Here is a 41,545-nt window from a genome sequence, read left to right as displayed (position 1 = left end):
AAAATTGTAATTGCGAATTGGAAAATGAATCATGATTTCTATGAGACCACTTCTTTTCTCAGAAATTTATTAAAAATTTTTTTTGAAAAAAAAATCAATAACAAAAAGAAAATAATTATCGCTCCATCTTTTCCTTTCTTGCATATTTCAAATCAAATATTGCAGGGAAGTTCTTTGAGTCTTGCAGCACAAAATATTTGTCTAATGGAAAATGGATCTTATACTGGAGAAGTATCTGCTTCCATGTTAAAATCCATAGGAATTCATAAAGTGATATTAGGACATAGTGAGCGAAGAAAATATTTTTATGAAACAAATGATATATTACTAAAAAAAATTAAAATAGCATTAAAATATAGTTTTCATATTATTTTTTGTATCGGAGAAACTGCTTTGGAAAGAGAAAAAAACGAACAATTTTTGATTGTCAAAAAACAATTAGAAGAAACTGTATTTCATTGTTCTTCTTTAGAAGAAATTAGCTATTTTATCATAGCATATGAACCTATATGGGCCATCGGAACCGGAAAAACAGCAACTTCTGAAGAAGCTCAAACCATGCATCGATATATTCGATCTTTATTCCTAGATAAATATGGAGAAAAAGTTTCCAAAAAAATGTCTATTTTATATGGAGGAAGTATAAACGATTTCAATGCAAGAAATCTTTTTTCTCAAGAAGATATAGATGGAGGTCTTGTAGGAAATTCTTCACTAGAAATAGAAAAATTTTTGAAAATTATTCAATCTTAATATATTTATATGGGTTAGGCCTCGTAGCTTAATAGGATAGAGCATCTGACTACGGATCAGAAGGTTATGGGTTCGAATCCCTTCGAGGTCTCATGGATTATTATCCTAAATAAGGTTTTAGGATTTTGCTTCTAGAAGAATGTTTCAATCTTTTTAAAGCTATACTCTCAATTTGTCTTACCCGTTCTCTGGTTAAATCGCAAGATTGTCCAACTTCTTCCAGAGTCATAGGTGGAGACCCATTTAATCCAAAATGTAATATGATCACACGACGTTCTCTTTCGCTTAAGGTTTCCAAAATTCTTTTGATATCTTTGCGAAGAGATTCTCTTTCTAAATGTTCATCTGGGCGAGGAGATTCATCTGACCTTACCAAATCATACAAATTAGAATCCTCCCCATCTATTAAAGGAGCATCCATAGAGACATGTCTTCCTGAATTTTTGATAGATTCCTCCACATCTTTTTCATTCATATCTAAATGTTCTGCTATTTCTCTTGCAGAAGGCGTTCTTTGAAGTTCTTGTTCTAATTGAGCTAGAGTTTTTAGTATTTTATTCAATAAAGCTAATTTATTTGTAGGTTGACGAATCGAACGGGACTGTTCTGCTATGGCTTGTAAAATAGCTTGCCTAATCCACCAAACCACATAAGAAATACATTTAAATCCTCTAGTCTCATCAAAACGTAAAATTCCTTTTATTAAACCTAAATTTCCTTCATTAATTAAATCACATAAACTTAATCCTTGATTTTGATACTGTTTAGCAACAGAAACTACAAAACGTAAATTTGCATTAACAAGTTTTTCTATAGCAGATGAGTCGCCTTCTCTTGCTCTACGAGCGTATTCAACTTCTTCTTCAGGGGTCAATAGGGGAATTTTTCCTATTTCATGAAGGTATTTATCTAATGATTCAGATTCACGATTTGTTACTTGTTTAGTAATTTTAAGTTGTCTCATGTATTTTTCTTATTTTTAATTCTTTGAACGAGGTAAAAGCACTTTTCTAGAAAGTTTTATTTTTTTATTTTTATCATCAATTCCCATAAATTTTACTTCAATAATATCTCCAATGTGCAATTCATCTTCTATATTATTTAATCTTTTCCATCCTATTTCAGAAATATGCAATAGACCTTCCACTCCTTTAGAGATCTCTACAAAAGCTCCAAAATCTTTTATGGACTTGACCTTTGCTTTATAAACCTTTCCAATTTCAGGAACGAAAGTAATTTCTTTAATTCTATTAATGGCTTTTTTCATTTTTTTATAATCTTTTCCTATAATTTCAATAGCCCCCATATCTCCTTTTTCTTCAATAAGGATACTAGTATCTGTACAAGATTGTATTTCTTGAATCACCTTTCCGCCAGGACCAATAACCGATCCTATGAAATCTTTAGGAATATTGAAAGTATATATTTTAGGAGCGTTCGGTTTTTGTTGATTTCTATATTTTGGTAAAGTTTCCAGCATTTTTTTTAGAATAAACTGACGACCTTCTAAAGCTTGCATTAAAATCTGATTTAAAAGATCATTAGTCAATCCTTGTATTTTTTTTACATCCATTTGACATGCTGTGATTCCATTTTTTGTTCCTGTTATTTTAAAATCAAGTTCTCCAAATCCGTCTTCTTCTCCCATGATATCAGATAAGATCACTTTTTTTTCTTTATCTGTAAATAACCCCATAGAAATACCGGAAACAGGATTTTCAATAGCTATACCTGCATCCATTAAGGCTAAACTAGCTGCACAAACTGTTGCCATAGAAGAAGACCCATTAGATTCTAAAATATCCGAGACTACACGAATTGTATATGGATTATTATCAGGAATTACATTTTTTAAAGCACGTTGTGCTAAATTTCCATGGCCTATTTCACGTCTAGAGACTCCTCTAATTGGACGAATTTCTCCTGTAGAAAAAGGAGGAAAATTATAATGGAGATAAAATCTTTCCTGGTTTTCCATAATAACATTGTCAATCTTATTTGCATCCAAAGAGGAACCTAATGTTACAGTAGTTAACGATTGAGTTTCTCCTCTTGAGAATAAAGCGGAACCATGGACTCCAGGAAGATAATCCACCATACTCCATATGGGACGTATTTGTTGGTTTTTTCTTCCATCTAGTCGAATTCCTTCTTCCAAAATCATATGTCTGACTACTCTTTTTTTAATCTCTTCATAATATTGATCAATAAAAATTTCATTTTTTTCCCTCTCTTCTATGGATAATTCTTTTTTAAAATTGTTTAAAATAATTTTTTCTTGAATAGACCTAGTCTTTTTATCCAAAAAATCTTTATATATTCTATAAATTTTTTCGTAAGAAAAAGAAAAAAGTTCTTTTTCTAAGAATTCCTTCTCTAAGGAAGGATTTATGATTATCCTATTGTTCTCTTGAAAGTTAAAAAAACGATTTTTTGGAATTTTTTTTACCAATTTTTTTTGAGCCTCTATTTGAGGTTTTATAGCGTTATGAGCCATATTTATGGCTTGTAGAAATTCTTTTTCTGAAATTTCTTTCATTTCTCCTTCTATCATGATAATGGAATGCTCAGAAGCTCCTACTATTAAATCTATATCTGCTTTTTCTAATTGATCTAAACTTGGATTTATAATGAATTTTCCATTTATGCGGATAATCCGGATTTCTGAGATAGGTCCATTAAATGGGACCCCAGCTATGGATAAAGCTGTGGAAGCGGCTAATCCAGCTAATTCATTTGGCAAAACTGTTTGATCATATGATAAGAGAGAAATCATGATTTGTATTTCATTTCGAAACGATTCTGAAAAAGTAGGTCTTAAGACACGATCAACTAGTCTCATAGTCAAAATTTCCTCATCAGAAGGTCTTCCTTCTCTTTTTATAAATCCACCAGGAATTTTACCACTTGCAGAATATTTTTCTCTGTAATCTATTGTTAATGGTAAAAAATTAATCTCATTTTTTATTTCTTTAGAAACTACTACAGTAGCTAACAGTATGGTGTTTTTCGACCGAACAATAGCTGCCCCATCTGCTTGTCTAGCTATTTTTCCTGTTTCTATAACAATAGGAAAACCATCTTCTAAAGATATGATTTCTTTTAGTGTATCTGGCATATTTTATTCTTAATTCTTATTTATTAATTAATAGAAGAAATCACATGCATGTAATGATCATTTTCTTAATCCTAGGAGTTGAATAATTTTTTTATAACTATTTATATCCTTTTTTTCTATATATTTTAGTAATTTTTTTCTTTTTCCTACTAATCTTACTAGTGCTCTTTCAGTATTAAAATCCTTTTGGTTATTCTTAAGATGTTTACTTAAATGATTAATACGATAAGTAAATAAAGCTACTTGAGATTTTGGAGAACCTGTGTCGAAAACGGAAGTCCCATAAGTTTGAAATATTTCTTTTTTTTTCTCTGCATTCAAATACATACATATAATCTTTATTATTCTGAGAATAAAGTTAAAAACATTTTTCTAATATGTTTTTTTTATATTCTATTATTTCATGTTTAGCAGAGAATCTATATATTTTCTGTCATTGGATAGACGGGGGATTTTATTTTGACCACCTAGTTTTCTGTTTTTTTTTAACCAATCGTAAAATAATCCATTTCTAGCCACGAATATTACCGGAGGACGTAATATCATGTTTTTATATCTTTTAGTTTCATAATCAGAATTCAAGAACTTTAATTCTTTATCCAAAATATCCCGAAAATAACATAAATCTCTTGGTGGTTTTTTGAATTCGATAATCCATTCATGAGCACCAGAATTTTTTTGATTCATATAAATAGGACCAGCTGTATATTCATGAATGATAGAATCTGTTTTTTGGCAAGTTATATTTAAAGCTTTTTCTGCATTTTCTATGATTAATTCTTCTCCAAAAGTATTAATATAGTGCTTGGTCCTTCCAGAAATAGAAATTCTGTACGGAGATAAACTGGTAAATTTAATAGTATCTCCAACTATATATCTCCAAAGTCCAGCATTTGTAGAAACCACTAGGGCATAATTCGTTTTTAATTCCACTTTTTCAATAGGAATTATTTTTGGATAAGGATTATGGATTTCTTCCATAGGAATAAATTCATAAAAAATTCCATGATCTAATAAAAGTAAAAGATCTTCTACGTTTTTTTGATCTTGTACTGCAAAAAACCCTTCTGAAGCACTATATACGTTATAGTAATTTACCGAATGACTACTAAATAAATCATTATATTGTTCTTTATATGGTTGAAAACTTACGCCTCCATGAAAGATGACTTCTATGTGGGGCCAGATATCATTGATTTTTTTTTTGTCAAATTTTTTTAATAAATGATTTAAAAAGATTAGGAGCCAAGAACAAACTCCTAATAGAAGACGAACATCTTTTTTAGCTGTTTCTTTAACAAGGGTTTCTAATTTCTCTTCCCATTCACTCATAAGAGCTATTTTTTTTCTAGGAATACTAATATATTCTGCCCAAAAAGGTAGATTTTTGATTAAAATAGAAGATAAATCTCCATAAAAAGTATTATAATTTCTATATAATTCGTGACTTCCTCCTAAACGTAAAGCTTTTCCAAAAAAGATCTTTGTTTTTGGATGATTATGAATATATATAGACAACATGTCCTTTCCAGCTTTGTAGTGACATTCATGCATGGATAATTTTGTGACAGGAATATATTTACTTTTCGTACTTGTAGTTCCAGAAGATCTAGCGAACCATTTTACTTTTCCTGGCCATAATAAGTTCTTTTCTCCTTTACGAATTCTTTCAATTATAGGTTGTAAATCTGTGTATTTGCATATAGGTATTCTTTCAGAGAATTGTTGATATTTTTTTATATCGTAGAATCCATATTTTTTTCCAAATTCCGTATTTTTAGCATAAGCCATCAATTGATGAATTAATTTGTATTGTATTTCTATTGGATTACGAATGATAGATTCGATTTTTTTTATTCTTTTTTTAAGAAAAGAAGAAGTGAAATATCCAGACAAATACTTCATTATATTAGATTATTTTTTTGGATAAATAAATAGATACAATTCCAAATGTTAGTTTTTGTGAATGTATGGGATGAAATCCGGAATCTTTTAAAAATTTTTTCATTTTATTTCCACAATAAGAAAAAGATTTAATAGATTCTTGTAAGTAATTGTAAGCAAAATTATTTTTTGATAAAAAATTTCCTATTCTGGGAAGAATAGAATGAGAATAAAAATGATAAAATTTTTTTATATAAGGATTCGATGGTTTAGAAAACTCTAATATTTCCAAAATTCCCATTGGTTTAAGAATTCTATATATTTCTTGAAAAGAAAGATGAAAATTCTGAAAATTTCTTACTCCAAAGGAGATGGTAACCACGTCAAAAATAGCGTTTTCGAAAGGCATATTTTGTGAATATCCTTGAACAAATTGAATTCTTTTTTTCAAAAAATTATTTTTTATTTTATTTCTGGCTATTTTTAGCATTTCTGTAGAAGGATCCAACCCAATAACATAAGTTTTGTGAAATTTTTTAGCTATCAATAGTGCCAAATCTCCGGTCCCTGTAGCTATATCCAATACTTTTTTGATGTTTTTTGTACTAAATTTAGTTAGTAGTTCTATTACTTTTTTTCTCCATATAAAATCTATTCCAAAAGACAAAAGGTGATTAAGAAAATCATATTTAGATGAAATATTATCAAACATTTTTGTTAATTCTTCTTCTTTCGAAGAAAAAGGATATTTGTTCATAATATTATTTATATGTATAATTTACTTAAGAAAAACGATTCTTTGCAAAGAATTTTTTTTACTTTTTAGTTATTATTTACAAAAAAAAAATGATTCGATCAATCATTACAGGGACGGGGCATTATTTGCCAAAAAAGGTTATAAAAAGTGATCATTTTTTAAAACATACGTTTTACAATAAGAAGGGGGTTAAAATTGATAAATCAAATGAAGATATTATTAAAAAGTTTCAAAAAATTACAGAGATAAAAGAAAGAAGATATGTAAATAACACTTTATTTAATTCTGATATGGCCACTATAGCTGCAAAAAGAGCTTTAGTTAATTCAAAAATTTATAAAGAAAAAATAGATTACATCATATCTGCCCATAATTATGGAGATCTGCATCCTATTTCTTTTCAATCTGATTTAGTGCCTTCTATAGCTGCTAGAGTAAAAAATAAACTTCAAATAAGAAATAAGAAATGTCGTCCCTATGATATGATTTTTGGTTGTCCAGGATGGATAGAAGGAATGATATTAGCAGATCAATTATTAAGATCTAAATACGCAAAAAATATACTGATTACTAGTTCTGAAACCTTATCTAGGGTAATAGATCCACATGATAGAAATGCTATGATTTTTTCAGATGGAGCGGGAGCTGCCGTTTTGTCCGCTATGGAAATAAGAAAAGGAAATCACGGAATTCTTTATTATGACTCTCAATGCGATAACAATGAAGAATTACATTATTTGACTAATGGACCTTCTTTAAATCCTGATTATAAAAAATCTTTAGTAAATATTAGAATGAATGGAAGACGTATCTATGAATATGCATTGACAGAAGTTCCAAATATGCTAAAAAGTATATTAGATCGTGCAAATTTACATCTTAAGGATATAAAAAAAATTCTTATTCATCAAGCTAATGCAAAAATGGATTATGCTATCTTAAAAAGATTATTGAAATTGTATAACTATTCATCTTCTAACAAAGATTTTTGTCAAAATTTGATGCCTATGACTATTCAAAAATTAGGAAATTCTTCTGTAGCGACGGTACCAACTTTGTTAGATTTGATTCTTCAAGGAAAAATGCCTCCTCATGAAATTAAACCTGGAGATACCATCATGATGGCTTCATTAGGAGCAGGAATGAATATAAATGGGATGATTTATCGTTTTCCTACAAAAAAATTATTATTATGAAAAAAAAAATACATCCTGAAAATTATAGACCTGTAGTCTTTAAAGATATTAATAACGAAAAAATGTTCATTTGTAGATCTACAGTAAAAACTAAAGAGACTATTCAAATAGATGGATCTATCTATCCACTATATAAAATGGAAATCTCTAGCTATTCCCATCCTTTTTTTACTGGAGAAAAGAGATTTTTAGGAAGAACAGGACCAGCAGAAAGATTTAAGAAAAAATATGAAAAATATAAAAAAATTGGATAAATGGATTCTTTTATATTATATGATGGAAGTCAAGAATGGAAAAATTTGCGGCCTATTACCTTGACTAGGCCTATCTCAGAAATCCGTTTAGGAATTTTAACAATAAGAGAAAGATGGGAAAAATATCTTGGAGGAAAAGCTCTTATTCTTACTAAGCCATATCTTTCAAAAAAATATGGAATGGGAAAAAATTTTCCTACTGTTAAAGACGTGTTAAAAAATATATTATTCATCAATTCTTCATTGATTCCTAATGAAGAATTGATTCCAATAATCTATAGTTTGAAAGAGGATGAAGCTATATTTTTCAAGGAAAAAATGGTAGCAGTACGAAGATCTCATTATAGATATAGAATAGATCCTATTCATCTGAAAAAGTATAAAAAAATATATCATATTCATCAAGTGGTATACATCCAACATCCATGGGATATATTTATAAAAAATGAAATTATCTTGAAACAAGATTTTTCTTTTTTAACAAAAGGAAAAAATTCCTTTTCTTTGTTTGGAAAAAACCGCCTCATTTTCAAGGAAAAGATTTTTTTAGAAGAAGACCTCATAGCAGAAAATATCGTATTAAACGCAAAATTAGGTCCAATATACCTTGAAAGAGGAGTTCAAATTATGGAAGGATCTATGATTAGAGGCCCGGTAGCTATTTGTAAAAAATCTACACTAAATATGGGAACTAAAGTGTATGGATCTACAACTATTGGTCCATTTTGTAAAGTAGGGGGAGAAATAATGAATTCTGTAATATTTTCTTATTCTAATAAAGCTCATGATGGTTTTTTGGGAAATACTATTTTGGGAGAATGGTGTAATTTAGGTGCTGGAACTAATATCTCTAATTTAAGAAATGATTATTCTAATGTGACAGTTTGGAATTATGAAAAAAAAGATTTTTTTCCTATTAATGTTCAATTTTTTGGTTTAATTATGGGAGATTATTCGAAATCTTCGATTAATACTCAATTTAATACAGCTACAATCGTAGGCATAAATGCGAATATTTTTGGATATGGATTTCCACCTAGATACATTCCTTCTTTCACCCTAGGTGGAATACAAGAAAGAAAAGTCGTTTCTTTTAAAGAAGTATGTGAAACAGCTGAAAGGATGATGAAGAGGAGAAATGTTCCTTTTTCTTTTTCAGATAAGGAGATTTTAGAATATTTATATAATTCTATGTATGAATGAAATATATTTTTATTTCTTTTTCTATCCAAAGAATGGATATATAAACTCTAATTTTTTTTAGTTATTTAGTTTAGATTGTATAATAAATAAAATGATTTTATGCTGAAACATAATTTAGGTTATCCTCGCATAGGAATACGAAGGGAATTAAAAAGAGCTTGTGAAGCTTACTGGAATCAGAAAATTACTCAGAAGGAATTATTCCACATTGGTAAAAAAATACGGGAAAAAAATTGGAAAACACAAGAAAAATCTGGTTTAGATTTGATTCCGTGTAATGATTTTAGTTTTTATGATCACATATTGGATATGTCTCTATTATTAGGGGTAATCCCAGAATCCTATTCTTCAATTCCCATTATACATGATGATCTTGATCTTTATTTTTCTATGGCTAGAGGATTTCAAAAAAATGGATGGGATATCAAGGCTATGGAAATGACTAAATGGTTTAATACGAATTATCATTATATAGTTCCAGAATTTCAAAAAGATCAAAAATTTCATGTTTTCTCTAAAAAAGTATTCGAAGAGTTTAAAGAAGCTAGACAATTTTTAGTCAATGGAATTCCAAAACCGGTTTTGATGGGTCCTGTTTCTTTTCTTTTTTTGGGAAAAGAGAAGAATAAATCTTTTCATAGAATGGATTTAATAGAGAACATTCTTCCTGCTTACATCAAAATCATACAAAAATTGATAGCTCAAGGAGCTATTTGGATTCAAATAGATGAACCTGTTTTAGCTTTAGATTTAACTAAAAAAGAAATAGAGGCATTTCAATATGCATACAAAAAAATATCCAATATGTTTTCCGGAATTAATATTTTATTAACATCTTATTTCGATGGAATTTCTGAAAATCTATTTCTTCTTAGGGAAATTTCTATAAAAGCTTTACATATTGATTTGATAGAAAATCCAGAACAATTGGAAGATATCTTAAATTTCTTAAGAGACAAAGAGATGATGTTATCTTTAGGATTAATCGATGGAAGAAATATTTGGAAGAATAATTATATGAATTCCATTAAACACATAGAAAAATCCATCAAAATTTTAGGAGAAAAAAGAGTAATGATTTCGCCTAATTGTTCTCTTTTACATGTTCCTTTAGATATAGAATATGAGAGATCTATTCATCCAGATATAAAAAACAGAATGTCTTTTGCCAAACAAAAAATTTATGAATTAAGTGATTTAGAAAATATCATAAAGGGAAATCAGAAGATTTTATTGAAAAATTTGGATTCTTTGGAAAAAGCAAAAGATTCTTCAGTTATTCACAATAAAGAGGTAAAAAAAAGAATTTTACAAGTAAAAAAAGAGGAGATAAAAAGGAAAAATTCTTTTAAAATACGTCAGAAAAAACAACATAAGAAATTTCGTTTTCCTTTGTTTCCTACTACTACGATTGGCTCTTTTCCTCAAACAAAAGAAATTCGTACTTTAAGGAATAAATTTCGGAAAGATGAATTAAGTCAAGAAGAATATGAGAGAAGAATTGAAGAATTTATTATAGATCTTATTCGAAAACAAGAAGAAATAAATCTAGATGTTTTGGTGCATGGAGAGTTTGAGAGAAATGATATGGTAGAATTTTTTTCAGAAAAATTAAAAGGATTTCTTTCTACTGAAAATGGATGGGTTCAGAGTTATGGAAGTCGTTGTGTGAAACCTCCTGTGATTTATGGAGATGTAAGCAGATCTCATGATATGACAGTTAAATGGATCTGTTTTGCACAGTCGAAAACGAATAAGTTAATGAAAGGAATGTTAACCGGACCTGTGACTATCTTACAATGGTCTTTTGTCAGAGATGATCAACCCCTTTATACTACTGCTTATCAGATTGCTTGGGCTATTAGAGATGAAGTAGAATCTTTAGAAAAATCTGGAATTCAAATCATTCAAATAGATGAACCAGCTCTGAGAGAAGGACTTCCCTTAAAAAAAAAGGATTGGAAAGGATATTTTGATTGGTCTATTAAAGCTTTTCGTATTTCTTCAAGCGGAGTAAAAGATGAAACACAAATTCACACACATATGTGTTATAGTGAATTTAATGATATATTAGAACATATAGCAGATTTGGATGCAGATGTCATTACTATGGAAACTTCCAGGTCTAAAATGGAATTGCTACAGGCCTTTTCAGAATTTTCTTATCCTAATGAAATTGGACCAGGAGTATATGACATTCATTCTCCAAGAATTCCGACTGTGGAAGAAATATTTAATTTAATTCAAAAAGCTTCTAATAAATTACCAATCAGAAATATTTGGATTAATCCAGATTGTGGATTAAAAACTAGAAAATGGGAGGAAGTTCTTCCTTCACTTAAAAATATGACAGAAGCAGCAAAAAAGGCAAGAGAAAAAATTAGATAGAAAAATCTATTATCAAAAAGGATATTTCTATATTTGTGTAAAATATTTGAAATGACGTTACAGGATAAAGAAGAAAGAATCAAAAAAGAATTTTCTTTTCTTAAAAATTGGGAAGAAAAATATGAATATCTTATAGATTTAGGAAAAAAATTACCAAAAAAATCTGATAAATTTAGATCTGAAGATAAATTGATTCATGGATGCCAATCTAAAGTTTGGTTAGATTCTAAATTAAAAGGAAAACTGGTTTTTTTTGATGCAGATAGTGACGCCTTATTACCTAAAGGAATGGCAGCTCTTATGATTTTTGTTTATTCTGGACATTCTCCTTTTGAAATTATTTCTTCGAAGGAAAATTTTATTTCTGAAATAGGATTTCAAACATTTTTATCTCCGATTCGAGCTAATGGGATACTCTTATTTTTAAAAAAAATCAAGTTTTATGCCATTGCTTTTAATGTCAAATTATCTGTTAGCTTGAATGGTAAAATTTTGTAAAAATTTTACCATTTTTTTCTTTATTTTATAAAAAAAAAGAAAATATGAGGTTTCATACTATTAATCCTGTTGATAATAATATACTAAATACTTATTCTTTTATAGAGGATAAGAATATTATGGATAAGCTCTTCCTATCTCAAAAAGCTTATGAAAAATGGAAAAATATATCCTATTCTTCTAGGATAGGATATATCATGAAATTATCTTCTTCCATGCAAGATCTCATAGACATTATAGCCTATTTAATAACTCAAGAAATGGGAAAACCTATAACTCAATCACGTTTGGAAGTCAAAAAGTGTATCAAATTATGCAAGTATTATTCTAGTTTAGAAGAAACTATTTTTTTTCAAGATATATCTACTGAATATGAAAAATCTTCTATTCGATTTGAATCTATAGGATCTATATTAGGAATTATGCCTTGGAATTATCCTATTTGGCAAACTATAAGATATGCCATTCCTAATATGTTATTAGGAAATGTAATAGTACTGAAACCTGCTACTAATACGGCTGGATGTTCTCTTCTTTTAGAAAAAATATTTATTGAATCTGGTTTTCCAAGAGGAGTTTTTCAAGTTTTTTTAATGGATATACCTAAAATAAAATCTGTTATAGCTCATCCAATTATACAAGGTGTTTCTTTTACAGGAAGTCATTTAGCTGGAAGTCATATAGGATATTTATCTGGAAAATATATTAAAAAATCTGTTTTAGAATTAGGCGGAAATGATGCTTTTGTAGTTATGAGAGATGTAGATGATCTAAAAAAAACGGCTAAATTAGCTACGGAATCTAGATTGAATAATACAGGACAAACATGTATCTCCGCTAAAAGGTTTATAGTAGATAATTTTATTGTAGATGATTTTATAGATCTAGTTATTCAAGAAATGAAACAGTATCAGAGGGGAGATGTACATGATGAATCTACTAAAATAGGATATATTTCTCGTGTAGACTTATCTGAAAAATTATATCAACAATATAAAGATATTATTTCCAATAGAGGAAAAATCTGTTTACAGACTACAAGAGATGAAAATTTTTTTTCTCCTTGTTTATTGAAAATGGAAGATAAGAATTTTTCTTCCAATCAAGAAGAAATATTTGGACCAATAGGAATCGTTTATACTTTTTCTAATGAGGAAGAAATTCCTTCTATGGTCAATGCAACCTGTTATGGTCTAGGAGCTTCTATTTGGACTAAAGACTTAAAAAAAGCGGAATTTTTATCCAAGAAAATAAATACAGGGATGGTTTTTGTGAATGAAATCGTAAAATCTGATCCTCGTTTTCCTTTTGGAGGAATAAAAAAATCTGGATACGGAAGAGAATTATCTGTTCTATCTCTCAAAGAGTTTTCTAATTGTAAAACTATTATTATCAATAAATGATTCTCAAAGGATTTTTCTCATTCTTGCAACTGGAATTTGCATTTGGTCTCTATATTTAGCTACAGTACGTCTTGCCACCAAATAACCTTTTTTTTTGAGAATTTTCGATAATTTTTCGTCAGTTAGTGGTCTTTTTTTATTTTCTTTAGCAATAGATTCTCCCAACAACTTTTTTATTTCAATAGAAGAAATTTCCATCCCTTCTTCGTTGATCATTTTTTCAGAAAAAAAACTTTTTATCAAAAAAGTTCCATATGGAGTATTGACATATTTACTATTGGCAACACGAGATACAGTGGATATTCCTACACCTATTTTTTGAGATATATTTTTTAAAATCATCGGTTTTATTTTATATGGATCTCCAGTGAAAAAGTATTCTTTTTGATAATCCATAATGGCATTCATTGTTAACATTAATGTATTTTGACGCTGTTTTATAGCGTCTACAAACCATTTTGCTGAATCTATTTTTTGTTTTAAAAACAAAATAGTATTTTCATTTTTTTTCATGTTCCTTTCTTTTGAACTTTTATAAGATTTTAACATATCTAAATATAAGGAGGATACTTTTATTTCTGGAGTATTTCTATGATTTAAAGATAATTCTAATTTTCCATCTGAAATACAAATAGTAAAATCTGGAATGAGATGATCTAAATTTCTAGGATTTCCAGAGTAAATTTTTCCTGGTTTTGGATTTAATTTTTCTATTTGATAGATAGCTTTTCGTAAATCACTCTTTGTGGTTTCTAATTTATTTTGCAGTTTTTGATAATGTTTTTTTATAAAAGATTCGAAATTGTTTCTTATTATCCTTTTGGCTAAATTTACATTTTGTGATTTTTTTTTATTTTCTAATTGTATAAAAAGACATTCTTGTAAATTCCTAGCTCCTATTCCTATAGGTTCTAGTTTTTGTATATAGTTTACAAGTAGTTTTTCCACCTTTTCTGCAGTTACTGGAATACCAAGTATCAAAAGAATATCATCTACGATGGATGGAATTTTTCTTCTTATGTAGCCATCTTCGTCTATATTTCCTAATATAAAATCTGCGATTAACAAATCTTCTTGATTTAAACGAAAAGTATGTAATTGACTTTTTAAATATTCTTGAAAAGAAATTCCAGAAACTATGGGGATATATTTTTTTTCACTGTGATTATTTTGGTTATTGCTTTTGAAATCTAGAATTTCATCATCACTTAAATATTCATCTATATTTATTTCCGAAAGATCTATGGATTTATCTTCTTGTTCTGGAAGATCAAAATCAATGACAGATGTATTATTATCATCTGCCTCTTCTATAATAGAAGAGGTCTCTTCTTCTATTTCTTCTAATGCTGGGTTTTCTTCCAATTCTTGTTTCACTCTTTGTTCAAAATCCAAAGTAGATAATTGCACTAATTTCATTAGTTTTATTTGCTGTGGAGAAAGTTTTTGTTGTCCTTTTTGTAAAAATTTTTGTTTTAACATTTTTTAGAATTCTGCATTATGTGGAGTTCTTGGAAAAGGAATAACATCTCGAATATTTTTCATCCCTGTAATGAATTGAACTAAACGATCAAATCCTAGGCCAAATCCACTATGAGGAACAGAACCAAAACGACGTGTATCTAAATACCACCAAAGTTTCCTATCATCTATGTTTTTATCCTTGATACGCTTTAATAAAATCTCATAACGTTCTTCCCGTTGAGACCCTCCAATGATTTCTCCTATTTCTGGAAATAAAATATCCATAGCTCTAACCGTTTTTCCATCATTATTTATACGCATATAAAAGGCTTTAATACAAGAAGGATAATCAAAAATAATTACAGGACATTGAAAACATTTTTTTACTAGATATTGTTCATGTTCTGATTGTAAATCCATTCCCCAAATAACCGGATGAAAAAATTTCACCATTTTTTTATGGAGGCTTTTTTTCAAAATATTGATTGCTTCCGTATAACTAATTCTTTGAAACGGAGATTTTAGTATAAGCTCTAATCTTTCTAAAAGTGTTGTAGATTCCTGTTTTTTATTCCATTTTTTTATATGGTCCTTTAAAAAGGATAGATCTTCTATGCAATTTTCCATGGTATATCGTATAACGAATTTTAAAAAATCTTCAGCTCTATTCATATTTTCTTCTAAATGATAAAAAGCCATTTCTGGTTCTATCATCCAAAATTCAGATAAATGTCGTGAAGTATTGGAATTTTCTGCACGAAAAGCAGGTCCAAATGTATATACTTTTCCTAAAGCTAAAGAAGCGGTTTCTGCTTCTAATTGTCCAGATACACTTAAATAGGTTTTACACTGAAAAAAATCTTTTGTATAATCTACATTTTCTCTTATATGTGGAATATTTTTTAAATCCATAGTTGTTACCTGAAACATTTGTCCAGCTCCTTCAGCATTTGAAGTGGTAATAATGGGAGTATGGATGTAAAAAAAACCATGTTCATGAAAATATTTATGTATAGAAAAAGCTACATGATGACGTATACGCGTAATACTACTAAAAATATTTGTACGAAAACGTAGATGTGCTTGTTTTCGTAAGGTTTCTAAACTATGTTGTTTAGGTTGTAAAATAGTTTTTTGAAAACTTTTTGAGTCTACTTTTCCATAGATTCTTGTATCCAAAGATTTTAATTCTATGGGTTGCTTTTTCCCTAAACTTTCTATGATTATCCCGATAACTTTAATTGAACTCCCAATGGTAATTTTTTTCAAAAACTCCCTTTCTAAATTTTTAGATAAAATAATTTGAAGACTTTTTATTGTAGATCCATCATTTAATGTGATGAAAATGGAATTTCTAAAAGACCGAATCCATCCCTCAACTAAAACTTTTTTATTTAAAAATTTTTTTCCTTTTTCCAATAATTCTTTAATTGAATATTTTTCAATCATGGATCAAAGAATTATATACTTAAGATTTCTTTTTCTTTTGAAAAAAAAAGAACATCTATTTTTTGAATAGAGTCCTTAGTAATTTTTTGTATATGACTTTCTCCTGTTTTAGATAAATCTTCAGAGATTTTTAATCTTTTTATAGATTGGTTATACTTTTTTCGTGTTGTTCTCACAAATATTTTTGCTTTTTCTGTTTTTGTTTTAATTTTTTTCATTAAATTATTTCTTCCTTCTTCCGTAAGAATAGGAAGACGAATGTGAATGTATTCTCCTTTATTGGTTGGCATAAAACCAAGATTTTCATCTATAATTGCTTTGTCTATATAGGAGATAATAGCACGATCCCAAGGATGAATCGTAATATTCATATTATCTACAATGGTAATTGTGGCCACTTCAATTAAAGGAAAAAAAGAAGCATAACACTTTATTTTTATTTTTTCTAAAAGGGAAACAACGGATTTGCTTCCCAATCGAATACGATGAATTTCTTCTTGAAGTTTTTTCAAAATTTTCTCCATATCTTTTTTGCAAGAAAAAAAAATTTCATTTAATTCATCCATAATTTTTTCTATTTTTATAATTCGTTAGAAACCAGAGTTCCTATCTCTTCTCCTGAAATTACTTTTTTAAAATTTTCTTTCCTATTTATATCAAAAATAATAATAGGTAAATTATTTTCATTTCCTAAAATAAAGGCTGTTTGATCCATTACCTTGATTCCCATTTGGTAAGCCATATCAAAGGATATTTTTTTAAGTTTTTTAGCATATTTATCTTTTTCTGGATCTTTTGTATAAATTCCATCCACTCTGGTCCCTTTTAATAAAACATCGGCTTTAATTTCTATAGCACGTAAAACGGCAGCTGTATCTGTGGTAAAATATGGATTTCCTAACCCGGCTACGAATATCACCACTTTTCCTTTTTCAAGATGATGAATCGCCTTATCTTTGGCAAATGGTTCTGCTATTTGATCCATTTTAATAGCTGTTTGTATAGAAGTACAGATTCCGACATTTTTTAAGTAAGCTTGGAAAGCTATTCCGTTGATAACAGTAGCTAACATTCCCATATAATCCCCTCCTATACGATCTATCGTATTTTCCTTTATTCTAGAAAATCCTCTAAATATATTTCCTCCACCAATCACGATAGCTACCTGGCCTCCCATTTCTACTACTTTTTTTACTTCTTCAGCGTATTGTTGAAGACGAGTAGAATGAAGTCCGAATTCGTGATTTCCCATAAGAGCTTCTCCGCTTAATTTCAACAAAGATCTTTTGTACTTCATGAAAAAGATATTCAAAAAAAGATTATGGAAAAATACCTAATTTTTCATAAGAATCTATGATTTTGTTTATAGCAAAAACAAATGCAGCAGTACGAAGGTTTTCTATTTTTAAGGATTTTTTTAGATCACGAATTTTATGAAATCCATTGATCATTGTATCTTCTAGTCCACTACGTACGAGATCTATTTCCCTTGGTCCTCTTAAAATCATTTTTTTTTCTTCTATTGGAATTTTTTTTCTACAACAAGTTTCTACAACTTGTAGCAATTCTGTATTCATATTTTCACTAAAACGTTTTTCCATACGTCCATAACGAACATGACTTAAATTTTTTAACCATTCAAAGTAAGAAACGGTGACTCCTCCAGCATTCAAATAAATATCTGGAACTATAAGAACTCCCTTTTTCTCTAATATCTCATCAGCTTCAGGGGTCAAAGGTCCATTGGCGGCTTCTCCAATAATTTTTGCCTTAATCCGATTAGCATTATGTTTATGAATCACATTTTCTAACGCAGCTGGAATAAGAATATCACATTCTAATTCTAAAGCTTTTTCTGTATCCTCTATATTTTTTGATTCTGGAAAATTCAATATAGATCCGGTTTTTTTCAAGTGAAGAATCACATTTGAGACATTCAAACCTTCTTGATTGTAAATAGCCCCTTCCCTTTCTGCTAAAGCTACAATAATAGCTCCTGCTTCATGAAAAAATGTAGCTGCATGATAACCTACATTTCCTAGACCTTGTACAATGACTTTTTTTCCGTTTAATCCTACATCAAGACCTACAGATAACATCTCTTCTTTCATCTTACATAATTCTCTAATTCCATAAAATACTCCTAATCCTGTTGCTTCTTTTCTTCCTCTCACACCACCTTGAGAAACAGGTTTTCCTGTAACACAGGCTAGAGCATCTACTTCTCCAGGACTAAGAGATAAAAATGTGTCAAAAATCCAACTCATTTCTCTTTCTCCGGTTCCATAATCAGGAGCTGGAACATCTATCCCTGGACCTATAAAATTTTTTTTTATTAATTCAGAAGTGTAACGACGGGTTATCTTTTCTATATTTTCTACAGAAATAATTTGTGGATCAATTTTAATTCCCCCTTTAGATCCACCAAAAGGAACATCGACTATAGCACATTTATACGTCATCAATGCAGCTAAAGTCATCACTTCATCTTGGTTTACTTTTGTGCTATATCTAATGCCCCCTTTGCAGGGGAGTTTATGATGGGAGTGTTGAACTCTGTATGCTTCAATCACTTGAATTTCTTTTCCTATTTTTACAGGAAAATGTATGCGATACACAGCATTACAAGATTTAATTTGCTCTAAAAGACCTTTTTTAATAGAAAGGTACCGTGCAGCTTTATCAAAATTTTTTTCTATACAACTAAAAAAACTAGACGCATCAGCTTTACTTTTGTTTTTTTTTGACATAAAAAAAGTTTTTACACATTTAAAAAAATTTGATCCCGCCTGCCAGATAACCAGATACAAATCTACGTTTTATAACAATACAATTTTCATCAAACATCGATTAATTTTAAATTAAAAAATATGATTTAAAAAAATAAAATATTTATTATTTTTTTTGGGATGATGATAATTTTTTGTAATTCTTTTTCATCTAAAATGAACTTTGTTTTAGGATGATTTAAAATTTTTTTTCGAATTTCCTCAATTGTTAGTTTGGATTCAAACGTTTCCTGGAATTTTAATTTTCCATTAAACATAATCGGATAAGTAATTTTTTCTTTCACAAGAAATTTTGGATTATACACAGGAAAAGAATCAAAAATAATAGATTTTTCTTTTCCTAGTTTTCTCCAAAGTTCTTCAGCTATATGAGGAGAAAAAGGCGCTATTAATTTCACTAACGGTTCCAATATTTTTCTTTTATTACATTTTAAAATACTTAATTGATTAACCATCATCATCAAATAACTAATGGATGTATTAAAAGAAAACGAATTCATTCTTTCCTGTAGTTTTTTGATTGTATAATGTAAAATTTTGAGTTCTTGAAATGTCGGATTTAAGTCACTAACCTGAAATACTTTATTTATATGAAATAAATGCCAAAATTTTTTTAAAAAATTTTTTATTCCATTGATTTTTTCCTCATTCCAAGGTTTTGATTCCATAACAGGACCCAAAAACATTTCATAAAGACGAAATACATCTGATCCATATTTTTCAGAAATCTGATCTGGAGTGATGACATTATATTTAGATTTTGACATTTTTTCTAATTGTCTTTGACAAAAAAAACGTCCTTCTTCTAAAAAAAATTTTGAATGAGAAAATTCAGGTCGCCATTTTTTAAAATTATTGATATTCAATTCATTTTTAGAATTTACTAGAGATATATCTACATATAATTTTTGTAAATTATCTCTTTGATTATGAGAATTTTTTAATCCATAGGAAATAAATATATTTTTTCCAATAATTTTTAGTATAGTAGCTGAATAATTCAAAATCATTCCTTGATTGAATATTTTCTTAAAGGGTTCTTCTGTCCTGATCCATTCTCTATCCTTCAGAAATTTATGCCAAAATCTTGCATAAATTAAATGACCGGTAGAATGTTCAGTTCCCCCTATATATAAATCAATATTTTTCCAAATCTGTTCTTTTTTCTTATCCAAAAAGAATTGATTGTTGTGAACATCCATATAGCGAAGGAAATACCAACTTGATCCAGCCCAACTTGGCATAGTGCTAGTTTCTATTGGAAAGACATATTGATTATCCACAAGAGTATTGGAAACTATTTTCATTTTTCTTTCGTCCCAAGCCCAATTTTTGACTCTAGTTAATGGAGATTTTCCATTTTTTGGATGATAATTATTTATTTCTGGAAGAAGCAAAGGAAGTTTTTCAAGGGGAATGGTTTTTGGAATTTTATTTTTAAAATAAATAGGAATGGGTTCCCCCCAATATCTTTGTCTAGAAAAAATAGCATCACGTAATCGATAACTATTTTTTTTAACCCCTATCTTTTTTTTTTCCAAGATTTGAATGATTTTTTTTTTAGCTTCTTGAACCTTTAACCCATTTAAAAAATCAGAATTAATGCATCTTGCATTTTTTCCTTCATAAAGTTCATCATTAGTCTTCTCTTCTTTTTTTTCAGGAGTTAGGACAGACAAAATTTCTAAACCCATATTTTTTGCAAATTTTTTGCAAATTTTTTCATGCCCCGGGACCCCTATTATAGATAGGGTTTCATTATCTATAGAAAAACTATTACTAACATAAATAGGAATTTTCTTTTTTTTAAGAAAAGGATGGATCACATAATTTCCTGTAAAAACACCAGAAATATTTTTTTCTTCTACAAGATTTTTTTTACAGTATAGAGAAACTTCTTCCCGATGAGAAGAAATAGAAATTTTTTCTGCCATTGGATGATCCGTAGATAAAATAATGAATGTCATTCCAAATATAATTTCTGGACGAGAGATAAATAGTTCTATTTTTTTGATATTCTCTTTTTGGAAAAAAAGTTCTAAAAAAATAGAATATCCTAATGTTTTTCCTATCCAATTATATTGTAATTTTTTTAAAGATTTGGAACAATCAACAGATTCTAATCCTTTTAAAAGTCTTTCTATATAAGCGGTAATTCTTATATGCCATTGTAGCATTTTTTTTCTATGAATAGGATACCCACCTCTTTCACTTCTTCCATTTTTAATTTCATCATTGGCTAAAACTGTTCCTAATTCTGGACACCAATTTACTGTATTTTCACATAAAAAAGCCAAACGATAATTCAAAAGAATAGATTCCTTTTTAGAAGAATTGAATTCTTTCCACATTTTCGAATCAAATTTATAGTTAAAAGAAGAATGACTAGCATTAACCAAAAGATTTCCATTTTTATTAAATTCTTCTACTAAAAGATCTATCGATTTAGCTTTTTCACTAGTTTTATCATACCAAGAATTAAATATTTGGATAAACATCCATTGAGTCCAACGATAATAAGTAGGATCGCTAGTCGATAATTTTCGACTCCAATCAAAAGAAAGTCCTATTTTATCCATTTGATTTTGATATTTTTTTACATTCTTACGAATGGTTTTAAAAGGATGTTGTCCAGTCTGAATAGCATATTGTTCTGCAGGAAGTCCAAAAGAATCAAATCCTATAGGGAATAGAACGTTATGACCTGTTGCACGTTTGTATCGTGCATAAATATCTGAAGCAATATATCCTAAACAATGTCCTATATGGAGTCCTGAACCAGAAGGATAAGGAAACATATTTAATATATAATAGTATTTGTAAGATTGATTTCCGTTATTTTCTTTTGTATGAAAAATATTATGTTTTTTCCAAAATATTTGCCAATATTTTTCTATTTCACGAAAATTATATTCCATGTTTATTCTATTTTAAATTTTGTAAAATTACAATGATTTTATTACGTAATTTTAGTAATTTCTAGCTGAAGGGAATTTTTAATTTCAAAATTTGATGATAATGAAAAAAAAGTTTTTCTAAAAAAGAAAAGAAATGTTGAATCAACATCAAGATTGTTTAGAAAATCATTTTGACGAAAATTTTTTAAATAATCAAACTATTAGTTTTCTAGTTAAATTCATTCAAGATCATCCAGATAAGGTTATAGATATATTTATTTTATTGAAAATAAATAGAGGAATTTCTGTTTTTAAAGTTTTAGATTTTCCTATAAAAAAAAAAATTATAGAAAGTCTTCCTTCAATTAAAATGATGGAGTTATTGAATAAACTATCAGTAGATGATCGTGTTTCCTTTTTGGAAAATCTTCCAAAAAATTCTTTGAAAGATTTAATTAAATATTTAAATCCGGAAGAAAAACGTAAGACATTAGTTTCTTTAGGATATCCTGAGAACAGTGTAGGTCGTTTAATGATTCCATACTATCTTGCGGTCCAAGAAAATTGGAGCGTACAAGAGGTATTAGACTACATACGTAAAGAAGGTAAAAATAGTGATGTGATAGAAATAGTTTATATAGTCAATCAAAAAGGAAAATTAGTGGACGATATAAAAATACAAGAATTTTTATTAGTAGATCCAACTACAAAAGTAGTTGATTTGATGGATGGACGATACACAGCAGCTTTAAGTGTCACTGATACAGAAGAAGAAGCTACTAAAATATTTTCTATGAATAATAGAGTATCACTACCTGTCATAGATGATCAAAAAATTTTTCTTGGAATAGTTACTATAGATGATATTTTATGGGTTTTAAATGAAAATTATAGAGAAGATATCCAAAAAATAGGTGGAATGGAAGCTTTGAATCAATCTTATCTGAATGTTCCTTTATTCAAACTGATTAAGAAAAGAGCTGGATGGTTAACATTGTTATTTATAGGTGAGATGTTGACGACCACAGTCATGCAGTATTTTTCTAGTGCTATAGAAAAAGCAGTTGTTTTAGCCTTATTTATTCCTTTAGTTGTTTCTAGTGGAGGAAATAGTGGATCTCAAGCAGCTAGTCTAATTATTCAAGCAATGGCTTTAGGAGAAGTGAAAATGAAAGATTGGTGGATAGTAATGCGAAGAGAAATCATATGTGGTTTTTTTTTAGGAAGTATTTTGGGTTTAACGGGTTTTATTCGTGTTTTAACATGGCATAAAATAAATTTTTTTAATTATGGACCTCATTGGATATTAGTTGGGATAACTATCTTTTTATCTTTAATTGGAGTTGTCCTATGGGGAACATTTAGTGGATCTATGTTACCTTTTATTATCAAAAAATTTAGGGGAGATCCAGCTAGTTCTTCTGCCCCATTCGTAGCTACATTGGTAGATGTGGTCGGTTTGATTATATATTTTTCAATATCTTATCTTCTTCTTCAGGGGAGCTTGTTATAAAATGTTGATTTCTTAATTTTTTGAGAACTTTTTTAAAATCTTTAGGAATTGAACAGGTAAAATGGCATTTTCCATTTTTTGGATGAATAAAAGAAAGGGATCCTGCATGTAAAGCTTGTCTTTTCAAAAGATTTAAAGAATCTTTGAAAAAATCTATCGATTTATTCGATAAATATTTTTTCATAAAAATTTTATCTCCACCATAAGTAGAATCATTGAACAAGGGATGTCCTAAATATTTGAAATGAACTCTGATTTGATGCGTTTTTCCTGTTTCTAAATGACAAGAAACATAGGTGAGATATTTAAATCTTTCTAAAACTTTATAATGAGTAACAGAATACCTACTTTTGTAAAAATTTCTTTGAAAAAGAGTCATTCTCTTTCTATTATGAGGATCTCTTCCTATATACCCACTTATAGTTCCTTCTTTTCTTTGTATGTTTCCCCATACTAAGGCGAGATATTTTCTTTGAATAGTTTTAGAAATAAACTGTTGAAATAAATATTTTTGGGCATATTCATTTTTAGCTAACACAAGTAAACCTGTAGTATCTTTATCTATTCTGTGTACTAAACCCAATCGATATAATTGATGATTATTTTTAAAATGATATTTAATTCCATGAATTAATGTTCCTTTTTCGTTTCCAAAACCTGGATGTACTACCATTCCTGCAGCTTTGTTTATAACAAGAACGTCTTCATCTTCATAAAGAATATTTAGAGGGAGGTTTTCTGCAATAATATTTTTATATTCTGAATCTAAAATGGGAGGATAAGAAATCTCAGCTTCCACAAGATCAAAAGGTTTTATTTTATAATTTTTTTTTATAACACATTGATTGACTAAAATTTTTCCAGAATTAGTTGCCTTTTGAATTTGATTTCTGCTGATATTTTGAATAGATTTCCTCAAAAATTTGTCAATTCGAATAGTTTTTTGATATTTTTCTACAAAAAACTTAAATTTTTTTATAGACATTTTTTTTATTTTTATTTTTCAATAGATTTCTTTTTAGTTTTTTTTTCATCCATTTCTTCGTTTTTTGGAATTTTTTCTTCGTTTTTTGAATCATTTTTTTTGAATTCAGATGTTAAGCCATCTAAAGGTTTTGTAGTTAACCATAAATTAATAGGTTGATTTTTATCCTGTCTCTTTCCAGGAGTCGGTTCCTGACGATATACTTTTGATTTCGTAGAAGAAGCATCATCCAAGGGATCCTCATAATAAAAATTAATGATGTTAAATAATTTTTTTTTCAANTTTCTTCGTTTTTTGGAATTTTTTCTTCGTTTTTTGGAATTTTTTCTTCGTTTTTTGGAATTTTTTCTTCGTTTTTTGGAATTTTTTCTTCGTTTTTTGGAATTTTTTCTTCGTTTTTTGGAATTTTTTCTTCGTTTTTTGGAATTTTTTCTTCGTTTTTTGGAATTTTTTCTTCGTTTTTTGGAATTTTTTCTTCGTTTTTTGAATCATTTTTTTTGAATTCAGATGTTAAGCCATCTAAAGGTTTTGTAGTTAACCATAAATTAATAGGTTGATTTTTATCCTGTCTCTTTCCAGGAGTCGGTTCCTGACGATATACTTTTGATTTCGTAGAAGAAGCATCATCCAAGGGATCCTCATAATAAAAATTAATGATGTTAAATAATTTTTTTTTCAAAGTATAGGTTGCATTAGATAAAGACATTCCAGTTACATTTGGAACCGGATAGGAAGAATTATTTCTTTCATATTCTTTTCCTATTATTAATGTAATTCCATCTTGATGTGGAAGAATAGATCCAGAAGGAATGATTTTTCCTTTATAAACTACTTTTAAAACCGTATCCTTAGAAAGATCATTTACATATTTTATATCCTTCACAAGGATATGGTTAGCATGAAGTAATTTGATTGCTATCCGTTTGTTTTTATTAATTATATTAGGAAGGACTGTGGTTTTAAATTTTTTTGCATTAGCTTGTATGTATATATATCTTCCTTCTTTCACAGGATCTCCTGCTCCTGGAAAAAATGAAAGGACTTGATAAGGTTTCAAAGATGGATCATAATGTGATGTATCTACATCATATTTTAATCCTAATTTTTTTAGAAGAGATATAGATTGGTTTAAAGTTAAATAGCGGAGGTTTGGGACAATCACGTAAGACCCGTGTCTTGTGTAAATATCGACCCATTTTAATGCCAGGCTAGTTATTTTATATAAAATAAATATAGCAATTAATAAATTTAGAAGTAAAATCAAACAATATTTTGAATACTTCATGTAAGAATAAAATAAAATGTAACTGATTAATATAAAAAAAATAGAGAATAATGAAAAAAATAGCGATTGTTATGGGAGGTTATACAGAGGAATCTGTTATTTCGTTAAAAAGCGGAGAAGTAGTGTACAAAAATCTAAGTAAAGAAGAATTTGAAGTTTATAAAATCTATTTATTCATAGAAAAATGGATTTTCAAGGATAAAAATAATAAAGAGTATCCTGTGAATAAACAGGATTTTACCGTTCGTATTACAAATGATCAAATTTTGAAATTTGATTGTGTTTTTAATGCTATACATGGAACTCCAGGAGAAGACGGAGTTTTACAAGCTTATTTTCATTTACTGAAAATTCCCTATACAGGATGCCATTTTCATCATGCAAGTATTACTTTTAATAAAAAATATTGTTTAACCTTCTTGAAAGAATTTGGAATTAAAACAGCTCCTTCCTTTTTTTTAAATAAAAACCAATCTTTTTGTGTAAAAAAAATTCTAAAAAAAGTAGGATTACCATGTTTTGTAAAACCTAACAGATCCGGATCTAGTTTAGGGATATCTAAAGTCTATCAAGAAAGAGAATTATCCAATGCGATACAACATGCTTTTAGAAAAGATCAAGAAATTATTGTGGAATCTTTTCTGAAAGGAACTGAAGTTTCAGTAGGAGTTATTTCCTGGAATCAGGATATTAAAGTTTTACCTATTACAGAAATTATCAGTAAAAATGATTTTTTCGATTTTGAATCGAAATATTCTGGAAAATCTCAAGAAATCACACCTGCTAGATTATTACCAGGTATTGAAAAAAAAATACAAAAATTGGCAAAAAAGGTCTATGAAATTTTCAATTTATCAGGTATATCTAGATCGGAATATATACTGGTAAACGGAGATCCTTTTTTTTTAGAAATTAATACAATTCCTGGACTTTCTGAAGAAAGTATACTTCCAAAGCAATTAAAAATAGCCGGAATATCTTTATCTGAATTATTTAAAAAAAATATATACGATTCTATTGAAATTTTCAAGAAAAAAAATTCATAATCTGCAATTACATTTACATTTATTTTTACAAAAACTACTAGTTTTAGTAGAGAAAAATTTCAAAAAATTTTTGAGAAAATAAAATATGGAATACAAAAAAAATAAACCAATTATAATATACTGCCACATTTTATTAGGTTTTTAATATTTGATAAATAAAAAAAGAAGAAATATAAGCGAATGTAGTCATAAAAAAGAATTGTATGATGGGCCATTTCCAAGACTTCGTTTCTTTTTTGACTATAGATAAGGTACTTAAACATTGCATAGAAAAAGCATAGAAAAAAAGCAAAGAAAATCCTGTAGCAAAATTGTAAACGGGTTTCCCCGTATCACTGAATATTTCTTTTTTCATTTTTTCTTTTAAAAAAAAATTTCCATTTTTTTCTATACTATATACAGAAGCCATAGTACTAACAAATACTTCTCTTGCTACAAGAGAGGAGATTAATCCTATTCCTATTTTCCAATCATATCCTAATGGAAGAAGAATAGGTTCCATTTTTTTTCCTAGTAAACCTAAATAAGAATTGGGTAATTCTTTTTTTTCAAATATATTTTCAAAATTAATTGAATATTTACTGGATGGGGAAACATCTTTTTTCGGACCAAAAGATCCTAAACTCCAAATTAATATACTTAATAATACAATAATTTTCCCAGCGTTATACATGAAAGATTTGATACTTATCCATAGGGTAATCCATATATTTCCAAATATGGGACATTTATAAGTAGGCATTTCCATAATCAGATGACTTTGATAATCTTTTTTAAGAAATAGATGAAGAATCATAGATATACTTAAAGCAGAAAAAAAACCTAAAAGGTACATTCCCATAAGTACTAATCCTCTCAATTGAATGAAATACCATTTTTTATCCGGAATGATAAGAGAAATTATTAATGTGTAAACAGGTAATCTAGCAGAACAGGTGATAAAAGGAGTTACTAAAATGGTGATTAAACGATCTCTATAATTTTCAATATGTCTAGCAGACATTATTGCAGGAATAGCACAGGCTACACTAGAAATAAGAGGAACTACACTTTTTCCATTTAATCCAAATGGTCGCATAATTCTATCCATTAAAAATATCACTCTGCTTATATAACCACTTTCTTCCATAAGAAGGAGGAAAAATAATAAAAAAAAAATTTGTGGAATAAAAGTGATAATCGTACTAATTCCAGGTAAAAAACCTTGTACAAAGAAATTGTTTAGTGGGCCAGGATAAATATTTTCTAGTTTTTTTTGAAGAATAGAAAAAAAAAATTCTAGAATTTTTTTAGGATTTTCTGCCCAAAAAAAAACACTTTGAAATATGATAAACAATAAAAAAAAGAAAATGAAATAACCCCAAACAGGATGTAATAATAAATAATTATCTATCTTTTTAGAAAAATCTAAAGAATTTCTTTTTGGATCCAAAAGAAACTCAGAAACTGTTTTAGAAAAAATTTTTCCTATTTCTTCATATCTATCTAATGTTTCTCTAATTTGTAATTTTTTAGAAATGATATTGTGTTTTTTCTTAATCTTCTTCAAAAGTTCATCCTCTTTTAAGAATTTTTTATTATTTGCTAAATAATACCAAGCTCTATAAGTGTTTACCTGATAACCATCTTTGACATCTTGAATAGCAATGGAATGAGATGATCCGGGATTAAAAAAAAAGGAAAAGCTTTTTTTCTTTTTCAGACTACTGATTTTATGTTTTACCTTATCTATTCCTATTCCTTTTCTTGCCTCTATTAAGACTATTTCAGTTAAAAGAAATTTCTTAAGTTTTTCTATATCAATAAGAACTCCCTTTTTTTTTGCTTCATCAAGCATATTTAGGATAAAAAGAACAGGAAAACCTAAATCTTGTATCTGTCTAAATAATAAAAGACTTTTTTTAAGATTCGATGAGTCAGCTACAACAATGATTTTATCTGGATAATCAATATCATCTATATTGTTTAGTAATTTACAAACTATTTCCTCATCTTCAGATGATGGATATATACTGTAGATTCCTGGAAGATCTATTATCTGATAGTGGGTCTTTTCGTAAGAAAAAAATCCTATTTTTTTATCTACTGTGACACCTAAATAATTTCCCACTTTTTGGTTGAGTCCAGTTAATTGATTAAACAAAGAAGTTTTTCCTACATTTGGATTTCCAATAAGAGCTAATTTAATGATTCTTTTCCGCATTTCTAAATAATAGGTTCTATGAGAATATTTTCCGCTTCTTTCTTACGTAAAGCTAAACAAGATTGATCATAAATAATGCATAGTGGATCATAAAAAATAGAAACAAAAAGTATTTCAAACTTAACACCAGGTAAAACACCTAATTCTAACAATTTTATAGGAAAATCTTCATTTTTATATCCCTTTATAATCCCTTTTTCTCCTTTTTTAAGATTAGATAAGTTCAAATTGATATGTATTTAAAATTTTATTATTCGTTAAATATACTTTCTTTATGCAAAGAATATTTTATGTTTTTTATAAAAAAATGAAATTCCTTTTTATAGATAGAAAAAATGAAATAAAGGTTTAAATTTATCTTCAAAAATATGTTATAACTTATGACGTCTCTTTTTGTTAGATCTATACAGTTACTACTAAGTATATCTATATTGATTCTTATTCATGAATTAGGTCATTTTTTATTATCTAAAGCATTTCAAGTACGTGTAGAGAGATTTTTTTTGTTTTTTGATCCTTGGTTTTCTATTTTCAAAAAAAAAATAGGAGAAACTATTTATGGAATAGGTTGGATACCCTTGGGGGGGTATGTTAAAATATCTGGAATGATGACAAATGAAGAGATAGATTCTTCAGATAAAGAAACAAGAGATTGGGAATTTCGTTCAAAATCTGCAATAAAAAGACTTTTGATTGTATCTGGAGGAATTCTTTCGAATATGTTATTTTCTTTTATGATTTTTTCTTTTTTGCTATTTAAATATGGAGAAATTTATCTCCCTACAAAAAATGTTAAATATGGAATTGAGGTAGATTATTTAGGAAAAAAAATAGGTTTAAGAAACGGTGACCGCATTCTACTTGTTAACGGAAAATATATCCCTTATTTTCATGAGATTCCTAAAGAAATTCTTTTCGGGAATTCCATTACTATAGATCGCATGGGAAAAATTATCCATTTATCATTAAATAATGATAAAAAAAGATTTTTTTTTGATAGAAAAGAATTCAGTTTTTTTATAATAAAACCTCGTGTTCCACCTATTATAAATTACGTAATAAAAGATTCAGGAGCCTATAAATATGGATTAAAAAATAATGATGAAATTTTAGCGATTAATTCAGAGTTTCTTTTCTTTTCAGATCAACTAAAAGATATTTTATCAAAATATAAGAACCAAACCATTTTGATTTCTGTCAATAGAAATGGGAGGCTACTTCAAAAAGAAGTTTTTTTAGATCAAAAAGGAATTTTAGGAATTTCTCTCAAAAATTTTATGGAAATGGATAATATTTTTTTATTCGAAAAAAAAAGTTATTCCATAATTGAAAGTTTTCCTTATGGAGTAAAAAGGACTTGGGAAGTTTTAAAAAATCAAATATTTTTTTTGAAAAATGTTTTTCATATAGAAACTAAAGCTTATAAACAGGTTGGTAGTTTTTTTTCTATGGCTAAAGAATTTCCTTCTCAATGGAATTGGGGCGTGTTTTGGACTTTAACCGCCACTTTATCCATATGGTTAGCTTTCTTAAATTTATTTCCTATTCCATCATTAGATGGAGGTTATATCTTATTTATTCTGATAGAAATGATCACTAAAAGAAGAATAAATGAAAAAATTTTTGAGCGTTGTACCATCATTGGATTTCTAATGATCAGTTTGATGATGATTATGGTTATTATTTGGGATATTTTTAAAGTTTTTTTCTATTAAAAAATTTTTAAGGAAAAAAACTTTATTTCTAGTAATTCCTATATCTATCATAAGATCATTTTTATGAATTGATGGAATACTATCTATTGGGTTAAAAAAACTCAATCCTATTTTTAGAACATTTTTTTTGCATAGTGTAAGAAATCTATCATAAAATCCTTTTCCATAACCAATCCGATATCCTTTTAAATCAAAAACTAATAAAGGGATAAATATTACTTCAATAAAGGAAGGAGGAATAATATATTTTTGTACAGGTTCAGGAATTCCATATTTGTTATTCTTTAAGGTAGTTTTTCTATCAAGAAGACAATTTTCTATGGATAAACTATGAAAATTTGAATAAGGAACTGTGATATATTTTCCTTTTTGAAAAAGAAAGTTAGCAATGAGGAAAGTATTGATTTCGTTATATTTTTTTATAGGTAAAAAAATATGATAATATGTTTTCTCCCATATAAAGAAAAGTTTTTTTACTTGAATAAATATATCATAACTACTTTTCAATACTTCTTGTTTAGTCAGTGACTTTCTGTAAAAAAAATATTTTTTTCGTAATTTTTTTTTCATTCATGATCTCTATGAATCTTGATTTTTTTTTATAATTTCCATGAAACTTTCTAATACTTTTACTATCTTTTGAGGATTTTCTATTGGCCCCATGTGACCAGTGGAGACATCAATAAAATAACTGTTATATCCGCTTTTTGCTTCTTCACGGAGTCTTTTTGCAGGAATGATTAAATCATATATTCCAACCACATATAATTTTGGAAATTTAGTTTTTTTTAATAAAAATCTTCTATCTTTACGAATAGACATTCCACGCAAAAAAGATATTACACTCTGAATAGGAGTTGAAATAGCTATTCTTTTTAAAAATTTTAATTCTTTTTGGAAAGAATTTAATTTATTAGGATCAAATAATTTATTAATACTAGTAGATACAAATAATTGATAATGATCTATTGCAGATTTTATGGATCGAATACGATGATTTTTTTTTTCTTTTGTATCTGATTCTGCAGTTGAATGAAGTAAACATAAACCTAAAAATATCTCTGGATATTCTTCTGCAAGCGCTAAAGCTATATATCCTCCCATAGAATGACCTATAAAAACGGCTTTTTCTATATTCTCTTTTTGTAAAAGAAATTTAATCATAGAAGCCACTTCTTCCATTGTGGTAGTGGAAGAATTTTTTTTTTCTAGAAAACTTTTTCCATGACCAGGTAAATCAATGGCAAGGACTTTGTATTTTTTGGAAAAAATATCATATATATAATTCCAAATTTCTAAACTTTCCATAAATCCATGTAAAAAAACCATGGAAATTCCATTTCCTTTTGTTTTATAATAGATATTTTTTTGATTATGAAAATATATGAACATCTTCTTATATTAAATAAATATTAAATAAAAAAATTTAATAATTATAGAAATTACGTTTTTCTTATTCAAAAATGAAGTGAATAATGTTGTTAACTATAAATATTGGGAATTCAAGTCTTCGTTTTGGACTATTTAATAATAATTATAATTTAAAATGTGATTGTTCATGGATTATTAACAGTAATCCACATAGATCATTGGATGAATATATTTTATTGTTTAGGAATATTTACCAACAATATGGAATCTTATCTAAATTAATACAAAATATTGTGATTGGATCCGTAGTCCCTCCTCTTACAAATATTGTAGAACAATCTTTATATGAAATTCATAAAATAAAACCGATAGTAGTAGATAGATATTCCGCTTCTCCAATAAAACATTATTCTCATCAATTAGGAACAGATTTATATGCTAATGCTATAGCTGCATATACATTATATCATAATAAAAAAAATACTCTAGTAGTAGATTTTGGAACGGCTTTAAGTTTAACCTGCATAGATAAATACGGAACTCTTCAAGGAGTTATTATTGCTCCAGGAGTTAATAGCTCTTTATCTGCATTGATAGGTAATACGGCTCAACTATCGCAAATAGAATTAAAAAAACCCCCTAATATATTAGGACAGTATACTGAAACCTGTATTCAAAGTGGAATTATTTATGGATACATCAGTATGGTAGAAGGACTCATTAACCGAATTAATAAAGAATTAAAAACAAACTGTTTTGTTATAGCTACAGGAGGGCTTTCTCATATTTATACTCCTTTAACTAAAAAAATTCATCTTAAAGATAAATTGCATACAATAAAAGGTTTAAAAATTCTATTTCATTGGAATAGATAGAGAATGTGAATTTATAAATCGATAGATTTTTTAATCTGTTCTGATAAAATCTTGAAATGATTTGCAGACAAAGATATTCTTTTCTTAGAAAAATTCCCATCACTTTCTTGATCCATAGGGATTAAATGGATATGAACATGGGGGATTTCAAAACCCATCACAAATATTCCAACACGATTACAAGGAATTATTTTTTCAATCCCGATAGCTACTTTTCTAGTAAAAGACATGAGAGATAAAAAATCTTTTTCTGGAAGAGAAAATATTTTTTCTGGATTCTTTTTTTTTGGGATCACTAAGGTATGACCAATTTTTATTGGATAAATATCTAAAAAAGCAAGATTTTCAGAATTTTCTGCGACTTTATAAGCAGGTACTTCGTTTTTTATTATATGTGTAAATATATTTTTCTGACTCATTTCATTCACTAAATGCTATTTCTAAAATTTCATAATCCAGTATCATTTTATTAGGTAACTTAATATGAGCAATTTGTCCTACTTGTTTTCCAAGTAATCCTGTAGATATAGGAGTATTGATAGAAATTTTACCAGATTTTAGATCTGCTTCTCCTTCTGGAACTAAGGTATATATTTGTTCTCCTCCATATGTTAAATTTTTCACCCTAACTGTAGATAGAATAGAAACTCTGTTTCTATTGATTTGTGATCCATCAATAATTCTTGCATTGGATAGTTTTTTTTTTAATTTGGCTATGTTCATTTCTAAAAATCCCTGTGCTTCTTTTATAGCATCATATTCTGCATTTTCTGAAAGATCTCCTTTATCTCTGGCTTCTGCTATTTGCATGGATATTTTTGGTCTTTCAATGTTTTCTAATCTTTCTATTTCTTGTTGTAGTTTTTTTAATCCCTCTTTAGTGATATATTCGAATTTTTCTTTTTCCATAGTATTTTTTTCATTTTTCGATCTTTTCATCCAATTATAAAGTTAGTTGATTTTGTGAATAATTATGTAAATTATTTTTTTTCTTAATTGATTGAATTTATACATATTTTAAAAATATGGTGTGTATCGTTCAGTTTTTTCTTATTCTTTCATTGTCCATAATACCCTCAATTATGGGAAAAGTAATCAAAATTTATGATGGAGATACTTTTAGAATTTATACGAAAAAAATGGAAGAATATAAAATAAGAATTTCTGATATTGATTGTCCAGAAAAAAATCAATCTTATGGAAAAGAAGCGAAAAATTTTTTAACAAAAAAAATTCTAAATAAAACTGTTTTCATCAAAAATCTCAAAAGAGACAAATATAATCGTATTGTTGGTTTGGTTTTTTATGATAAAAATAAAGATTTAGGAAAGGATATTCTAGAGTCAGGGTTGGCATGGGTTTGGAAATTTTCTAAAAATATTCCATATAAAAGAATTGAATCTAAAGCGAGAAAAAAGAAAATTGGACTATGGAAAATAAATCACCCTATAGATCCCTATAATTGGAGAAAAAAAAGATCATTCTGTCCTTACAATATTTGCTCCTAAAAGACGTAATCTTTGATCAATATTTTCATATCCTCGATCTATTTGTTCTATATTCTTTATCCTACTAGTCCCTCTAGCAGAAAGTGCAGCTATAAGAAGAGATATTCCAGCTCGGATATCTGGAGAGTTTAATAGAGAACCTCGTAAAGAAGATTGATGATTCAAACCAATAACGGTTGCTCTATGAGGATCACATAATATTATTTGTGCTCCCATTTCAATTAATTTATCTACAAAAAATAATCTACTTTCGAACATTTTTTGATGGATTAAGACACTTCCTTTCGCTTGAGTAGCTACTACAGTGAAAATACTTAGTAAATCTGGTGTTAAACCTGGCCATGGGGCGTCAGAAATTGTTAATATGGCGTTGTTTAATAATTTTTTTATTTGGTAGGATTTTTGAGAGGGGATATAAATATCATCGTCTTTATTTTCTAAGAAGATTCCCATTTTTTGGAATATATTCGGGATAATTCCTAGATTTTTCCAACTAACATTCCGAATTTTTATTTCAGAACTAGTAATAGCGGCTAATCCTATCCAACTTCCTATTTCTACCATATCAGGTAAAATAGTATGGGTACATCCTCCTAATTCTGTAACTCCATTAACATGAATTAAATTAGAACCTATGCCTTTTATTTTTGCCCCCATTCTATTTAATAGCTTACATAATTGTTGAATATAAGGCTCACAAGCCGCATTATAAATAGTGGTTTTTCCTTTAGCTAAAGACGAAACCATGATAATATTAGCTGTAGCTGTTATAGAGGCTTCTTCTAGAAGAATAAATTTTCCTTTTAAATATTTAGAGGTAAGATCAAAATACTGATTTTCTCTATTATAATTTATATGAATTCCTAAAGATTCAAAACCTCTTAGATGTGTATCTAAACGTCTACGACCAATTCTATCTCCTCCAGGTATAGGCATACACCCTTTTCCAAATCTAGCTAGCAAAGGTCCCGCCATCATGACCGAACCTCTAATACATTTTCCATTCTCACGAAATTTTTTCGTATTTAAATATTCTAGACAAATATTTTTAGCTTGAAAAGTAAAATCTCCAATATCATTTTTTTTTATGACAACTCCTAAGTTTTGAAGTATTTGCATCAAACATTTTACATCTTCTATTTCTGGAATATTTTTTATTCTCAATTTCTCTGAGGTTAGCAATACCGCACACAAAACTTGCAAAGCTTCATTTTTTGCTCCTTGTGGTTGGATTTCTCCTTTTAGAGGAGATCCTCCTTCTATCTTAAAAGAAGCCATAATTCATCCTATTTTCTTTTTTCTCATATAGTTCTTTTTTCTCTTTGGATTTAAAAGATAGGAACATTGTAATAAAGGATCGGTATTATTCATTAAACAGATTTTTCCTTTTGAAAGCTCTTTTAAATCTTTAAAGATAATATCATCTTCTACAAGGTTTTTATTCCATCTCAAATAATTTTTTTTCATAGTATTTGCTATAGCATAAAATAGCCCTTCTTTTTTTTGTCTATTTTTGCAATGTATTGCTACATGTATCATATTTCTAATGATTTTTCCATAATACCTGAAATTAGTTAAATATTCAGGATATTCCACTTTTTTATAATATTTTATTTTTTCTGGATGAGGTTTTGGAAAAGGAGGATCAATATCTAATTGATATTTAGACATAATAAATAATTGATTCCATAGTTTATGTTGAAAATATGGGTTATTCAATTTAGGATTGGAATCCGTCATCAATTTAATGATACTCCAAGCGCAACGATTACGTTTTTTCCTATTTTTTATTTGTATTGCATAAGCAATCATCTTATGAATATTTCTACCATATTCTGGGATAACCAATTTGAAACGATTAGTATTATATTCCATATTGATTTTTTTTTATAAAAATAAGATCTTTTCTGCTTCTAAAGTTTAATGATTACTGTGTAAATAAGAAGTTTTTTTATGCAAAAAATTTTTTCTTTCCTTACAAGAAATATTGAAACAGGATACACAATGATCATTATTGCAAGCATCTACATGTACAGATAATTCTACTTTATGTCCAAATTTATCTTTTGTTAAATTTGTCAATTTTTTGACTTCTTCATTGGATTCTTTGACATTAAAAAACCATGGAACAGTTAAATGACAATCTACATGTAAAGCGCTTCCATGTTTAATAATTTTTAAATGATGAAGGTCAATCCAATGGAGATCTCTTTTTTCATTTATATAAAGAGATAATTTTTTTAAAAGTTTTTTATCCGATTCATCCATAATACCAGCTGTAGCATATCTTAACAATTTTAATCCTGTATATAAAATTACAAAGGAAAAAATAACAGAAATAATAGGATCTATCCATATCCATTTTGTAATATTTAACAATATTAATCCCATCACTATTCCAAAAGTAGAATAAGTATCTGTTTGAAGATGTTTTCCAGTAGCTATTAACGTTAAAGCTCTATTTTCATTTCCTATTTTACAGGCTAAAAAACCTAACCCATAATTAACAATAGCGGTAAATGACATCATAGGAATTGCATAATCTAATTTTAATAAAATAGGATCATGATGTTTTACATGTAAAAAACTTTTTATAAAAATAGTCATTCCTACAAAAAAAATTAATAATCCTTCTATAGCTGTGGATATAAATTCTATTTTTCCATGACCATATGGATGATTGTGATCTTTGGGTAAAGAGGATATATACAGGCTATACAAACCTATCAATCCACTAATAATATTGGTTATACTTTCCATTGCATCACTAAATATAGAAAGAGAAGAAGTGATATACCAAGTAATTAACTTAATGAAAAATAAAAGAATAGCTACAAAAAAAATTAATTTTTGTAGACTAAAATTGAGTTTCATCTTTTTATCTTCCATAAAAAGAAATTTAATAATTAGGAATAAATAACAAGTTTAGCTATTTTCAGTAAAATTTTTTTTATTCCTAATTTTTGAAATTTAATTATAGCTATTTCATTTTGAATGTTTAGTATCATTCCCATTCCAAAATTTTTGTGAAATACTTTAATTCCTTTTTTGAACATGGATAATGTTTTCTTTTCATCAGAATATAAATCTTTTGATATGATTATAGGATTGGCTTTATTTAGATTCTGAATTCCATGTTCTCTGTCAATAACTTTTTCGCTTATTTCCTGAATAAAACGACTAGGAACCGTTCTAATTTTTTTTCCCCATAAAAAACGAGATTTTGCATATGTTAATATAGCTTTTTTTTGAGCTCTTGTTATAGCAACATAAAATAGACGGCGTTCTTCTTCAAGTTTCAATGCATTTTCTAAACTAGATTTTGATGGAAATAAGTTTTCTTCCAATCCTGCAATAAAAACTACGGAAAATTCTAAACCTTTAGATAAATGTATAGTCATTAAGGATACCTGATTTTCTTCATTTTCCTCATCGATTCCTTCTCTTAAAGAAAAATATCGCAAAAATCCAGATAAACTCATATCTCCATTTTTTTTTAAGATTTCTTGCTCTTTAAGATATAGAGAGATATTTTCTAATATATATTGAAAATCATCAGCATGATAATAATTTTTTTTATCTTCTTCTAAGAAGAAATTTGCTATGTCTTTTGCTATTTTATAGGTGTTTTTTTCGTTTAATTCCAAACGAAATTTTTCTATTTTTAAAATGAAATTTTCTAATTTTTCTTTTGTTTTTTTGTGGATTCTTAGGAAAGGATAATAATTTATCAGATTCTTTAAAAGATTATAAAAAGTTTTCTTTTCCTTTTTAGATAAATTGAATATTAATTTAATGGCTTTTTTATTTTCTATTTTTTTTTTTATGATACGTAATAGGGATTCTTCTTCGTTGGGATTATTGATGATTTTTAAATAAGCTAAAAAATCTAGAATTCCTTTACGTTTATAGAAGGATATGGATCCGTATATTTTGTATGATATTTTTTTTTCTTTTAGAGCCTTTTCCAGGATATTTGATTGTGTATTGGTTCTATAGAGAATAGCAAAATCTTTATTTTTAAATTGGGTATTTTTTTTAGTGAAATAGATGAAAGAAGCAATGTATTGCGCTTCTTCCTTTTCAGAAGGAGCTCCATATATTTTTATCTTCTCTCCTTTTTCATTATTTGTCCAAACTTTTTTAAAAATTTGATTTTTATTAAAAGAAATAATCTTATTAGCGACCTGCACTATGTGATGGGTAGAACGATAATTTTGTTCAAGACGAAAAATTTTTGCTTCATTGTAATCCGTATGAAAATTTAAAATATTTGATATGTTTGCGCCACGAAAAGCATATATACTTTGAGCATCATCACCTACGGCAAAAATATTTCTATGTTTTGAAGATAAATTTTTAATAATCGCATTTTGAAAAAAATTTGTATCCTGATATTCATCGATTAATATGTATTGGAATTTTTCTTGGTATTTATGTAGTATTTGAGGAAAATGAAAAAATAAATAATTGGTATGAAGTAATATGTCATCAAAATCTAAAGCTTCTGATTTTAAACAACGTTTTACATAATATTCATATATTTTTTTTATATCCTGATATGATTTTTCATTGTTTATGGATTTCAATTTATTTTTATATTCAGATATTTTTCTTCTAATTTTTGTAGGGCTGAGAGATGTTTTAAAATTGAAGTCATCTAATATTTTTTTTATCACATTTTCTGAATCTCTTTGATCGTAAATAGTGTAATTTGATTTATAACCAAGCCAATGAGATTCTTTTCGCAAAACCCATGAAAATATAGAATGAAAAGTTCCCAGTGATATCTGATTCAAATCCGTTGGATTCAACATATTTGAAATCCGCATCTTCATTTCTTTAGCTGCTTTATTAGTAAAAGTTAAAGCTAATATTCTAGATGGATTGATTCCTATATTATTAATCATGTGCACTATACGATGTGTAATGACACGGGTTTTTCCGGATCCAGCTCCAGCAATGACTAGAACAGGCCCATGAATTGTTTCTATAATTTTTCGTTGGGTACTATTCAGATTAAGTGATGATGTATAATCCATATTTTTTATTTTTAGCTTTTTTTTCCCCAAAAAGATTCATAGTATTTATAGAAATGATTTCTAGTGGTTTTATGATTTAACAGAAAATCAGGATTTTTGTTAAAAAATTTTTTAGCAATAGGAATGACTTCTTTTATTAATTTGTAATCTTTAAGAAGATTAGCAATTCTGAAATAAGCATTTCCGCTTTGTTTAGTTCCTATTAAATCTCCACTACCTCTTAATTTAAGATCTCTTTTAGCTATTTCTAAACCATCTTTAGTTTCGCACATAATTTTCATTCTAAAGTGGCTTTCTACACTAATTTTGTCATTAGTCATAAGAAGACAATAACTTTGATGTGGACCTCTTCCTACCCTTCCTCTTAATTGATGTAATTGAGACAGACCAAAGCAATCTGCATTTTCTATTAGAATAACTGAAGTATTAGGAACATCTACTCCTACTTCTATAACCGTAGTAGAAACCATAATTGGAGTTTCTCCACGTAAAAATCGATTCATTTGAATATTTTTTTCTTGATAACTCATTCTACCATGTAGAATTCCAATTCGATCTTCTAACTTTGGAAAGTGTTCTTTTATAAATTGATAACCCCTCATTAAATTCATTAAATTTTTAGATCCATTTTTTTTGAATTTTTCTATAGTAGGATATACAATGTATATTTGTCTTCCTTTTTGAATCTGATTTTTTATAATTTCAAGGACTTTAGATCTATTTTTATTGCGAAAGTGAACGGTTTTAATAGGTTTTCTATTTATGGGAAATTCCTTTATAATGGATATTTTTAAGTCATTATAAAGAGTCAGGGCTAAAGTTCTAGGAATAGGAGTAGCCGTCATGATTAATATGTGAGGAGGTCTTTCATTTTTTTCCAAAATCTTAGCTCTCTGTTCCACTCCAAAACGCTGTTGCTCATCAATTATAGCTAATCCAAGATTTTGAAAATGGACAGTATCTTGAATTAAAGTATGTGTACCTATAAGAATGGAAATTTTTCCGATAAAAACATCATGATATATACATTTTCGCATTTGAATAGAGGTGGAACTAGTTAATAAAGCTAGTTGAATTCCAATTCCAGAAAACATTTTTTTTATAGAAGAATAATGTTGTATTGCTAAAACTTCAGTAGGAACCATTAAACAAGATTGAAACCCATTATCTAAAGCAAGTAGCATGGATAAAACAGCTATTATAGTTTTTCCACACCCAACATCCCCTTGTAATAATCTGTTCATTTGCATAGGTTTTTTTAAGTCTCTACGTATTTCTCTGAATACTCTTTTTTGTTCCTCTGTTAAAGGAAATGGAAGACAATATTTGTAGAAATTATAAAAATTTTTTCCTAATCTCGAAAAGGGATAACTGTTGGATGAATAACTTTTATTTTTGTTTTTTTTGGATAAAAGAAATAATTTTAAAAAAAATAATTCTTCGAATTTTAAACGATGTTTTGCTTGAAATAATTTCTCTAAAGATTGTGGAAAATGTATTTGAATCAATGCTTCTTTCCTTTGCATTAATTCTTTTTTCATAATCTCCTGAATAAATATTTCTTCTATATCATTTTTTGATTCTTCTATTAGATTTTTCAAAATTTCTATCATAAAAGAATTATTTATTCCATTTTCCCTAAGTTTTTTAGGAATGGAATATATAGGATATATAGAGTAATTTTTTTCTGAAAATTTCAATTTTTGAATATCTGGATGAATGATTTGAATTTTTCCTTGAAAATGTTTTATACTTCCGTTTACTGTGATTTTCATATTTTTTTTGATGATTTTTCTAAAAAAATTGATGGTCTGGAACCAGACCAATTCCACATGTCCTGTTTTATCCTCTAAACGTGCTATCAATATTTTTCCTTTTTTATTTTGATAGTTGATTTCTTCTAAATGGGTAATTTTTCCTGTTATTTGTATAAGAGTGTTTTCTGGAGG

37 protein-coding genes and 1 tRNA gene are annotated in these 41,545 nt (G+C 27.8%); 13 read left to right on the top strand and 25 right to left on the bottom strand.

The genetic code is table 11. The features are described 5' to 3' along the window. Both tpiA and H0H45_RS02675 read left to right on the top strand, forming a co-directional pair. Positions 1-753 (top strand): triose-phosphate isomerase (tpiA, locus tag H0H45_RS02680; RefSeq protein ID WP_185866518.1); only part of this gene is annotated, 753 nt, incomplete at its 5' end. Positions 754-770: 17 nt separating this feature from the next. Then, positions 771-844 (top strand) — tRNA-Arg (locus H0H45_RS02675). Between the two features lie 9 nt (positions 845-853). On the opposite strand, the gene H0H45_RS02670 is transcribed toward H0H45_RS02675, so the two are convergent. The 5 genes from H0H45_RS02670 to ubiE all read right to left on the bottom strand — a co-directional run bounded on the left by H0H45_RS02670 (position 854) and on the right by ubiE (position 6,512). Next, positions 854-1,717 (bottom strand): sigma-70 family RNA polymerase sigma factor, encoded by an 864-nt coding sequence (locus H0H45_RS02670; RefSeq protein WP_185866517.1) that lies wholly within the window; start codon positions 1,715-1,717, stop codon positions 854-856. A gap of 15 nt (positions 1,718-1,732) precedes the next feature. Beyond that, entirely contained in the window at positions 1,733-3,871 is a 2,139-nt protein-coding gene (locus tag H0H45_RS02665) for a polyribonucleotide nucleotidyltransferase (RefSeq protein WP_185866516.1), read from the bottom strand. Positions 3,872-3,928: 57 nt separating this feature from the next. Further along, positions 3,929-4,198: a 30S ribosomal protein S15 gene (gene rpsO / locus H0H45_RS02660; RefSeq protein WP_185866515.1), complete on the bottom strand. Its 270-nt coding sequence runs from the start codon at positions 4,196-4,198 to the stop codon at positions 3,929-3,931. A gap of 69 nt (positions 4,199-4,267) precedes the next feature. Next, positions 4,268-5,776 carry a GH3 auxin-responsive promoter family protein gene (locus tag H0H45_RS02655; RefSeq protein WP_185866514.1) on the bottom strand — a complete coding sequence of 503 codons (1,509 nt, stop codon included), beginning with the start codon at positions 5,774-5,776 and terminating at the stop codon, positions 4,268-4,270. Between the two features lie 4 nt (positions 5,777-5,780). After that, positions 5,781-6,512, bottom strand: coding sequence for a bifunctional demethylmenaquinone methyltransferase/2-methoxy-6-polyprenyl-1,4-benzoquinol methylase UbiE (gene ubiE / locus H0H45_RS02650; protein ID WP_185866513.1), 732 nt, complete (start codon positions 6,510-6,512; stop codon positions 5,781-5,783). Positions 6,513-6,601: 89 nt separating this feature from the next. Between ubiE and H0H45_RS02645 the strand changes: the two genes are divergently transcribed. The 6 genes from H0H45_RS02645 (at position 6,602) to H0H45_RS02620 (ending at position 13,454) form a co-directional block, all read left to right on the top strand. Continuing rightward, the gene (locus H0H45_RS02645; RefSeq protein WP_185866512.1) at positions 6,602-7,708 is read left to right on the top strand and encodes a 3-oxoacyl-ACP synthase III family protein; all 1,107 of its coding nucleotides are present in this window, start codon (positions 6,602-6,604) and stop codon (positions 7,706-7,708) included. After that, positions 7,705-7,962 carry a type B 50S ribosomal protein L31 gene (locus tag H0H45_RS02640; RefSeq protein WP_185866511.1) on the top strand — a complete coding sequence of 86 codons (258 nt, stop codon included), beginning with the start codon at positions 7,705-7,707 and terminating at the stop codon, positions 7,960-7,962. The genes H0H45_RS02645 and H0H45_RS02640 overlap by 4 nt, the downstream gene beginning before the upstream one ends. Beyond that, entirely contained in the window at positions 7,963-9,165 is a 1,203-nt protein-coding gene (locus tag H0H45_RS02635; RefSeq protein ID WP_185866510.1) for a putative sugar nucleotidyl transferase, read from the top strand. A 99-nt stretch (positions 9,166-9,264) separates the two neighbouring features. Next, the gene (metE, locus tag H0H45_RS02630) at positions 9,265-11,553 is read left to right on the top strand and encodes a 5-methyltetrahydropteroyltriglutamate--homocysteine S-methyltransferase (RefSeq protein ID WP_185866509.1); all 2,289 of its coding nucleotides are present in this window, start codon (positions 9,265-9,267) and stop codon (positions 11,551-11,553) included. Between the two features lie 51 nt (positions 11,554-11,604). Then, positions 11,605-12,051 carry a SufE family protein gene (locus H0H45_RS02625; RefSeq protein ID WP_185866508.1) on the top strand — a complete coding sequence of 149 codons (447 nt, stop codon included), beginning with the start codon at positions 11,605-11,607 and terminating at the stop codon, positions 12,049-12,051. 44 nt (positions 12,052-12,095) lie between these two features. After that, positions 12,096-13,454 carry an aldehyde dehydrogenase family protein gene (locus H0H45_RS02620; protein WP_185866507.1) on the top strand — a complete coding sequence of 453 codons (1,359 nt, stop codon included), beginning with the start codon at positions 12,096-12,098 and terminating at the stop codon, positions 13,452-13,454. 3 nt (positions 13,455-13,457) lie between these two features. Here the strand turns inward: H0H45_RS02620 and rpoN are convergent, their stop codons facing one another. From rpoN to leuS, 6 genes are all read right to left on the bottom strand, one after another. After that, the gene (gene rpoN / locus H0H45_RS02615; protein ID WP_185866506.1) at positions 13,458-14,936 is read right to left on the bottom strand and encodes an RNA polymerase factor sigma-54; all 1,479 of its coding nucleotides are present in this window, start codon (positions 14,934-14,936) and stop codon (positions 13,458-13,460) included. A gap of 3 nt (positions 14,937-14,939) precedes the next feature. After that, positions 14,940-16,367, bottom strand: a complete 1,428-nt coding sequence (gene asnS / locus H0H45_RS02610) for an asparagine--tRNA ligase (RefSeq protein ID WP_185866505.1) — start codon at positions 16,365-16,367, stop codon at positions 14,940-14,942. 11 nt (positions 16,368-16,378) lie between these two features. After that, positions 16,379-16,933, bottom strand: a complete 555-nt coding sequence (locus H0H45_RS02605) for a ribosome-recycling factor (RefSeq protein WP_185866504.1) — start codon at positions 16,931-16,933, stop codon at positions 16,379-16,381. 14 nt (positions 16,934-16,947) lie between these two features. After that, entirely contained in the window at positions 16,948-17,664 is a 717-nt protein-coding gene (gene pyrH, locus H0H45_RS02600; RefSeq protein ID WP_185866503.1) for a UMP kinase, read from the bottom strand. A gap of 22 nt (positions 17,665-17,686) precedes the next feature. Further along, complete coding sequence (locus H0H45_RS02595; protein ID WP_185866502.1) at positions 17,687-19,117, bottom strand: Glu/Leu/Phe/Val family dehydrogenase; 1,431 nt, start codon at positions 19,115-19,117, stop codon at positions 17,687-17,689. 125 nt (positions 19,118-19,242) lie between these two features. After that, a complete protein-coding gene (gene leuS, locus H0H45_RS02590; RefSeq protein WP_185866501.1) occupies positions 19,243-22,074 on the bottom strand; it encodes a leucine--tRNA ligase in 2,832 nt (943 codons plus the stop codon). 133 nt (positions 22,075-22,207) lie between these two features. Here leuS and mgtE point away from each other — a divergent pair, with 133 nt between their 5' ends. Next, a complete protein-coding gene (gene mgtE, locus H0H45_RS02585; RefSeq protein ID WP_185866500.1) occupies positions 22,208-23,566 on the top strand; it encodes a magnesium transporter in 1,359 nt (452 codons plus the stop codon). Here the strand turns inward: mgtE and H0H45_RS02580 are convergent. Genes H0H45_RS02580 through H0H45_RS03165 form a run of 3 tightly spaced genes read right to left on the bottom strand, consistent with a single transcriptional unit; the run spans position 23,517 to position 25,257 of the window. Beyond that, complete coding sequence (locus H0H45_RS02580; RefSeq protein ID WP_185866499.1) at positions 23,517-24,551, bottom strand: RluA family pseudouridine synthase; 1,035 nt, start codon at positions 24,549-24,551, stop codon at positions 23,517-23,519. The two genes, mgtE and H0H45_RS02580, sit on opposite strands and share 50 nt — an antisense overlap. 11 nt (positions 24,552-24,562) lie before the next feature. Continuing rightward, entirely contained in the window at positions 24,563-24,832 is a 270-nt protein-coding gene (locus H0H45_RS02575; RefSeq protein ID WP_238785202.1) for a hypothetical protein, read from the bottom strand. Then, the gene (locus H0H45_RS03165) at positions 24,829-25,257 is read right to left on the bottom strand and encodes a hypothetical protein (protein ID WP_455768324.1); all 429 of its coding nucleotides are present in this window, start codon (positions 25,255-25,257) and stop codon (positions 24,829-24,831) included. The genes H0H45_RS02575 and H0H45_RS03165 overlap by 4 nt, the downstream gene beginning before the upstream one ends. A gap of 629 nt (positions 25,258-25,886) precedes the next feature. On the opposite strand from H0H45_RS03165, the gene H0H45_RS02565 reads away from it, so the two are divergent. Then, positions 25,887-26,882, top strand: a complete 996-nt coding sequence (locus H0H45_RS02565) for a D-alanine--D-alanine ligase (protein WP_185866498.1) — start codon at positions 25,887-25,889, stop codon at positions 26,880-26,882. Between the two features lie 133 nt (positions 26,883-27,015). Here H0H45_RS02565 and feoB read toward each other — a convergent pair whose 3' ends face one another. Continuing rightward, positions 27,016-29,085 (bottom strand): ferrous iron transport protein B, encoded by a 2,070-nt coding sequence (gene feoB, locus H0H45_RS02560; protein WP_185866497.1) that lies wholly within the window; start codon positions 29,083-29,085, stop codon positions 27,016-27,018. A 2-nt stretch (positions 29,086-29,087) separates the two neighbouring features. After that, positions 29,088-29,312: a FeoA family protein gene (locus H0H45_RS02555; protein ID WP_012821639.1), complete on the bottom strand. Its 225-nt coding sequence runs from the start codon at positions 29,310-29,312 to the stop codon at positions 29,088-29,090. A 153-nt stretch (positions 29,313-29,465) separates the two neighbouring features. On the opposite strand from H0H45_RS02555, the gene rseP reads away from it, so the two are divergent. Further along, positions 29,466-30,800 carry an RIP metalloprotease RseP gene (rseP, locus tag H0H45_RS02550; protein ID WP_185866496.1) on the top strand — a complete coding sequence of 445 codons (1,335 nt, stop codon included), beginning with the start codon at positions 29,466-29,468 and terminating at the stop codon, positions 30,798-30,800. Here the strand turns inward: rseP and H0H45_RS02545 are convergent. Both H0H45_RS02545 and H0H45_RS02540 read right to left on the bottom strand, forming a co-directional pair. Then, positions 30,735-31,370, bottom strand: coding sequence for a 5-formyltetrahydrofolate cyclo-ligase (locus H0H45_RS02545; protein WP_185866495.1), 636 nt, complete (start codon positions 31,368-31,370; stop codon positions 30,735-30,737). The two genes, rseP and H0H45_RS02545, sit on opposite strands and share 66 nt — an antisense overlap. A 9-nt stretch (positions 31,371-31,379) precedes the next feature. Beyond that, positions 31,380-32,192: an alpha/beta fold hydrolase gene (locus tag H0H45_RS02540; RefSeq protein ID WP_185866494.1), complete on the bottom strand. Its 813-nt coding sequence runs from the start codon at positions 32,190-32,192 to the stop codon at positions 31,380-31,382. A gap of 83 nt (positions 32,193-32,275) precedes the next feature. On the opposite strand from H0H45_RS02540, the gene H0H45_RS02535 reads away from it, so the two are divergent. Beyond that, positions 32,276-33,046 (top strand): type III pantothenate kinase, encoded by a 771-nt coding sequence (locus tag H0H45_RS02535; protein WP_185866493.1) that lies wholly within the window; start codon positions 32,276-32,278, stop codon positions 33,044-33,046. Positions 33,047-33,057: 11 nt separating this feature from the next. On the opposite strand, the gene H0H45_RS02530 is transcribed toward H0H45_RS02535, so the two are convergent. Both H0H45_RS02530 and greA read right to left on the bottom strand, forming a co-directional pair. Beyond that, a complete protein-coding gene (locus H0H45_RS02530) occupies positions 33,058-33,465 on the bottom strand; it encodes an HIT family protein (RefSeq protein ID WP_185866492.1) in 408 nt (135 codons plus the stop codon). A 1-nt stretch (position 33,466) separates the two neighbouring features. Then, the gene (gene greA / locus H0H45_RS02525; RefSeq protein ID WP_185866877.1) at positions 33,467-33,955 is read right to left on the bottom strand and encodes a transcription elongation factor GreA; all 489 of its coding nucleotides are present in this window, start codon (positions 33,953-33,955) and stop codon (positions 33,467-33,469) included. Positions 33,956-34,128: 173 nt separating this feature from the next. Here greA and H0H45_RS02520 point away from each other — a divergent pair, with 173 nt between their 5' ends. Beyond that, positions 34,129-34,554, top strand: coding sequence for a thermonuclease family protein (locus tag H0H45_RS02520; protein ID WP_238785198.1), 426 nt, complete (start codon positions 34,129-34,131; stop codon positions 34,552-34,554). Here the strand turns inward: H0H45_RS02520 and murA are convergent. From murA to recG, 5 genes are all read right to left on the bottom strand, one after another. Next, positions 34,525-35,832 (bottom strand): UDP-N-acetylglucosamine 1-carboxyvinyltransferase, encoded by a 1,308-nt coding sequence (gene murA, locus H0H45_RS02515; protein WP_185866490.1) that lies wholly within the window; start codon positions 35,830-35,832, stop codon positions 34,525-34,527. The genes H0H45_RS02520 and murA overlap by 30 nt on opposite strands. 3 nt (positions 35,833-35,835) lie before the next feature. Beyond that, the gene (locus tag H0H45_RS02510; protein WP_185866489.1) at positions 35,836-36,429 is read right to left on the bottom strand and encodes a DUF4290 domain-containing protein; all 594 of its coding nucleotides are present in this window, start codon (positions 36,427-36,429) and stop codon (positions 35,836-35,838) included. Between the two features lie 45 nt (positions 36,430-36,474). Next, on the bottom strand, positions 36,475-37,443 hold the full coding sequence (locus H0H45_RS02505) for a cation diffusion facilitator family transporter (protein ID WP_185866488.1): 969 nt from the start codon (positions 37,441-37,443) through the stop codon (positions 36,475-36,477). Between the two features lie 17 nt (positions 37,444-37,460). Further along, positions 37,461-39,596, bottom strand: coding sequence for an ATP-dependent helicase (locus tag H0H45_RS02500; RefSeq protein ID WP_185866487.1), 2,136 nt, complete (start codon positions 39,594-39,596; stop codon positions 37,461-37,463). Between the two features lie 11 nt (positions 39,597-39,607). Continuing rightward, on the bottom strand, positions 39,608-41,545 hold a 1,938-nt coding region (recG, locus tag H0H45_RS02495), incomplete at its 5' end, for an ATP-dependent DNA helicase RecG (RefSeq protein ID WP_185866486.1).

Source organism: Blattabacterium cuenoti (genome assembly GCF_014252095.1).
Taxonomy (GTDB): domain Bacteria; phylum Bacteroidota; class Bacteroidia; order Flavobacteriales; family Blattabacteriaceae; genus Blattabacterium; species Blattabacterium cuenoti_F.
The sequence above is the reverse complement of the archived record's forward strand: the minus strand, read 5'-3'. Positions and strand labels throughout refer to the sequence as shown.

Excerpts from the sequence above, each read along its gene's own strand:
- asnS (WP_185866505.1), bottom strand. The coding sequence starts at position 16,367 with ATGATTGAAAAATATTCAATTAAAGAATTATTGGAAAAAGGAAAAAAA.
- H0H45_RS02520 (WP_238785198.1), top strand. The coding sequence starts at position 34,129 with ATGGGAAAAGTAATCAAAATTTATGATGGAGATACTTTTAGAATTTAT.
- murA (WP_185866490.1), bottom strand. The coding sequence starts at position 35,832 with ATGGCTTCTTTTAAGATAGAAGGAGGATCTCCTCTAAAAGGAGAAATC.
- H0H45_RS02510 (WP_185866489.1), bottom strand. The coding sequence starts at position 36,429 with ATGGAATATAATACTAATCGTTTCAAATTGGTTATCCCAGAATATGGT.
- H0H45_RS02500 (WP_185866487.1), bottom strand. The coding sequence starts at position 39,596 with ATGGATTATACATCATCACTTAATCTGAATAGTACCCAACGAAAAATT.
- H0H45_RS02620 (WP_185866507.1), top strand. The coding sequence starts at position 12,096 with ATGAGGTTTCATACTATTAATCCTGTTGATAATAATATACTAAATACT.
- H0H45_RS02655 (WP_185866514.1), bottom strand. The coding sequence starts at position 5,776 with ATGAAGTATTTGTCTGGATATTTCACTTCTTCTTTTCTTAAAAAAAGA.
- feoB (WP_185866497.1), bottom strand. The coding sequence starts at position 29,085 with ATGCGGAAAAGAATCATTAAATTAGCTCTTATTGGAAATCCAAATGTA.
- greA (WP_185866877.1), bottom strand. The coding sequence starts at position 33,955 with ATGGAAAAAGAAAAATTCGAATATATCACTAAAGAGGGATTAAAAAAA.
- H0H45_RS02665 (WP_185866516.1), bottom strand. The coding sequence starts at position 3,871 with ATGCCAGATACACTAAAAGAAATCATATCTTTAGAAGATGGTTTTCCT.
- metE (WP_185866509.1), top strand. The coding sequence starts at position 9,265 with ATGCTGAAACATAATTTAGGTTATCCTCGCATAGGAATACGAAGGGAA.
- mgtE (WP_185866500.1), top strand. The coding sequence starts at position 22,208 with ATGTTGAATCAACATCAAGATTGTTTAGAAAATCATTTTGACGAAAAT.
- ubiE (WP_185866513.1), bottom strand. The coding sequence starts at position 6,512 with ATGAACAAATATCCTTTTTCTTCGAAAGAAGAAGAATTAACAAAAATG.
- rpsO (WP_185866515.1), bottom strand. The coding sequence starts at position 4,198 with ATGTATTTGAATGCAGAGAAAAAAAAAGAAATATTTCAAACTTATGGG.
- H0H45_RS02670 (WP_185866517.1), bottom strand. The coding sequence starts at position 1,717 with ATGAGACAACTTAAAATTACTAAACAAGTAACAAATCGTGAATCTGAA.
- H0H45_RS02640 (WP_185866511.1), top strand. The coding sequence starts at position 7,705 with ATGAAAAAAAAAATACATCCTGAAAATTATAGACCTGTAGTCTTTAAA.
- H0H45_RS02625 (WP_185866508.1), top strand. The coding sequence starts at position 11,605 with ATGACGTTACAGGATAAAGAAGAAAGAATCAAAAAAGAATTTTCTTTT.
- H0H45_RS02635 (WP_185866510.1), top strand. The coding sequence starts at position 7,963 with ATGGATTCTTTTATATTATATGATGGAAGTCAAGAATGGAAAAATTTG.
- H0H45_RS02645 (WP_185866512.1), top strand. The coding sequence starts at position 6,602 with ATGATTCGATCAATCATTACAGGGACGGGGCATTATTTGCCAAAAAAG.
- H0H45_RS02535 (WP_185866493.1), top strand. The coding sequence starts at position 32,276 with ATGTTGTTAACTATAAATATTGGGAATTCAAGTCTTCGTTTTGGACTA.
- pyrH (WP_185866503.1), bottom strand. The coding sequence starts at position 17,664 with ATGAAGTACAAAAGATCTTTGTTGAAATTAAGCGGAGAAGCTCTTATG.
- H0H45_RS02565 (WP_185866498.1), top strand. The coding sequence starts at position 25,887 with ATGAAAAAAATAGCGATTGTTATGGGAGGTTATACAGAGGAATCTGTT.
- H0H45_RS02595 (WP_185866502.1), bottom strand. The coding sequence starts at position 19,117 with ATGTCAAAAAAAAACAAAAGTAAAGCTGATGCGTCTAGTTTTTTTAGT.
- H0H45_RS02530 (WP_185866492.1), bottom strand. The coding sequence starts at position 33,465 with ATGAGTCAGAAAAATATATTTACACATATAATAAAAAACGAAGTACCT.
- leuS (WP_185866501.1), bottom strand. The coding sequence starts at position 22,074 with ATGGAATATAATTTTCGTGAAATAGAAAAATATTGGCAAATATTTTGG.
- H0H45_RS02580 (WP_185866499.1), bottom strand. The coding sequence starts at position 24,551 with ATGTCTATAAAAAAATTTAAGTTTTTTGTAGAAAAATATCAAAAAACT.
- H0H45_RS02605 (WP_185866504.1), bottom strand. The coding sequence starts at position 16,933 with ATGGATGAATTAAATGAAATTTTTTTTTCTTGCAAAAAAGATATGGAG.
- rpoN (WP_185866506.1), bottom strand. The coding sequence starts at position 14,936 with ATGTTAAAACAAAAATTTTTACAAAAAGGACAACAAAAACTTTCTCCA.
- H0H45_RS02540 (WP_185866494.1), bottom strand. The coding sequence starts at position 32,192 with ATGTTCATATATTTTCATAATCAAAAAAATATCTATTATAAAACAAAA.
- rseP (WP_185866496.1), top strand. The coding sequence starts at position 29,466 with ATGACGTCTCTTTTTGTTAGATCTATACAGTTACTACTAAGTATATCT.
- H0H45_RS02545 (WP_185866495.1), bottom strand. The coding sequence starts at position 31,370 with ATGAAAAAAAAATTACGAAAAAAATATTTTTTTTACAGAAAGTCACTG.
- H0H45_RS02505 (WP_185866488.1), bottom strand. The coding sequence starts at position 37,443 with ATGGAAGATAAAAAGATGAAACTCAATTTTAGTCTACAAAAATTAATT.